Source organism: Roseofilum sp. Guam (genome assembly GCF_017746735.1).
GTDB classification, from domain to species: domain Bacteria; phylum Cyanobacteriota; class Cyanobacteriia; order Cyanobacteriales; family Desertifilaceae; genus Roseofilum; species Roseofilum reptotaenium.
Map to the genome: position 1 here is coordinate 1 of NZ_JAGHZN010000064.1, position 43675 is coordinate 43675.

Below are 43675 nucleotides of genomic sequence, written 5' to 3' on the forward strand. Positions count from 1 at the left end.
GGAATGATTGTCCAAATTACCAAAGGAGAAATATATGCCATCAGCATTGCCTGGAGATATTCGTGAATCAATTGCTATTTCCAATGCTAAAAGCGTAGCCGAACAGCCAGCTCTGCTTGCTAATCTGGCATTTGCCAATGTAGTTGCCAATACTAATCTATCTCAGCAAAATGCCCTGTCCAACCAACAGGCAATGAACCAACTAGCGATGACAGTCACCGCTAAAGCTGTCAATAAAGTATCAGACTTGACTCCACTAGAAGCTTTGGCTGTTAACAAGTTATATACAGGTAACGATGTGGCTCAACAACTAGCCGATCTCAGGGCTGTGAGCAAACTATAGTTTTTTTCAGCTAGGAATTACCTCAATAGTAAAGAATAAACAAATCTTCACCAATTCAGAAAGGGTAAATCATGTCGGATTCTTCCATACCAGATGATATCCAGGAATCAATTGCTATTTCCAATGCTAAAAGTGTAGCTGAGCAGCCAGCTATGCTTGCTAACTTAGCTTTTGCAAATTTAGTTGCTAATACTAATCTATCTCAGCAAAATGCTGTATCTAACCAACAGGCGATGAATCAACTAGCGATGAGTATCACTGCTAAGGTCATCAATAAAATATCAGATTTGAATTCTGTAGAAGCCGTTGGGGTTAAGCAGTTGGATACAGGTAATGACGAGTCTCAAAAATAACATAATTTATACTTAGTATGTAACAATATAATAAGCCAGAAGAAGAACAGTAGATTCTCCCTGAGATTAGCAAAATATGGCTTGTAGGCTCGCGGTCATCTAAAAAAGGCGATCGCTTGATTGAAGACGTTATAGTTATATTATTTTGCTAAAACAAGGATAGACAATACTGAATCATTCCTTCTGTATGTGCCGATCGCTGAGCTTAATTGTGACATCAACAGAGCTAGATCGTAGTGGACTGTTTCATCTAATTTAAGGAACATCGTCAGGTGTGGATGGGAACAGTTACAAATAACGATCGCTTAGTTGAGGCTGCGGCAAAGTGAGAAACGATGGCACAACAGCGCAAACAACTGATGAATAGACATCTTTGGGATAGCGATCGCCAATTTTTCTTTGATTATATAGTTGTTTTAATTAAGGATGGGACATGGTTGTAGGGGCGAACGGCCGTTCGCCCCTACAGATACCGTTGTTGTAGATAAATCTTGGTGTGTCAATCTTAATTAAAATGACTATAATTACAAGACCAACAAACGCAATTCCCATCGCATCGGGATATTTGCCCCCTTCTTGCCAGACGACCCAACTTTTTCGGGGTTTGCCCTCGGTGTTCATGGCGACAAAAAAACCGGGGCCGCGATCGCGGGGAGCATTCTGTGCGGGAGGAGTATAATAGATACTGAGGTTACCCGCAGCAAAGAAGTCTTGGCGAGATTGCCAATGCCACTCTAAAGAGTTTAGCAGTAACATCAGTTGGGCTAAGTGGCGATAACTTTCCAATTCCGGTTCGTCACTTTGTATTTCACCTGAAGGAAAGATAGCATCTTCTGTGACTTTGGGTACCTGGGTTGTTGGGTACTGAGTTTTGATGAGAGACATCGGCGATCACGTACCAGGTTTCTCTTAAAATAAAAGATGTATTATAACTTGGAAACTGCTATGGCTTTATCTCTTCCATCCCTGAGCGGTGCTGAAATTCGGCAAACCTTTCTCGATTTTTATCAGAAGCGTGGTCACAAGATTTTACCGAGCGCATCCCTGATTCCAGAAGATCCGACGGTATTATTGACGATCGCCGGAATGTTGCCGTTTAAGCCCATATTTTTGGGTCAGCGTGCCGCTGAGGTTCCCCGTGCTACCACGTCTCAGAAATGTATCCGCACCAATGATATCGAGAATGTGGGACGCACTGCCAGACATCATACCTTTTTTGAGATGTTGGGCAATTTTAGCTTTGGGGATTATTTTAAAGAACAAGCGATCGCCTATGCTTGGGAACTCTCCACAAAAGTGTTTCAACTCCCCCCAGAGCGTTTAGTCGTCAGTGTATTCCGAGATGATGATGAAGCCTTTGCTATTTGGCGCGATAAAATTGGCATTCCAGCCTATCGTATCCAACGCATGGGAGAAGAGGATAACTTCTGGAAATCCGGCCCCACCGGCCCCTGCGGCCCTTGTTCGGAAATTTACTACGATTTTCACCCAGAATTGGGAGATGCAACCCTAGACCTCGAAGATGATACCCGGTTTATTGAATTCTATAATCTGGTTTTTATGCAATATAACCGGGATTCTGAAGGCAACTTAACGCCCCTGCAAAACCAAAACATTGATACGGGAATGGGGTTGGAGCGGATGGCGCAAATTCTCCAAGGTGTGCCCAATAATTATGAGACCGATTTGATTTTTCCAATTATTGAAGCCGCAGCTCAATGTGCCGGAACTGAGTACCACAAAAGTGATGAAAAAACGAAGGTTTCCCTTAAAGTGATTGGGGATCATGTGCGCGCTGTGGTGCATTTGATTTCTGATGGTGTGAGTGCGTCGAATATTGGCCGGGGATACATTTTGCGTCGGTTAATTCGTCGGGTAGTGCGTCACGGCCGGTTGTTGGGGATTACGGAATTATTTACCGAAAAAGTGGCTGAAGTGGCGATCGCCCTTTCCGAAGGAGCTTACCCCAATGTGCGGGAGCGGGAAACTCTGATTAAATCGCAATTACAGCAGGAAGAATCGCGCTTTCTAAGCACCTTAGAACGAGGTGAAAAGCTACTGCAAGAGATTATTGAAAAGGTCTTAAAGGCAGGACAAACAGAAATTTCAGGTAAAGATGCATTCAAGCTTTATGATACCTACGGTTTCCCCTTGGAATTAACCATGGAAATAGCCGAAGAACAAGGGTTGACTGTAAATCAGGAAGGGTTCAACTCATCCATGCAACTCCAAATAGAGACTTCTCAAGGGGCCCATGAAACCATTGATTTGATGGTGCAGGGGTCTTTGGATCGGTTGGCTGAACATATCCATCCGACCCAGTTCACGGGATATACGGAACGGTCGGGGATGGCGCAAATTCAGGCGCTGTTAGTAGACGGAAAGTCCGTGGAAATTGCTGAAGCGGGAATGCCGGTGCAGATTGTCTTAGATCAAACTCCATTTTACGCAGAATCCGGGGGACAAGTGGGCGATCGCGGTTATTTGTCGGGATCGGATGTGTTAATTCGGATTGATGATGTGCAAAAAGAATCGGATTTCTTTGTCCATTTTGGCCGTATTGAACGGGGAACCGTAAACCTGGGAGACTCGGTAACCGCCCAGATTGACCGCGCTTGTCGGATGCGGGCCCAAGCCAATCATACGGCGACCCATTTATTACAAGCCGCCCTGAAGAAACTTGTCGATCCCGATATTGGTCAAGCTGGGTCTGCGGTCGGATTTGACCGTCTGCGCTTTGATTTCAATTGTCCCCGCGCTCTCACGGCTCAGGAGTTAGAGCAAATTGAGGATTTGGTCAATACTTGGATTAGTGAAGCACACGGCGCAGATGTACAAATTATGCCCTTCGATCGGGCGAAGGATAAGGGTGCAACGGCCATGTTTGGCGAGAAATATGGCGATACTGTGCGCGTAGTAGACTATCCAGGGGTGTCCATGGAACTGTGCGGGGGAACCCATGTGCAGAACACGGCAGAAATTGGCTTGTTTAAGATTATCTCCGAAACCGGGATTTCTTCAGGAGTGCGCCGGATTGAGGCGGTTTCTGGGGCTGCGGTGCGCGAGTATCTGCAAGTGCGGGATGCGGTGGTTCGGGAATTGGGCGATCGCTTTAAAGCCAAACCCGAGGAGTTGGTGGAGCGGGTCAGTAGTCTGCAAACTGAGTTAAAAGCAACACAAAAAGAGTTAGAACAGGTACGGGGTGATTTGGCGATCGCCAAATCAGATCAATTGCTTTCCCAAGCAGAATCTGTCGGTGAAGTGCAGGTATTAGTGGCACAGCTTGATGTGGATGCCAATTCTCTCAAAACGGCTGCCGAACGGTTATTACAAAAGCTCGGTGAAGGTGCTGTCGTTTTAGGTTCCGTTCCCGAAGCCGATAAAGTCAGTTTAGTCGCTGCCTTCAGTAAATCCGTCAATCAAAAGGGCTTACAAGCCGGTAAATTTATCGGTCAAATTGCCAAAATTTGCGGCGGTAGAGGCGGTGGGCGACCCAATTTAGCCCAAGCCGGAGGACGCGATCCGAATCAGTTACCTACAGCTTTAGAAACAGCGAAAACCGAGTTAAGAGAAGCCCTCTAATCTCTAGTTTATGTAGGGTGCGTTATCCTGTCACTAACGCACCCAATTCATCCGAGTTACTGGGAAGAAGTTAATCTGTTTTTATGGATGTGATTGCATTTTAACGGAGTGAGCTGAATATCCCAAAAATCAACTATTTATCCGTTGCCCGCATGTATTCTTATAAACTTGATATTAATTGGACTTGAGTCAACTGAGAAAATGTCACTTTAAAATTATCCTGTTTGCAACCAACTCACTCCTTCCCAATTCCTCAATTGACCTAAAAATTTACCTCACAGCAAATTATTGTAGAGTGGGCAAGAGAATAAGTGATAAGATTCAAGGTACCACTTCTTGACCTATCTACTCCATCTGCCAGAATTTAGCACTATAGTAACGTGAGGCACTGTAGCCTCAATCCGGTTCGATTTACAATATGTTGTATCATTGAGGGGTCTATCCTCACTGAAAAACGTTTAATTCAGTGGATAAAATAATCTATCTTGGCAAAAAATGTATCGAAATGTAGATCGGCAAACAACAGCTAATCTCTAAGGTTGGTTATTGAAACGCAAATTTTATAATTCTATTGATGAAGAAACTGGTTAAAGACATTGTTAAGGAGCGACGGGATTATAATACTTGGGTAGCGAATGAAACCCTGGAAGATTATTCTCTGCGCTATGCACCAAAATCATTTCGTAAATGGTCGGAGTTTTTGGTAGCAAATACAGCTTTGGGAGGGATCTCTTTTCTAGCATTGGAGGCCATCGGTGCTTCTTTATTAATCAGTTATGGATTTGCCAATACATTTTGGGCAATTTTATTTTCAGGTTTGATTATTTTCCTGGCGGGTGTACCTATTACCTATTATGCCGCCAAATATAATATTGATATGGATTTATTGACCAGAGGGGCAGGATTTGGTTATCTCGGCTCAACCATTACCTCTTTGGTATATGCCTCATTTACGTTTATTTTCTTTGCCTTAGAAGCCGCGATCATGGCTCAGGCCTTAGAGTTATACTTTCATTTGCCTTTGGCTTGGGGATATTTGGTCTGTTCTGTGATAATTGTTCCCTTGGTTTTTTATGGAGTTACATTAATCAATCAATTACAGTTGTGGACACAGCCGATTTGGTTATTTTTGATGGTTTCACCCTATATTTTTGTAGCGTATAAGGAACCAGAATCGTTTCAATATTGGCTGGATTTTGCCGGTCATTCCGCCAGTGCAACTCAGTTAAATACCCTATGGTTCGGATCGGCAGTAACTGTATCTTTTTCTGTCATTGCTCAGTTAGGAGAACAGGTAGATTATTTACGATTTTTACCAGATCAGACGGAAAACAATAGGTGGAAATGGTGGTTGGCGGTTTTAGCGGCAGGTCCCGGTTGGATTGTTTTGGGGGTACTAAAACAGTTAGGAGGGTCTTTTTTAGCATCTTTGGCGATCGCCCATGAATTGGCTGAAAGTCAGGCTAAACAACCCGTTCAAATGTATCTGGGTGGGTTTTCAGATATGTTTAACGATCCTAGGGTTGTTTTAGCCGTAGTAACCCTGTTTGTGATTATTTCTCAAGTCAAAATTAATGTCACGAATGCCTATGCGGGATCGTTAGCCTGGTCTAATTTTTTCTCTCGTCTTACCCATTCCCATCCAGGGCGGGTGGTGTGGTTGGTGTTTAATGTAACCATCGCCCTATTGTTGATGGAGTTAGGCGTATTTGAAACCCTGGAGGCAGTTTTGGGGCTATACTCCAATGTGGCGATCGCTTGGATTGGGGCGATCGTAGCTGATTTAGTGATTAATAAACCCCTGAAACTGAGTCCTTCTTATATCGAATTCAAACGAGCATATCTGTATAATATAAATCCCGTGGGCTTGGGTTCCATGGCGATCGCTTCAGTCGTTTCTATTATCGCTTTTTTAGGCTTATTTGGCCCCTATTTGCAAGCCTATTCCTCCTTTTTGGCTTTGGGTATTGCCTTTATACTCTCTCCCCTTCTTGCGTGGTTAACCCAGGGAAAATATTACATTGCCCGTAAAAATGAACTCCGCGATCGGGTGAACCTCAGTCCATCCCTGATTCAATGCTCCATTTGTGAACAGCACTATGAACCGGCTGATAGTGCCTATTGTCCCGTTTATCAGGGTAATATTTGTTCTCTTTGTTGTACCCTAGAAGCCCATTGTCATGATTCCTGCAAGCATACCCCAGAGAATCAATTGGCCTTAGATTCTCCAGGGTTGTTATCGACGATTAAGGATCGATTTCCTCCCCAATTTCTGAAACGAGTTTTACGGTTTTTGGGTGGATTTTTCCTCTTAGCGGGAACCAGTGGGACCGTTTTAGGATTGGTGTTCTTTTTTGGAGTTTGGAAATCTTCCGAGTTTTCCGTAGAGGATATTAGCTTAATTTCGACGCTGTGTTTAGAACTCTATTCCCTACTGTTGGTATTATGTGGAATTGGGGCTTGGTGGTTTGTCTTAAGTGAAGAAAGCAAAGAATTAGCAGAGGAAGAATTAGACAAGCAAAATTCACAGCTACAAGCAGAAATTAAAGAGCGAGAAAAGACGCAATTAGCCTTACAAGATTTAACTCATCAGTTGGAAAGACGGGTCGCAGAAAGAACGGCTCAGTTGTCAGAGACTTTACAGGAGTTAAAACGTACCCAAGCCCAATTAGTACAGACAGAAAAAATGTCTAGCTTGGGCCAGTTAGTCGCAGGAATTGCTCATGAAATCAATAATCCGGTCAGTTTTATTCACGGGAATCTTCTTCATGCTGTCAATTATGTAAATAACTTACTAAAATTGCTGGACGCTTATCAACAAGCATTGGATCAACCAAATCGAAAGATCACTCAATTAGAGGATGAGATTGAGGTTTTGTTTATTCAAGAGGATTTGCCTAAACTATTAAATTCTATGGAGACGGGAACCAATCGTATTCAGCAAATTGTATTATCTTTACGCATTTTCTCCCGGTTAGATGAAGCTGATTTTAAAGTTGTGGATATCCATGATGGCATTGACAGTGCTTTAATGATTTTGGGGAATCGATTGAATCCAACCTCCCAAAATCCCGGAATTGCAGTGATTCGGAACTATGGGCAATTGCCGTTAATTGAATGCTATCCGGGACAGCTTAATCAGGTGTTTATGAATATTTTTGTCAATGCTATTGATATTTTTGAGGAACAGAACAAGCGCCGTTCTTGGGAAGAGATTGTTCAACATCCAAATCAAATTACCGTCAGTACGGAGATCAAACAGCCCGCTTCAATTTTGGTCTCAATTACAGATAATGGCCCGGGAATTCCTGAGTCAATTCAATCTAAGATTTTCGATGCTTTCTTTACAACAAAACAGGTCGGAAATGGAACAGGCTTAGGGTTGTCCATTAGTTATGAAATTATTGTGGAAAAGCATCAGGGATACTTAAATTGTGAGTCAATTGTGGGTGAGGGAACAACGTTTAGGATTGAGATTCCTGTTAGACAGGTTGGTTTCCCCTCTTCCTAAATCCCTCTCCCCAAGCAGAAGCGCCCCCTTCGACTACGCTCAGGGGGCTGAGGGAAGAGGCGAACTACCAAAAATAACCGTCTTCAATGGTGGTTTGGCCGTCGGTGGGGTTGTATTTCAGTAGATATTCGCGAGTAATAGCTTCTTGGTAGCGCAGATTTTTGACTTCAGTGTGGGCAATTTCAGTATCGGTAGATAGGAGAATAACTTGATGAGAGGCGCTGGGAAAGTAGCGCTCGATCAGGTTTTGGCGGTGGGAGGAGTCAAGGCGACCAAGAGGAGTATCAATGGCTACGGGAAGTTGGCGACCGGAGACTCTCGCCAGTCCCCAGAGAAAAGCGATCGCTAATAATTGCTTTTCCCCAGCAGATAGGCGGTGTTTGGGCAAGGGTTGACCCTCACAATTATACAAGGATAAGCTGTAATTTTCAGTACTAATTACGACGCGCTGAACGAGATCGGATTTATGAAGCAGGTAGCGGAAGCATTCGCTAACCTGGTTTTCAAGCTTGTTGAGCTTTTTCAGAGTCAATTTCTCTCGATATTTTTCCAGTATCGTTTTCACTCTAGCAATAGAATTAATGATATGGGTCGCATTTTCCCGCTTCAGAAATTTATCGCTGTACTCTTTGAGTTGCTTTTTCGCTTCATCAATGCTGCGATCAAGGTCTCGCAGTTGCCGATTTTTGTATTCTAAATCAATTTCTAATTTGGTCTTTTTGTCGTTAGCTTGTTCTTTTTTAGTCATTAATTCTTGGTAGTATTCAGGAGAAGCAGCCACGGTAAGTTTTCGCTCAATATCCATCAGTTGCTGTTCTACTTTTTCTAGATATTTGGATTCCGCTTTGGCTTTTTCTCGTTGCGTGGGGATATCATAGATTATCAGTTTTTCTAGGGTTTCCAGCTCTTCGGAAGTGGCTTGTAACCAGGTCTTTTCAGGGGCTAAGATTTCTTGGGCTAAACTGTGGTAATCTTGTTGTAAAAAGGCTTCAATATCTGTCGTTTGGGAATCTGGAAGTTCCAGGGTGTGCAGATAGTCAAGCAAACGGCGATCGCGCTCCTGAATGCGATCGCGGGAAATTTGTGCTTTCAGGGACTCCTGTTCCGCTTTTCCTTGAGCGATCGCTGGCTCGATCAGGTCTTCAATCAAGCTCAGGGGTAGGGAGGTAGCGGCTAAATTCACCAGTACATCCCGAGTCTGTTGGATTTTAGCTTCCTCGCTCTTTTTCTGTAAGTCAAGCTGATGGCGTTCGGCCGCAATTTTCCCCCCTTCAGAAATAAAGCGATTTTCCGCTTCTTTAGCGTTCTTAACCGCCCGTTTGAGCATTGTTGCCGTATTCGCGATCTCTTGGGTAATACGCTCCTTTTCCCCATCATAACCCTTCAGTTTACGGTCAATTTCTTCTAAATTCCCCAATTCCTGCTTATCGGCGATCTGCTTTTGGTGACGACGGGATAAGATCTCTAAATCTGTATCCAGGCGATCGGCTAATTCTAATCCCAATAAAGATTGAATCGCTTGCACAACTAACGGAGGCGGAGCATCAAGATCGGCCAATTCTTTCACCTGTTCACCATCAAATAAAAACAGATTAGAAATGCCCAAAGGTAACAGGTTTTCGATATAATCATCCCAGGTATCTCTGAGGGTATTTTCAGGAAAGTCACCCTTACCATTCAGAATTCCCAGAGTATCCTTACTATCTTGCCTTGTCCAATAGCGGATGATTCGCAGTTCAGTATAAAATTGAGAGTCAGGATTATCCGGGTTGAGAGTATCCGTTTTAGCAATTTTACTGCTATCGCCAGAAATGATCTTCACTAACAGTTCTAACCGGGTTTTTTCCTGGTCTGCGATATGGCGGTTAACGCATTGTTTCAGAAAATTACTGTAACTGAGATTTCCTCGTGTAGAACATTCGGCGCGATGTCCATAGAGAACTAAGCGAAGGGCATCCATAAGGGTGGTTTTCCCTCCCCCATTCATTCCTCCTAACAGCAGTATAGGTTTACCATCGTTCGGACGCAGGTTGAGGACTTGTCTCCCCTTATAGGGGCCGAAGTTTTCTAAAACAAGTTCCAAGAAAATCATATCAATTAAAAATGACGGGGTTTTTAGCGTGATTAGAAACCGGGTTTCTGAATTATTGGGATTCAGACGAGGAACTAAATTTGATGTCTCCCCAACCTAAACTGAGTTGTTGAGTTGGGAGTTCAGGTTCCGGTTTGGATTGGTTGTCGGGATGGTTGGGATCGGCTTTTTCAGGATTTTTAATGATGTTTTCAACTTTTTGTACGTCCCCTTCTAAAACAGCAGCTTTTATGGCCTGTTTAAAATGGGCATGTTGAATGGCTTGCTCCTGTTCGCGAGAACTGGATTTAAAACACTTGCTCAAAGCATCATAAATACCGGAGCGACTGCCTTTGTTTTGATATTGGCGTTCCGTATTGAGCAGTCTCGCGAGTAGCTCAAATTCCATGGAGTCCTTATCGGTGACTTCTTCTAGAGTGCTCCATTCGTCTATACCGAGGAGGGTGCGATCGCCCTCTGGACGGCGATCGATAAATTCCTCTCCCGTAACTTCTTTATAAATTCGGGGTAAGCTGTCCTCAAATTCATGTTTTTCTTCTAACCAAATGCGGCGAATTTCACTTAGTTCTTCCGGGGCGATCAAGGTTATTTCTCCCATTTCTGGCGGTGCAGTTTTGCGAACTTTTACCTGTGCTTCCAGCAGTCGTCTCAGTAGATATTCGCGCCATTCTTTTTTATAAGGTCCGGGAATAGGTTCGAGCTTGGTTCGTGGATCTTTTTGATGAACAGGTTGTTTATCATCTGTTTGAACTTTGCGTTCAAACAGCTCTACTATTCCATAAATGCGCCGAAAATCTCGTCTGTCTCGATCATCTTTCAAGTCTAGTTCATTGCGAATATCTAAAAGGGGTTGCAGCCATTCCTTTTCTTCATCATTTTGGATCATTGCTTCCATTGATTTATCCTGATTTACCATAGTACAAACCCAGCAGCCAAACCGAGAACTTCCACAACTGGGAGTTGAGGTATCAACGACTAGGGGGCATTCGTTATCAGCAGTTGCTCCCCGATACATGGAAAATAGATCTTTATTGTTAATTCCCCAAGGATTTTCCCATTGCATGAGGTACATCCAGACTTCATCAGTTCGCCAATCTTCAATTGGGCTATATATTAAGGAATTAGGTAAGCAGGGATTAGGACTTAAGCGCTCACGCACTCTTTTAGCTTCATACTTTTCTATCCGTGTTGCACGTACAAAACTTTCAGCTTTACGAATTCCTAAAACAACAATAGTTTCACCGTAAGTTCTAATCACGTCTCGGATAAAGAAGTTAACTGGCTGAATTTTCATTCTATCTGTACACCATCGAAAACCTGGGCGAGGCGCAGGATACCCTTTCCCCAGCAAACAAACCCAAAAACTATCTTTGAAATTCGGATAAAGTAAGTGAGCCTCAATGGGCATTTGCTGCTCTTTTGCCGACTTTCTAATATTTCTGATCGATTCTTTTACCCAAGCAGCAACAATAGGATTTTCCACTAAAGTATCTGTGGTGATGACATGAACCGTTTTAGTTCTGCGCTCTATCGGTAGTCTGGATAAGGCATTCCAGACCAGTTGTAAAATTACGGTTGAATCCTTACCACCACTGTATCCTATCACCCAAGGAATTTCATCTAGACAGTAAAGATTCTGAATTTCCTCCATGAGTTTCTCAATCGTAATGATAAACTCATCAACGGTACGCTGTGGCAAGAGTGAAGGCTGAGTGGCTGTCATGACAAAAAATCAGTATTTGGGGGATTTGTAATGTTATGTTTTTTGTTACTATATTAAAATACCAGTTAATTACAACTTTGTACTAGATTCTTAAATATGTCTACACATAGTGACTCAAACACTCAACAGCCATTACCACTTGATGAAGTTTTAGGCCCGTACTTTTCTCAACACTACGAACATAGGTGCTATCCTGCCTTGATTTTTCATCAAGGCAGCCGGAAGATGTTACAGATCAATGTTCCTGCTTACGATCTATCGAATCTCTTACAAGCTAAACCATCTACTAAGAATGATCCAGATTCCGGGAAAAATAGACCGGTTGTACAACAACATGTTGAAGAAATTAAAAATTATATTCGAGACAGAGTTAACAAAAATAGACCTTGGGTCTTAGGTACAATAACAGCTAATGTTAATCCCTCAGACATTGAAATTATTGAATTAGGCCGAGGAATGGGTCTAGTTGTAATTCCTGGAAATATCAAATTAGATATTACTGATGGGCAACACCGAATTCGTGCAATTGATGAGTTAACTAGAACTTCAGAAATTAAATTTATTGGTAATGATCGCTTTCCGATTAGCCTGGTTTTGGAAGAAAATTTTAAACAGTGTCAAATAGATTTTCGGGATATGGCACAAACGAAGCAGCTAGACCCAAATTTACTTTTATCATTTGGGGATTTTGAAGGGCGAATTGGTATAGCCAAAAATTTGATCGAAGTTGTTCCAATATTTTTCAAGAAAACTGAGCAATCCGAAGTCACACAAGCCATACGAAAAGAATACAAGCTAATTTATAAGATCAATTATATTGTTCAATTTGTTAGTTGTGCTTTCAGCAATAATAATAAAGCAGAACTGAAAGATTATGATGTTGAAGCTTAATCTAATGTTTTGGTTAACTGTTGCAACGAATTTTTCCAAAATTGCAGGAACACCAAATATATTTTTGAAACTGAAGTTGATTCCTTAACTTGGGAAGATGTAGTCAGATTCCAAAATCAGTGTCTTTTGAGTACAAGTGCTGGCTTACAAGTTTTAGGACATTTATTTTATCTGACGTATGATTCCCACCAAAATATTTTTGATTCTCACAAAGTATGGAAACTTTCTCAACTAGATTGGTCAATAGGTAGTAACTTATGGGTAGATAATTTAGTTAGACCCAACCCAAATTCTAGAGATCCTAATAAATGATATAAAATTCTATCTGGTAGAAATAGTATGACACCAGCCGTGAACCGAGTTAAACAAGAATTAGAGTGGCTTGATACTCCTGAACCTTTCTAAACTCCTTCAATTCAATTCTTGTTCTGATTCCATGTCATGAGTTAGGTCAACCTCCTAACCTGACTCATGTTTCCAAAAACCCCACTACGTCTCCAGTATTACACACTTTTTAAAAAACAATTTAAGTTTTAGAAAACATTTAAAATTTGCCGATCTTCTCGCTTGCGTCCCCATCTCCTCCCCATCTCCCGATTCCCCCACCTAAACTGAGAGAGAACATGACCATTGGGGGTTTATCATGGATACACAACCCACTCAGGTGGCTTTAGCGGTTCTGTATCGCGAAAATCGTTATCTGATGCAATTGCGCGATCGCATCCCAGGCATCCTATATCCAGGCTTTTGGGGCTTGTTTGGCGGTCATTTAGAGCGGGATGAGTCCCCAGATGAAGGTATTCGACGGGAATTACTCGAAGAAATTGGCTATTGCCCTCCACACTTGGATAAGTTCGGCTGTGATAGCGATCCGGAGATTGTGCGCCATATTTATCATGGTGCGTTAACCGTGCCACTGGAAGCATTAATTTTGGGTGAAGGATGGGATATGGGGTTAATAACTCCCGAACAAGTGCGAGCAGGAGAGGCATTTTCAGTCAACGCCAATGAAGTTCGCCCCTTGGGAACGCCCCATCAACGCATTGTCCTGAGTGTAATTAACGCCGGTTTGGGGTAAGTTGTTGCACTTGGCGAGCATCTACCAAGATAGCTAAAAAACCGCGATCGCTTAACGACATTAAGGTAGCCGTAGCTTCTTCTTGATTGCTACTCTGGAGTGCCAGTAAATAAGAATTACCCTGGAAATTCACCCAAGGAATCGCCTTGTTCAGAAGGATTTGCAGTTGCTGAGGAGCATCCTGTCGATTGTTGGCATTGACTAATACTGCAAACCCCGAACCGAGGGGCGAGCCGGGGTTGCTTGGCAAGACGGAGGGATTGGGTGGACGAGTCCCGATTTGACCTAGGGGGGGCGCAACCATAAAAGCCGGCAAGCCCGTATTCTCGTAAATATATTGGCTCCAACGCTCACTCACCTGGGCATTAGCTAAGTTGCGGATTTGGGTGACAACTTCGTTATTGTATTGGCAGATTTGGGCCGTTTGATTGGAGGGTAAGAGATAGTTCAGCAGTAGTTGTTGGCTAGAGGGGTTGGGAGTGCGCACAAAAACCATATATTCCCCTGGGTTCGGTGGAGGACAGGAAAAGCGGTTAGTTTGACTCCAGGCAGGAATAGAAGAGAGGAAAAACGTCGATAATCCAGCGATCGCGCTCAAAAATTGAGTCAGACTAGAGGAGTTAGGGTAAAAAGGCATAAGAGTAGAATAGAGTCTTTGAATGTGCAATCTTACCCTTGAGCTATCTTTGCCTACTGCCTAACCCGTTTAGTCTGAACAGGTTATCCGTCTTAGGAAACTTAAGACGAGGCAACAAGGGAAGCTTGGGGGTCAGGAATAGCATCTGATGGGGCTTCAAATTCACCCGTCAGCACATATTCTAAGCGAAGTTTGAGCCAAGTGATAAGTTGAGGATCTGTTGAGATAATAGCGGCTGCCGGTTGAGGGCATTTGGCTTTAGCCTCTGCCAGTTCAGCCGCTTCTAGAAATGCCGGTTGGGGAATTAACCAAAAGTCGATTTCTTTTTCTTTCTCTTTGTAGTTACGGGTTCTTTCCCGAAAGACCTCTTCGAGAGGTTCGTCTTCCATGAGGAATTTCTTGCTGGCGAGGACGTAGTGATAAGTGGTCATAGGGTTTGGTTTGGATGAACACAGAGAGTTATTTTACCGGTAAATGGTTATTGGGAAAAGGCAATAGGCAATAGACAGTAATTTCCGGGTCTCTTCCACCTAATTTCTCCATTCCCCCATTCCTAGGGTGTTGTGCCGAGGATAGCGTGTTTCATCTCTCGAACCGCTCGTTCTAGGCCGACTAGGACAGCGCGGCTGATAATAGTATGGCCAATGTTGAGTTCTTCCATGCCAGGAATACAGGCAACGGGGTAAACGTTCCAATAGGTAAGACCATGGCCAGCGTTTACTCGTAATCCTAGGGTACAAGCTCTATCACAGCTTTGGGTGAGCAAATCCAGTTGTTCTTGTTGTTCTTGTTCTTGGTGCGCTTCGGCGTAGGTTCCGGTATGGAGTTCAATAAATTTGGCTTCGATGTCCGCCGAGGCTTTGATCTGGTCAAGGTTCGGGTCAATGAAGAGGCTCACCGGTATGCTCGCATTTTGCAAGGTTTGTACCACATTAGCAAGACGCTTTCCTCCAGCGATAACGTCTAAACCGCCTTCCGTGGTCACTTCTTCTCGACGTTCCGGAACCAGCGTGATATAGTCAGGTTGGATTTCTAAGGCGATCGCCACCATTTCCTCCGTAGCCGCCATTTCTAAGTTCAGATGAGTCCGCACCGTCTGGCGTAATAATCGTACATCTCGGTCTTGAATGTGGCGACGGTCTTCCCGAAGATGCACCGTAATCCCATCTGCTCCACCAAGTTCTGCGAGTACGGCTGCTGCAACCGGATCGGGTTCTACCGTTTTGCGAGCCTGGCGGATAGTAGCAATATGATCAATATTTACACCTAGGGTGGGCAAAGATCTATCTCCTCTGAGTTAATTTCATGGGTTTTCTATCGATTATTTTACTCTAATTTGGTGAAATGAAACTTGAATCAAATTAGAGTAATCTCCCAGCCATCCTTTAATAGCTCCTAGTTTTTAAATCTCCACCCACTCTATTGTTTGCTTCCTGTATCTCCCCATCACAGCACAAAGCGCTGTAATTGCTCATGACTCCTCTCGGTTCTGTTGTTCAAGGTTCCCTGTCTAAAGGATTAGAAGTGCGCTTGCATCCCGATGTATCCGTTGAAGAAATGCGAGTGGGCAAGTTTTTGGTGATTCAGGGGAGGCGATCGCGGTTTTTCTGTCTCTTGACTGATGTAACATTGGGAACTGCAAGTCCGCGCATCTTAGCCAATCCCCCCGATCCGAATAACTTCTTTTTGCAAGAAGTATTAGCGGGCAGTAGTACCTACGGAACCCTAGAAGTTACTCCCATGCTGATGATTACCCCAGAAGAACAGACCATTGCTCCATCGCGTTCTGATTCTCAATCCAATTTAGCCTCATTTTCTGCCCAAACTTCTGTTGATTTTACGCTCAAACCGGTTAAAACCATTCCCAGTCACTTTAGCCAAGTGTATGAAGCGCAAGAACTGGACTTCCGCACAGTGTTTGGTTGGGAAGATGACCCCCAGCGTCATAATTTTTCGATTGGTCAACCGGTAGATATGGAGGTTCCAATTTGCATTGACTTAGACCGATTTGTAGAGAGAAGTAACGGTATTTTTGGTAAATCGGGAACCGGGAAATCCTTTTTGGCTCGTTTATTACTGTCTGGCATTATTAAACAGCGAGTTGGAGTTAACTTAATCTTTGATATGCATTCTGAATATGGTTGGGAAGCCGTTTGTGAAGGCAAAACGGTTAATACGGCGAAAGGCTTAAGACAACTGTTTCCGTCCCAAGTTCAGGTGTATACCCTCGATCCAGAATCAGCCAAACGCAGAGGCATTCGAGATGCCCAAGAATTATATTTAAGTTTTGAGCAAATTGAAGTTGAAGATCTGGCTTTAGTGCAACAGGAATTAAACCTATCTGAAGCGAGTTTAGATAGTGCCCTCTTGCTCAAAACTCAATTGGGACGCAATTGGATCTTACAGCTTTTGAACATGAGTAATGAACAGATCCAAGACTTTTGTCTCGATAATAATGGGAGCAAATCCTCCGTTACGGCGCTACAACGAAAACTCAATCGCCTCACCCAACTCAAATATTTAAGGGGAGCCACTCGCCACAATCCGTTTGGGCAAATTCTAGATACATTAGCTGCGGGTAAACATGTGGTGATTGAATTTGGTTCCCAAGCTAATTTACTCTCCTATATGTTAGCAACGAATATGATCACCCGCCGAATTCATCAATCCTATGTGAAGAAAGCTGAACATTTTTTACAGACCAAGAAATCGAGCGATCGCCCCCTGCCCCTCGTGATCACCATCGAAGAAGCTCACCGGTTCCTCGATCCGAGCATCAGTAGCCAAACCATTTTTGGCACGATCGCCAGAGAAATGCGCAAATACTTCGTTACCCTCCTCGTTGTCGATCAACGTCCCTCTGGGATCGATAAAGAAGTGATGTCGCAAATGGGAACCCGTGTAACCGCCTTATTGAATGATGATAAAGATATTGAAGCCATTTTTACCGGTGTTTCTGGAGCCGGAAACCTGCGATCGGTTCTCTCGAAACTCGATTCTAAGCAGCAGGCTCTAATTCTAGGTCATGCTGTTCCCATGCCGGTAGTCGTCCAAACTCGTCCCTATGATCAAAAATTTTATACTGAAGTTGGTGAAACCGCTTGGGAAGATATCCCCGATGAAGATATTTTTGGGGCAGAAGAAGCAGCAATGAGCGATTTAGGGTTTTAGTCCCTACACCAAAATTTGCACTTTTATAGCACAATAACAATGGGATCAACGGGAGCATAACCCATCAATGGGGCTTGAGATAGTAAATCAAGAATGTCGAGGTCACAACACAATTGGATAGAGGGTTATACCATCTTCCTTCAGGAGTATCTACAAGAGGGGCGATTATCTCCTGAAATTGGAGACTGGATACAGGAGGCGATCGCCGCCCAAATTCCCCTATCCACCCTATTTCAGTGGCATCATCACAGTTTATCCCGGTTTCTGCAACAGGATCTCAACCCCGAACATTGGCCGCCGTTACTCGAAAAAGCCGCAACATTTCAAAGCCACAATTTAAGTCTTTACAACCTCAAGAAAAGTATAAACCATCGAGTTGTTGGGCAAGAAAGTGCCAATATTTCCAGTAAAGAACAAGAACTTAAGGTCAGAGAGCGTATAGAGTTTGAGCATTTAATCAGTAGCATGTGTACCCAGTTTATGTGGTTAGACTTCCGGGAACTCGATCAGGAGATAGAAACCGCTATTGGTCGTTTAGCTCAACATTATCAGTGCGATCGTGCCTATCTGTTTCAATTGGGGTGCGATCGCCAGATGGCCCAACTGCGCTATCAGTGGTATGCTCCTGACATTAGTCCCTTACCCCCGCTCTGGCATCAAATTCCCGTAGAATTTACCCCTTGGTGGATGAAACACCTGAACGAACACCAAGTCATCCCCATCCATTCTTTACAGGATTTTCCGCCAGAAGCCAAAACCGAACACGCGATCGCCTCCGCGATCCAAGCTCAATCTTTACTCCTACTTCCCCTCATCGATAGCGATCGGTTAATCGGATATCTAGGATTTTCCACTATTCGACAGCAGAAAATCTGGGAAGAAGATTCCATTAAACACCTCAAATGGGCCAGTGAGTTACTAACTTGTACCTTAAAGCGAAAACAGGTAGAACTCACCTTAGAACATCTCCATGAAAAGATGGAATTATCGATTGAACAGCGCACCCAAGAACTGCAAGACATTAACTCTCAACTTCAAGCGGAAATTCGAGAACGCCATCAGATTGAAAATGCCCTACGCCAAAGTGAAATGCGATTTCGTCATATCTTTGAAGACTCTCCCCTAGGAATTGCCATTCTCAATACTGAGTATGGCTTAGAACGAGTCAATCTATCCTTGTGCCGGATGTTAGGCTACTCTGCCTTAGAGTTCCAATCTGTAAACTTAGTCGATTTACTCCATCCTGACGATCGAGACTTAACTCAGACTCTCCTCAACCGGTTGATGAAGGGGGAAATTCCTTCTTTTCAGGTCAAGCAACGTTGTATTCATCAGAGTCAAGAATTTTTGTGGGTCAAAGTCATTGCTTCAGTCATTTCCACCTCTGATTCCTTGGTAAAATCTTCGCAAGTCAGTCCTACCTATGGAATTCTCATCGTTGAAAATATCACTGAGCGAAAACAGGCCGATGAAACCCTAAAGTTAATTCAATTTACCCTTAATCGGGTGATGGATTCTGTCTTACTTATTGATGCTCAAGGTCAACTCATTTATGTCAACGATCGCGCCTGTCAAACCTTGGACTATTCCCGCGATCAATTATTACGAATGAACATTGGGGAAATCGATCTCTCTTGCCGCACATCCCCTTGGATAGGGTTCTGGAATCAGGTAAAATACTCTGGATTTATGCGTGTTGATTCCGTCTATCAGAGCCAATTTGGTGTCGAGATTCCTGTGGAAATTAATTTCAATTTCTTTCAGTATCAAGGATTAGAGTATAGCTGTGCGATCGCCCGAGATTTGCGCGATCGCCAAAAAGCAGAAGCGGCTCTAGAGAAAAGTCAACACCTGCTGGCTGCATCCCAGAAGGCGGCTGGGTTAGGGAGTTGGGAGTTTGATCTGCTCACCCAAGAAATTTTTTGGTCGGATGAAGTGTTCCGCATTTTTGGCCAAGATCCCACTATGGAGAGACCTCCAACCTATTCTCAACATATTCGACAATATCACCCTCACGATCGGGGCCAATTTCAACAGGTCATTCAACAGGCAATTTCGGAGGGAATAGAATACGATTTCGAGTTACGCATTCTTCGGTCTTCGGGTGACGTTCGTACGGTTTGGACTCAAGGACAACCCATTTTTAACGATCGCGGAGAGGTGATTAAACTCTTTGGACTCATTCAAGATATTACGGCTCGGAAACAGGTGGAATTAGCCCTGAAAGATAACGAAATGCGCTACCGTACCCTAGTCTCTCACATTCCAGGAATTATTTATCGCTGTTTACCCAATCAAGATTGGACAGTAGAATTTATCAATGATGCCATTGAAGATATCATCAGTTATAGCGCGGATGACATGATGTCTCGGATCGTGCCAGGGTTAGCCATCTTGCTTCATCCTGAAGATTTACCTTGGGTAAGAGAGCAGGTTAAGTTAGCTCTAACTCAACATGCTCCCTTTGAGCTAGAGTATCGGATGATAGCCCGTGATGGTACGATTCATTGGGTTTATGAGAAGGGTAAAGGAGTATGGAATGAGCAAGAGGAGCTAGTTTATCTCGATGGTGCCATCTTTGATGTGAGCGATCGCAAACAAGCCGAAGCACAACTCAAAGCGTCCTTAGCGGAAAAAGAAGTTTTGCTCCGGGAAATCCACCACCGAGTCAAAAATAATCTTAACATCATCTATAGTTTACTCGACATGCAATCTCGGCAAGTCAGCGATCCAGGCTTGAATGATTTGTTACTCGATAGCCAGAAACGCCTCAAAACCATGGCTTTAATTCATGAGAAGCTCTATTGCTCCAAGAGTATCTCTCGCATTGATTTTGCTGAATACATCCATAGTTTGGTTCTCAGTATTTCCGCCTCCTATCGGATGCAATCTCATCAGATTAACTTAGAAATTGAAGCCGATCCCGTACAACTAACTATAGAAACCGCCATTCCGACCGGTTTAATCATCAATGAATTAGTCACCAATGCCTTAAAACACGCCTTTCCAGGCGATCGAGAGGGAACTGTGTGGATTAAATTCCGTGAAATTGACCATGGACAACTGGATTTAAAGATCATTGATAATGGGATAGGACTATCGTCTGAGGTGAGTGGGCAACAATCCCCTTCCCTTGGAATGCGTTTAGTGTCTATTCTAGCCGATCAGTTAGATGCCGATCTTGAAGTGCAGAATAATAATGGAACAGGTTTTCACTTAAGATTTGAACAATGTTCTTAATCAGGGTATTGAAAGATGAATAATTTTGCCAAGATTTTGATTGTTGAAGATGAGTTGATAGCTGCTCACAACTTAGCAGATAATCTTCAAGAATTAGGGTATGAAGTATCTGGAGTAGTTAAGACTGGAGAAGCGGCGATCGATCAGGTGATTAAAAATCCTCCAAGCTTAATTTTGATGGATATTAAGCTCCAAGGAAATATGAGTGGCATTGATGCGGCCCGTGCCCTACAAGATTATGATATACCAATTATTTATTTAACCGCTTTTAGTGATGCTAAAACATTGGAAGATGCTACGGAAACTTTAAGCTATGGATACCTGAATAAACCGGCTAAGTTAGAGGATATAAAATCGGCGATCGCTCTCTCTATCGCTAAACACCAAAAAGATCGAAATCTTAAAACCCTTTGGCATGAAGAGAAAAAACTCAATGAGTTAAAATCTCATTTTGTATCCATGGTTTCCCATGATTTACGTGCTCCTTTAACTCATATCTTGGTTTCCCTTGAAATTCTTAGGCAATATGGGGATGATTTGAACTTATCTCAAAAAAATAAGCAGTTCGATCGGATGCAAATTGCCATTAAAAATATGACGTTGCAACTTGAAGAAATGCTCACGATTGATCAAGTTGAGTCTGGTAAGTTATCCTTAAATCCTGCATCTATTGATCTCGTTCAGTTGTGCAAAGAAAGATTGGATTATTTTGAGATTATGGCCGATCAAAAATGCTCCTTAATATTTGAGTGCGATCGAGAATCTTTGTCTCTTTATCTTGATGAAGATATTCTTGGGCATATTCTTAATAATTTACTGTCCAATGCGATTAAATATTCACCAGAAGGGGGGACAGTATGCATAACCTTAACGCCTCAACCCCATGCAATGCTGTTAGAAGTGAGCGATCAGGGTATTGGTATTCCGACGGAAGATCTGGAGAATCTTTACAGTCCTTTTGAACGGGCCAGTAATGTAGGCAAAATTAAGGGGACTGGTATTGGCTTGTATATTGTTAAACAAGCTGTAGAATGTCACCAGGGCACGATTGAGGTTTCTAGTCAAGTGGGAGTGGGGACAACCTTTCGGATTTGGTTACCTTCTCTAATGAATCATTTTCATTTCAGCGACAGCCAACACGGTTAATAATGAATCATTATCATGCCCCTGGAGTTTGTTACGCTAAAGGAGTTGATTTAATCAACAAGTTACGATATACTACAAATGAAGTTGACTAAAGCTTGAGAGCTTTTCTAGTGGGGTTTCAGGAACTTAATGGGCAAACATTCGTCGTCTCAACCCATGGCCAAAGGTTCGGCAATCTCCATGATGAACCGAACTGACATATCGGGAGAAAATATTCAATCCTAGATCTTAGAGAAAGAAAAGGAGAGGAGATGACTTTCTTAAAACAAAGTTAAGTAAAAAAACTCAGTCTAATTGGGTGAAGAAAATTCACCTGAAAGGAGGAGGTCTAACACCAGAGGTTTAACTTACTCTTAGAAATGAAGCAAGTTAGACAACAACCGGGAATTCACCCCATCCTTAAAAGATAAGTTACACGTTAGGGAATCTCCCAACAGAACCAGGGGCCAGAAGGTCGCTGAACTGATTGCTCCAGTCCAAGTTGTCAAGTTTTGGCGACGGATCGGGAACCCTAGGAATAGATATCCCCAATACAGATGTCCGGGAAACGTCTACGAAATTGAGTAGACGGTTTTTAAGCTCTCAAGTTTTCAGTATTAACCCCGAGCATCACAACGACCTAATCCTAATGCCTAATACCATGACCAAGACGCAAACCAAAACCCAAACTAAGCTCCCCACCTATAAGGCAGATATGGTAAGGACATACCTGCATGAAATCGGTCGTATTCCTCTGTTAAGCCATGAGCAAGAGATTGTATTGGGTAAACAGGTTCAACAGATGATGCGGTTGATGAATGTTAAAGAGCAGCAAGAAGACCAACTCGATCGCCCCATCAGTGATCAGGAATGGGCCGATTTGGTACAGCTCGATCCTCAAGAGTTGGATCGGATGGTCAAGCAAGGTCAACGAGCCAAACAAAAAATGATTGAAGCGAACTTGCGTCTGGTGGTGGCGATCGCCAAAAAATACCAGAAACGGAATATGGAGTTTCTGGATTTAATCCAAGAAGGAACCCTGGGACTCGAACGGGGAGTGGAAAAATTTGACCCCATGAGGGGCTATAAATTCTCTACTTACGCCTATTGGTGGATTCGTCAAGCCATTACGCGGGCGATCGCCCAACAAGGGCGAACGATTCGCCTACCGATCCACATCACAGAGAAACTCAACAAAATCAAAAAAATTCAACGAGAACTCTCCCAACAGTTCGGTCGCAGTGCGACTCCGACGGAAATCGGCCAAGCCTTAGACCTGAAACCGGCTCAAATCCGTGAATACCTCACCCTCTCGCGTCAACCGGTCTCCCTAGATTTACGGGTGGGAGATAACCAAGATACGGAACTCCAAGAACTCTTGGAAGACGATGGTATTTCTCCGGAACACTATGCTACTCAAGAACTCCTGCGCCAAGACTTGCATCATCTGATCGCTGACCTCACACCTCAACAACAAGAGGTGTTGAACTTACGGTTTGGACTCACGGATGGTCATGAGTTATCTCTCTCTCAAGTCGGTCAGCGCATGAGTTTAAGTCGCGAGCGAGTCCGCCAACTGGAACGACAAGCCTTAACCTACTTACGTCGCCATCGGGGTCTGGTTCGTGAGTATTTAGCCAGCTAAGGGTTGGTTGTGTTGTCTCCAATATCGAAGAAGCACCTGGCTTGAACGCCAAGAGATCCCACAGGTGCTTCTAACAGAATAAAAAACGCTGATTTATAAAATCATTTTTTCTGAGGAGGAAACTAGGGTGCTTGAATTTTTATCATCTCAGATGCAACGCTTAACCTCAACATTGGTACACTCTTCATCGGTGCTAACGCCTCTGATGGTTACCCTCATGGTCTCCTTGGGAAATGGCGCTCCTGCCTTGGCTCAAAATAGGTCTAGCTCTCCTGAAAGCTCCCAGGCTGAAGCGATCGCTCAGTTTCCAGATGGGGTCTATTTTTATGGAGAATCTCCTCAACTGGATCAATTGGGTCAAGCCTATATGGTATTTGAAACTCATCAGCAGAAGCTTTTGGGCGCTTTTTATCTTCCCCATTCTTCCTTTGATTGTTTCTATGGACAGGTTGTCCAAAATCAACTCTCTTTGACGGTGATTGATAGTTACGAGCGCACTGCTCATGCTTATGCAATGGCTTTGGAACCGGTAGCGATCGCTTCTAGTCCAGGCTCTACAAACCTCCAGTTTGAGCCTGAAGGCTTTCATCGAATTCCACAATTGAGGGATGCCGAGCGGGGGTATCTAGAAACTTGTCGCCAAGATTTAGGAAATAATTAACCATAGACTTCTTGCAGAAGGTGAGGGAATAGGGAATAGGGATATAGGATTACTCTATTGCTATTTATAGCGTTTCTCTCTTCTATGAAGTACAGCTTGAAGCCTTGAGGTACAGCTTGAAGCCTTAGAACCTAAGCTATACAAGCTATTGCAAAGCAAGCCTATTGCCTAGCGCGAAGCGCTATTTCTACTCACTTATGCAAGAGATCTAATTAACCCTTATTCCTGGGTGTCTGAAGTCTCAGGTGCTTCAGGTGCTTCAGGTGCTTCAGGTACGGTCGTTGTCGGCTCTGGTGCAGGAACTGGAGTCGGTAAAGGTGTTAAACCGGGAATCCCTAAATCCAGATTCGGAGGTTCTGCTGGGGTAACTTCCGAGGGGTTCACCCCTGTGGGAAGTGTTGCCAATGCCACGCGATCGCCACCCACAGATCGCATTAAATCTAAAATTTGGACAACATCTTCATAAAGAGCTGTTTTTGAGGCATACAGCACCATTAATCCCTGTGCATTTTGAATCTGATAGGCGAGTAAGCGCTGTCGTAATTGATCCCTGGGAACTAATTCCTGTTCAATATAGGTTTGGCCCACCGTATCCACACTAACAATTAACATATCCTGCATTTGGGTGGTTCCGGTCTTGGCACTCGGTAAATCCACGGTAATCGCTTGCTGGCGGGTCAACCCCACAGCCGCTAAGATAAAAAAGGTCAAAATGCAGAAAATAACGTCAATGAGGGGAATAACTTCGATCCGCGCCTCTTCTGTTGGATTATCCCAGTTGATTTTCATGGTTGAGTATTATAAAGTCTTGAATCCTCTGGCTGCCATATACCACAACCCTATTCCCTATTCCCTACTTTCGTCCAGGTGTTCGGCAACGGTGTTATAGAGATCAAGAATATGGCGATCGTCTAGATAATAATAGACTTTTCGTCCCCGTTTTTGGTAACGGACAAGCCGGTGAGCGCGGAGGGTTCGCAGTTGATGGGAAACAGCAGATTCCGTTAACTCTAGAGTCGTGGCTAAATCGCACACGCACAATTCTTCCGTAGCTAATAAGGATAGGATTCTTAAGCGATTGGGATCTCCGAGAATACTAAAGAATTCTGCCATTCTTTGAGCTTTCCGAGGATGCAGAAGATGAGACTCTAGATCTTGGCGGTGTTCTGTGTCTAATTCCTGGTGGGGCGAGCAGTGAGGGGAGTCCCCGGTTTCTAGGGTGGAGATGGATTGGGGGAGGTAAGGTTGTGACATAGAAGGAGTAACGAGTAATGAGTGAGTATATTGTTCTTTTGCTACTTATTCAAATTTAACAATATCTGAACAATCTTTCAATTATGTTGTGCTAACATATGAATGTCTGTTCAGATAAGAAGCAAAGGAGATAATCTGATGGTAACTGTGACCCAAATGAAATGTGCTTGTGAGTCTTGCCTGTGTGTTGTTGATGTAGAAACTGGGGTACAGAACAATGGCCAGGTTTATTGCAGTGAGGCTTGCGCCAATGGCCATCCTGATGGTTCAGGCTGCGGACATCACGGATGTGGATGTGATAAATAAGTTATATTGAACCGAAAAAAATATCTGGGGCGATCGCACTTTCTTCATGAAGGAGGCGATCGCCCTTTTCATTAAGGAGCATCGGAACCATCCGCTTTCACGGAATCTTTGCGTAGCGTTCGGGGAGTTTTTTCTAGATAATCGCTTTCCTCATCGGACCAATGTTGACGATACAATAGCTCTAGCTCACTTCCAGCGCGACGAAAGAGTTTGACTTGCATAAAAATCAAGCCTTGAAATAAGCGATAAAAGGCAACAGCAGTAATCGCAATGACCAGACCCACGGCAGTACTAATTAAAGCTTCCCCAATCCCCAAGGTTACCCCACGGGTAGAAGACGTAGCCAAATCGCCAATACTAATAGAGCCTAACGAATTAATTAATCCCAACACCGTTCCCAAAAGTCCCAACATAGGAGAGAGGGAAATAACTGCCTCTAGGATTTTATCTCCTCGGCGCATGGCAGCCAATTCATCATCGGCTGCTGCTTCCAAGGCTAACCGAAAGACCTCCGGATCGGGATTTCTCAGCCGTAAAGGAGCATAAAGAAATCGACCCACAGGTTGATCGCTGGCGCGTCGGGCAATTTCCGGTGCAGTTCTCCAGTCTTCCCGTGCAGCTTCGAGAATTTGCACAATCAATTCTTTTTCCTTGGTTAAAACCGTCCACCAAAACCATAACCGTTCAATAATCGTACTGAGGGCAAGCACGGATAAGAACAGTAATGGGCCAATGGTTAACCCCCCCTTCTCTAAAATTTCTGCGATCGTCATAGTTATCTGGTTCTCTGTGCCTAAACGCTGGGTAATGGATCGGTGTTCTTCGATTGTCTTACATTTTAGGATGTTCGGAGTTTATTATCAGGTTTTCCTTTGCCGTCGAGCTAGGTGGGGAAATCCTTACCCGCATTTTAGATAAGAGTTTGCCACAATAGAAGTAATGAGAGAAAGAGATTCTATGAGCAACCCAATTCAATCCCTGTACACTTGGTATCGGAATATGATTCGTAATCCCCAGTATCGCTGGTGGATTATTCTGGGAACGTTAGTTTATATTTTTAGCCCCCTAGATATTTCCCCGGATGTGTTTCCGATCGCCGGTCAAATTGATGATGTGGCAGTCATGGTCATTTTGCTTTCGGAGGTCTCCCAACTGATTTTAGACCGGGTGAAAGCGCAACAGCCATCAACCCCCACCTCCCCCAGTGGTGAAACGACTTCCAAAAACACAGTTGATGTGGATGCCGTTTCCCTAGATTAGGCAGGGAGTCGGGAGATGGGGGGACGCGGAGACGCTCCAGACACGGGGACACGGAGAAATTGCCTATTCCCTATTCCCTACTCCCCATTCCCTATTAATTGGGATTAGAAATCGGTAACACCTCCAAACCCGGTACTGGAGTAACAGACTCTGGTACATCAACTACAGGGGGGGCGGGTTCTGGGGTGTAGACAGGAGGAGCCAGACGCGCTTCCCAAGATCTAATTTGGGATTGAGCGCTGGAATAGAGACTATGGCTAGGGGGAATTTTGACGGCAATAGCGATCGCTCCTGGCAGATCGTAACTGGATCGCGCTTGCGCTAAACTCAGCAGTTCTTGCCCCCAACGATTGATTTCCTGTTCAGCGCTCGAACGTAAAGGATGTTCCCAAGGGATTTGTTCAGCTCGATTGATCGCTGCAACTAAATCTTCTGGCGAACCTTTAGCCGCTATTTGTTGAGCCGTTTGTAGATTATCCTGTCCCCTCATTTCCCATCGCCAATCCTCAATTAAACCATTGGCTTCATCAGAAAGAGCGCGACCGGGAGAAATTTTGCTGGCTGTGGCGATCGCCCCGCTTAGATCGCCCAAATTGGCATAATTTCGCGCTTGATCCAGATACGGTCTATCTTCCAGACGCTCTAACTGATTCGCCCACAGACGAATTTTCTCCTGAGCTTGGGGATACAACGCCCGTCCAGAGCCAATCCGTCGGGCCTCATTAATGGCAGATTGTAAAGAGAGGGCATCCCCCGCAAAGGCCAAACTTTGGGCATTATTTAAATAGGGCCGATCTTCAATCCGCTCCACTTGGTCTTGCCAACGGTCAACTTTCTCTTGGGCTTGAGTATAGAGAGTGCGACCCGGACTAATCATACTCGCTTCCTGAATAGCCGATCGCAAATCCTCCAGAGTTCCGCCTATGGCCAAAGATTCAGCCCGATTCAAATAGGGCCGATCTTCAATCGTTTGGATTTCAGTATTCCAGGTATTGAGCAAAGTTGAAGCTTCCTGATAGCGGGGATTATTGCTAGAGATTAAGGACACTTCTGCCACAGCTTTGGCCAAATCATCCACCCCACCACCACGAGCCATATTACGAGCTTTTTCCAATCTAGCCACATCTTCAATTTCCCGTTCCCATCGAGAAATTAGATATTGAGCTTTGCCATAGAGAGGTCGTTTAATATCAATCTGTTTCGCTTGAGTAATCCCTTTTTCTAATCCTGAAACGGTATTACTCCAGGTCGATTGATGAGCCTTAGCCAAAACCGTAAAATCTTCGACCTGTTTCTCCATTTGGGCAGCAGCCGGAATTCTTTGTACAATAGCGATCGCGCCTTGGGCATCTTGCTCCTCTAACTGCTCTTCAGCCACCTCCATCATCTGGCGACCCGTTTTACGGATCAGATTTTGAGCCTCTCCATACAAATAACTCGACTTCTCAACCTTTTCCATTAACTCAATCGCCTTGAGCAAATCCTCCACCGTTCCGAACTCTGCCAAATCTTCTGCCTCGGCCAACGTTTTACCATCTTGACGAGACATTTGAATCAATTGCGTCAATTCTTGATAGCGGTTTTCTGACCAATAAACATTATCGATCTTGAGCAATTGTGTCGCTTGGCGGAAGGCCTGAGTCCATTGCCGTTTGCGGATTAAATTTTCTGTTTCTGCATAAATCTCTTCCGCCTTATCCCACATGCCTCGCCAGCGTTGCAGCCGATTATTCACCAAATCGGCTGCTGTAGTATCACTGGGAATATTTTGCGCTGTAGCGATCGCCTCTTGCAACTTACCTTGTTCAAACAGCATATCCCCCAAAACCAGCATATTTTCTGCCCAATCCTCAATCGATTGATTAATCCGAGGTCGTAAGGGATGATTCATAGGCAACGCATTGACAATTTCAATCGCCTCTAAATACCCTTCTCCTGTCTGCTCTTGAGCCGCTAATTCTGCACAATGCAACCGTAGAGAAGCGGAAGCCGTTGCCCATTGAACCTGGTCACAATTGGGTAACTTCGGCAGTTTTACCAAAGTCAACATACTTAAAAAACCTAAACCTCCTGGCACAAGAACAATCAGGGCAATCCAAAATAACCAGGATTGAGGGCCGATATTCTGAACCTTGAAATTGGGGTCGGGGGTATGGGATGGAGAATTCATAGGGCCAGTTTGGGAAACTTGCTATATTATGGGGGCAATGCAGGCGATCGCCAATCGACAAAGCAAAAATAGCGCTTTGAGCTAGGCAAAAGGCAAAAGGTAAAAGATTATCGGTGCTAGGTTTGAGACTTGAAGAAAAGTCCTAAGAACCTTGGCGGTTCCGATAATTGGTCTTCTTATCCTACCGTTGTCGTTCAGAAACGCCAACCGATCGAGCCTGAATAAAACTTCGGGTTGGCTTCTCTAAGAACCGGTATTACTTTGTAACTCTTCAATCAATTCTGCCAACTGATCGGAATTAATGTGATAGACGTCCTGACAAAATTCACAAGTGGCTTCTGCACCCTCATCTTTTTCGATCATATCTTGTAGTTCTTCCTGTCCTAGTAATTTCAACGCTCCTAAGACCCGATTCACCGAACAGGGACAATAAAACTGCACCATCTGAGTTTCTGGAAAAATGTGCAGATCGAAATCCCCCAACAAATCCTGAAAAATTTCTGGCAGCGTTTTATGGGCCCGGAGCAGAGGAGTAAACCCAGATAACTGAGATACACGGGATTCTAAAGCACTGATCAGCTCTGCATCTTCGGCTGCTTTCGGCAACACTTGCAGCAAAAGTCCCCCAGCCGCTTGTACGCCATCGGCATCTACAAAGACCCCCAGGATCAGAGCCGAAGGGGTTTGTTCAGAAGTGGCCAGATAATGGGTTAAATCCTCACCAATTTCTCCAGAGACCAATTCTACGGTGGTGGAATAGGGATAACCATAGCCCACATCTCGCACCACATATAAATAGCCTTCCCTACCGACTGCTCCTCCAACATCCAGTTTTCCTTTCTCATTGGGGGGTAGCTCGACGCTGGGATGGTGGACATAACCGCGCACCGTACCATCTAAACCCGCATCGACTAAAATCGAACCTAAAGGGCCATTGCCATTCACCTTAATCGTTACTCTCGATCCCGGTCGTTTCATGCTCGAAGCAAATAACAATCCTCCCGCCATGGTGCGTCCGAGTGCTGCTGTAGCCACATAGGACAGGTTATGTCGTTGACGAGCCTCATCCGTGAGGCGGGTAGTAATTACGCCCACTGCTCGAATACCACCCTCGGCTGCCGTTGCCCGAATTAACTGGTCTACCATAAAACCCCTTACATTTCTTTACACTTTCCTTATTCTAAACAGGGAAGTGAACTTTACATCAGCGACAAATCTCTCTGGCATACTGGAGAAGGGAACTCTTGCAATTTAGATTGATAGGTATGTTTGGGACATTTCAATCGAGTCAGTTACGGATAGAAGTTGAGGCTTCTGAAGCGAAGATTCGCCAGAGTCTGTTGTATCCCGATCGCCTGCGTCAGTGGTTATGGCCACAAACGTTATCGGAGGGGTTACCAGAACAATTGAGTGCTGGAGTTACATTTACCAGTCGGATGGGGCCGGTGGCGATTTCCCATCAAGTTGACTTGGCTGGCGATCGCCACTTACGCTTACTCCTAAGTCATGGCATTGACGGCTTCCATGAATGGATGTGGGGCGACGGATGGATACAGTCCCGACTTGAAGGAGTGACTTTACTACCGCTCAATTTAGGTCAAACCCTCAGTTTACTCAGACTCAAACAATTTTTAACCCAACCTGATGAATCCTGATGTCTGCCAAGGATGTTTATCACAATACTGGATTGTTTCATCTAATTTGATGCATTAGATTTCGTTTGTAGTGATCGCTCAAGCCCTCTGCAGCTAGGTTTTTAAGCACTCTTCGTGCTTACTACAAACAAAGCCCTATTTTAGGTGAAACAATCCAGTAGATTGGTTTAAACGAAGCGAAACCCCTGTTTTCCCTATTCCCTATTCCCTATTCCCTATTCCCTATTCCCTAACTATGCTACCTGTTGCCGAAGCCGAACGTTTAATTCTAAATCAGATTCATCCCCTCAACCCCGAAACTGAGTCTCAAATGGTCACCCTGGATAAAGCTAGGGGGCGCGTACTATCTCGTCCAGTCACCAGTAGTCTCGATTTTCCCCATTGGGACAACTCAGCCATGGATGGCTACGCTGTTCGCTATCTGGATGTGCGCGACTGTTCCCCAGAAAATCCGGCAGTTCTGGAAGTTGTAGGAGAAGTTCCTGCCGGAATTGTTCCCAATTTTACTCTACAGCGAGGACAAGCCGCCCGCATTTTTACGGGAGCTATGATTCCCAATGGTGCAGATACCATCGTCATGCAGGAAAATACTCAGCTACAGAACCAAAAAGTGTCGGTTTTGAGGGCTACTAAATCCGGAGAATTTATCCGCAAACAAGGGAGCTTTTATCAAGCAGGTAATATCTTGCTGCAATCGGGAATGCTCGTCAATATGCCCGAAGTTGCCATTTTAGCGGCTGCCCAATGTAACCAAGTTAGCGTTTATCGTCGTCTAAGAGTTGCAATTTTTGCGACAGGAAATGAATTGGTTCCTTGCGATCGCCCCTTAGCACCCGGTCAAATTGTAGACTCCAATCAGTATGCTCTTGCTGCCGGGATTGCCCAAATGGGAGGCATTCCCCATTGTTTTGGTATTATTCCTGATGACCCAGAAGCCACTCAAAAAGCTATTTCTGGAGCCTTATCTATGGTGGATGCGATCATTTCTTCTGGGGGTGTTTCTGTCGGAGAATATGATTATATTGACCGGATTTTAAAGGATTTAGGGGCAACACTCCATGTGACAAAAGTAAAGATAAAACCCGGTAAACCCTTAACCTTTGCCACATTTACTGAAAGCTCAATTCCCAGTTGTTTATATTATTTTGGTTTACCGGGAAATCCAGTTTCGGCATTAGTTTGCTTTTGGAGATTTGTACAACCGGCTCTGAAAAAGCTATCCGGTTATAGCAGTGGATGGCAACCGAAGTTTGTCCTAGCCCAAAATCGCTGTTTATTGCGTGGAGGCCCCAGAGAAACCTATGTTTGGGGTAATTTAGCCTATACTCCCCAAGGCTGTGAGTTCGATCTAGTGCCCGGTTTACAAATTTCCGCTAATTTAATTAATTTAGCTGGAACCACCGGGTTTGCCGTAATTCCCGCAGGAAAAGATCGGATTCATCCAGGAGAATGGGTGCAAGTTCTAACGATTTAGGACTCAAAATTGGAGTGGTCTTCGGCTTCGTTTTCTGGCCAATAGTCGCTATCTAGAGTTTCGGTTATAGAAAAGGGACACAGTCGATCTCCCGCTTCTCACTTTTGCCCATGTCTTCAAGTTCTTCTGCGAGATGCTCTAGATCGATGCGATCGAGTTGGCGATCGCGCAATAACTGTGACGTAGTTTCCAGCCACAGACAATAGTCGCGATCGTAGAGATTGGAGAAGAGAGAGCGATCGCTGACTGTTTTCATAACGCTTATGCTGTTGAATTTTCCGCCACTTTGACTTCGATGCGATCGATCAATACGTCAAAGTCTGTGATTCTTCCGAGGATTTAACTTAAATTATACAGAAATTGCCCAGATAGTGGTCAGTTGGATGCAGATACCCCAACCTTGGGTTTTGAGTGTAGACCGTACCAGTTGGGAATTAGGAAACCATTGCTACAACATCCTCATACCCTTTCCGCCTAAAATGACATCGTTTCCTTGGTTTCCATAGAGTTCATCATTACCTGCATTACTAGCAATAATATCTGCACCTTCTAGTCCCCAAACAATATCATTTTCCTGGGCTTCAACGATTATGTCATTGTGTTGTGTTCCGAAGCGAATCATCAGTCTAGTCTCCTGAACGGTAGATGTTTAGCCCTTGCAGTGTGGGGGTTAGAGGAGAAAAAGAGGTGAAATCAGAATCCATCTGATTTCAGTCCCTCTTGCATTTATGTCTTCGTGTCTCCATACTAACTTATCTATTTTAGCTAACAAAAACTGTTTTGAAAATTAAAAGAAATTGATATTTTTTTTGTGTTTTTTTGAGTGAATTACTAATAATATCAGATTGAAGCGCGAAAACTGACTCAGTTTGACTCATTTTTTGAAAGTGGATCGATCGCCACTTGCCTCTTACCTCTAAAATGTAAATTTATGTAACAATTTCGCTCAAAGCGCATAAAAATCGACCTTAAAAACTGAGAACCCTATAGAGGGGTCATGCACTTCTCTAGTTGTTGCAATCGCAAGATAGGGTTATGGCAGATACACTCACAGCCTCCAAAGCCGGACTAGACACTGTTTATAGAGCTATTCGCCAAAAAGGATGGACAAAAACTCAAACCTCTCTATGGTGGCATGATGCTCAAACATCGCAAGCAACCCTACGCAGGTTTTGGCGTAGGATTCCCATTGATCGACATGCATTTCAAAAGATTTGTCAGGTTGCGGGAGTAGGCTGGGAGAGCGTCACGGAAATTGAATCGTCTTCAAGCTCACCAGAAAAAAACAAGAATAAAGACCTCTTAAGGGATTTGAGCCTCATTGATTGCATGGTGATCCTATTGCTCCTGAGAACCTAACCCTGACGATCTGGTAATACAATAGAATATCTCGATCTGGTTTCTAGGAGGTTTTTCTCGTTTTGACAGATGCTTGTTCTCAAGATTCCGGCTCTGAAAACCACGTTTCCCCTCCCGAACAACCTCAGCGATCGCCAAAATTCGGCGATCGCTTCAAAGCCTTGTCCTCTAAAGTATCTCAGGCAATGGGCTTTGAATGGATGTACTTTAATCTCAACTATGCCGACTGTGTAGAACTCTATGCACCAGAGACTCTAGTTGCGGCTTATGTCAACGATCACTCGAGTTGGTTTACTCGGTGTGCCCTACCAATGAAAGCGATCTCTATCGGCGACAATGCCTATGATTTACTCATTGGTCGCTATGGAGCGCTTCAATTTGAAGTTGAAGTTAGAATAGGACTCGAACTGATTCCCTGTGATGAAACAGGAGTTTATCGCATCTGTAGCATTGAACTCCCCAATTATACGCCCCCAGGTTATCAAGTAAACTTTCACGGACAATTTTATCTGGCCGAAATTCCCTGTTGTCCCACCCCAGAATATTTCAAGGAACTGCAAAGCTATCTCATCCTTCCCTCACCTCTACCGGAAGTGATGACACGCTGGGAATGGAGTCTAGATCTAACAGTAGGCGTAAGATTTCCCCAATTTATCCATCGCTTACCCCAATCTTTGATCCAAACGACTAGCGATCGCCTCCTGCAACAAATTGTCCGCGAAGTTTCTCGCCGTTTGGCTAAAAAAGTACAACAAGACTTTCATAAAACCCTAGCCAATTAGGGAATAGGCCATAGGAAGTAGGGAGTAAAGAATAAGTGATTTACCGGTTTCTGAAGTGTCTGAAGTCTCTCCCAATCCCCTTATTCCCTTACTCCACCATTCTCCCACCCCTACCCCAACCCTACCATCCTCTGTCAGAATAGATTAGAACGCGACTATTGTTTGCTCTTCCGGCTATGGCCTACTGCTTAAACCCCAATTGCAACCACCCCGAAAATCCACAGAATGCAGAGGTTTGTCAAAACTGTGGAAAACCCTTAACAGAGCTGCTTAGGGGTCGATATCGAGTTCTCAAACCCCTGGGACGGGGGGGAATGGGTCGTACCTATCTCGCGGTTGATGAAGACAAACTTCGCAGCTTCTGCGTGATCAAACAATTTTCTCCCCAAATTCAAACGACAGGAGAACGACGGGACAAATCGGTGCAAAAGTCCACAGATTTGTTTTACCAAGAAGCCATGCGGTTGCATGAATTGGGAGAACATCCACAAATTCCCACCCTATTAGCCTATTTTGAACATCAGGAACAGTTGTATTTAGTTCAACAGCTTATTCGTGGCCCCACCTTATGGCAAGAGTTAAGGCATCAAGGGGCATTTAGTGAAAAGCAAATCTGGGATATTCTCGAACAATTATTACCGATATTGGAGTATATTCACGGTTATAAAGTGGTGCATCGGGATATTAAACCCACGAATATTATTCGCCGTAAACAAGACAAAACACTGGTGTTAATTGATTTTGGCATTGCCAAACAGTTAACGGCCACTGGAATGGCCAGAGTCGGGACAAAAATTGGCACAGAAGGGTATGCTCCTATGGAACAAATCCGCAGTGGTCGTGCCTATCCAGCCAGTGATTTGTATAGTTTAGGGGTGACTTGTATTCATTTGCTGACTGGGTTATCGCCTGATGAATTATTCGATCCCTTAACGGGGAATTGGCTATGGCGAGAAACACTCAAAGAACAAGAGATTGTCATTAGCGATCGCCTGGGACAAATTTTAGATAAACTACTCAAAGATATTGTCAGCGATCGCTATCAGTCAGCCCAAGCTGTGATTGCTGATATGAACCCTGTGCCGAGTCCCCCCAATGTGATTGTACCGGAAGGGTATTTAATCTCTCCTCCTGCGGTTCAAGATTGGCATTGTGTCCATACCCTCCATCACCATAGTGGTAAAATTCAGGATTTAGCTATCCATCCCCAAGGCAATCTTCTAGCCAGTTCCAGTGAAGATAAAACCCTCTGTTTGTGGCGGATGAGCGGGCAAAAATTAGAGAAGGTTTCTCTGCTGTCTACCTTAACGGGTCATGAGGCTTCTGTGGGAGCTGTTGCTATCCATCCTGAAGGGGAATTATTGGTCAGTGGGAGTCATGATAAGCAGATTTTGTTTTGGCGTTTACCAGAGTCTATTGATAAACAAATTGTTCACACCCAACCGATTTTGGTTTTAAACGATCATCGGGATTGGGTAAATACTCTGGTGTTTAGTCCCAGTGGCAGTTTATTAGCCAGTGGCTCAAACGATAAAACTGTACGAGTGCGACAGTTAGCCGTGACTCCAGATGGCGAATGGGAACAATTACCTCTGTTAACCTTAACCAGTCATACGGATGCCGTAAATGCCTTAGCATTTAGTGCGGATGGTCGCTGGTTAGCCAGTGGAGGAGAAGACCGAGTGGTGAAGGTTTGGAATGTGGAAACGGGAACGCTCCATTTAAATTTACCGCGCCATGCGCAACGGATTAATGCGTTGGCGTTTAGTCCCCGTAATCGGATTTTGGCCAGTGGTAGTGATGATGGTACGATTCGGATCTGGGATTCACTCAAGGGTCATCAAATTCGCACGTTAACTGAACATGGCGATTCTATTTTTGGCTTAGTGTTTAGTCCTAATGGTCAGGTATTGTTTAGTAGTAGTCGCGATCGCACCATCAAAATCTGGGACTTAGAGAACTGGAAATCCATCTCTACTTTAGATGATCACTCCTGGTGGGTGAGGGCGATCGCCTTAAGCCAAGATGGTTTAACCTTGGTTACCGGTAGTGGTGATGCCACCATTAAAATTTGGCGTTGGATGTGAGGATAATCCTTCATCCATTACTGCTAGAAAAGTTGGTATTGATCAGGATAGCCGCTTGAGTGCGATCGCGGACATTAAGCCGACTCAAAATATTGGCTACATGGTTTTTCACCGTGCGCTCAGAAATATACAAGGTTTTGGCAATTTCCCGATTACTATAACCCGCACCAATGAGCTTCAAAACCTCCTGCTCCCTTGGGGTTAACAGTTGTAACTCTGGTGGTGCAGAATTCACCTCTGGTTCCGGTTGACTGGTAAGCATTTTTTCTAATAATCCTGGCCCCAAATGGGTATAGCCTTTATGAACCGATCGAATGGCTTCGGCTAAATCTTCTGAAGGCGTATCCTTTAATAAATAGCCCTTCGCACCGTAACGCACGGCTTGGGTGATATATTCATCATCATCAAAGGTAGTTAAGACCAAAACTTTAATTTGGGGACACTGCTCTTGCAGCACTTTAGTAGCAGCAACCCCGTCCATAACCGGCATCCGCACATCCATTAAGACGACATCCGGTTGTAAAGATATGGCTCGTTCAATAGCAACTTTGCCATTTTCAGCAGCTCCAATTACATCTAGATCGGGTTTAGTTTGTAGGAGACTCGATAACCCTTCTCGGACTAAGCTTTGATCGTCTACTAATAATATTTTGATCATAAAAAAAGGAATTAAAACTCGACAATTACGGGAGTATGATCGCTCGGTTTAGGTAAGTGTCGAGGGGCGATATCAATGATACATCTTGAAGCGCGATCGCCTAACGGAGCCGATAAATAGTGATGATCGATACGCCAACCTCGCTGACGCTTAAAGGAATTTTGGCGATAATCCCACCAAGTATATTGACCTTCTTCTTGGTTGAATTTCCGGAAAGCGTCGGCTAATCCTAACTTGAGAATACGTTGCAAGGCTTCCCTTTCTTTGGCAGTCGTTCCGGTTTTTTGGCTATTGGGGGAAACTTCAAAATGCACATCCCGATCTTCCGGAACAATGTTAAAATCGCCACTAATACATACCCCTTGAGCATGGCGATTGAGGAGAATATCGAGATAATCTTGCAGAAGCGAGAGCCAATCTAATTTATAGAAATATTTATCACTCTCGAAGTCGCCGCCATTGGGAACATACACCGTGATAATACGGATATCGTCTAAAACTCCGGTAATTAAACGCTTTTGCTCGTCAAATTTCCCCACCCGATCTGCGCCTAAAATGGGGCTAAAGCCAGTGGTAACCTCTGATAGGGGCGATCGCGTAATCAAGGCTACGCCATTATAAGCCTTTTGCCCAGAGACATAAACGTGATATCCGGCCTCTTCAAAGGGCGATCGCGGAAATAGATCGTCAATTACCTTGGTTTCCTGCAACCCCAACACATCCACCGGGTTATCTCGCAGCCAATTGACAACAATATCCAGTCGGGTACGAATCGAGTTAACATTCCAAGTGGCAATTTTCATCAACGGTAACGCTTGGCGCTGGTAATGAGTAATAGAGAGGAGAAGACGATCCCCTCAAATTGTAACTGAATGGGGGATAGAAGAATGCTCTACTAGGAATTAAAATAAATAGAAAACAGATGCTTAAACCTCATGCCTGAAACCCAATCTGAAGCCAAAAATGTATTCGGTGAACCGTTACAACCCTGTTGCACTGACCCCATGACGGGATATTATCGCACCGGATATTGCGAAACCGGGCCCGGAGATTTCGGTCTGCATGTGGTTTGTGCCCAAGTAACCGAAGAATTTTTAGCCTATACTCGCGAACAAGGGAATGACTTAAGTACCCCCGTACCAATGTATCAATTTCCCGGACTTAAAAGTGGCGATCGCTGGTGTCTATGTGCCTCTCGTTGGAAAGAAGCCCTCGAAGCTGGGGTTGCGCCTCCCGTTGTCCTCTCCGCTACCCATCTCAATACCTTAGCTGTGATTCCCTTAGAATTACTGAAAGACCATGCTGTCGATCGAGAGGGTTAATATCAAGTTGGCTACATGAGCGATCGCTATTCTGTATCCAAGCTCTGTTCTGGGTTATCTGGCTCTCCTGCTGACGTAGCCACTTCATTAACTACTGTTTGGAAAGAGGTCAAAGATTCGGTTGTTACAGCTTGAGTCAATAATTCTGCCAGCACTTCCAAGTTGGCGATCGCCCTCACTTGCTCTTTTAACTCGGCTGGAACCTCCACAAAACGGACTTCCAAAATGCGAAGGATAGATTCTTGTCGTTCCTCAGCGCGTCCTTGTTCGCGCCCTTGTTTGCGTCCTTTCTCAATGCCAAAGCGTTCAACACTGGTAATGTAAGGCATGACTTTCTCCTTCTCTAAGGTTTCCAGTTCTGTCCATAACCGCCGCTCTTCTGGTTCGGGAAGTTCCATCAGCCAGTCTATGAGCCGAAATAGTTCTACTATATCCTTGCGGGATAGTCCTCGTTCATTGAAACTAATCCATCTTCTCGCATTTCCCGGATCTTATCTTTCAGGAAAATAATGATTTCATGTATAGTCTCTAGAATGTGAGATCTATCATTTTCCAACCCCTTTTTAACAATATCAGACCATTCACCTTCTAGGCAGTCCTGAACTTTCTGACAACCTCTGCTTGAGCTGGATCGAGCTTTCCTGCTTGCTCTCTTTTTTTCAGTTCTTCAAATGCATTACCATAGTTCTCTAATAAATCTTGGAGAGAGGATTGTTCAAGAGCTTGATGTAACTGATCTCTAGTGAGCCTCCTGGTTTTTTGTTCCGGTAAACTCAGCCCCAAAAGGGATAGTAGAAATATCAGCAATAATATCACCACATAAAATGCTGAAATCCAAGGGTATAAATACCAATACCATCCCGGATAATAAGGTCGATTTCCTCGCAGATAATCTATAGCTATTCCCAGTAACCCATAAAAACACAGCGCGATTCCAAATAGGCTTCCAAAGTAAGCTATATGACCCCAATCCGGATCTTTTAGTTCACCTGAAACTATAGCGAAAAAAGCAATGACAAATGTCAAAATAAAGTGAGAAACAAACCAGCTACTGACAACGCGAAGACCAAAGCCTGAAGGCAGAGCAAAAGGATCTGGGATAATCAATTTGATCAAGATATCCAAGGTAGCAGCCTCCTGAGTCAAGAAGGACATTAGAATGTTAAAATTAGAAGGATTTTTTGTATGGTTATATACTCTTCTAAAAGGGTAATTATTTATACTCAGTCTGTCAGTAGCAAAAAGTCATCAAAAAGTAAGGTGAATGTCAGGTGCTACCCCAATGTGAGGTAGAATTATAGAGAAACTTCACGTTTGGGTCTCTCGTAGATTGTGGCTTTTGACAACACCTGTAAATTCCTGGCAACCCAAAACCCAATCAGTTTTGTCCGTTTGCTGCTTCCCCAAATCAATGCCAGCAATGTGCAAGTGATTAAAACTGAACTCTCTACTGAACCGGTTCGTGCTGACTCCTTAATCTTACTCAAAGCAGCCGATACGATCCTCCATCTGGAATTTGAGCGCATTCCTAAAGCTGACCCACCCTTAGCAGAGCGGATGATCGACTATTGGTTAAGGCTTTATCGCAAATATCACTGTACCATTGAACAAGTCGTCATTTTCCTCAAACAGACCACCTCACCTGAAGTTTATGTCGATCGCTTCCAAGTCCAAAATACCCTTCACAAATATCGTGTCCTCCGTTTGTGGGAACAAGACTCTGCTCCCTTCCTCAGTGATGCTGCTCTTCTTCCTTTAGCCCCTTTAACCCGTAGCAATGCGCCGCGAGATCTGCTACAACAGGTAGCAGAGGCCACGCGCAAAATTCCTGACTCTAATCAACGCCGAGAAATCATTGCCTGCACTGCTATTATGTCTGGACTCATTCACAACCCCGAAACTATCCAAGACCTCTTCCGCGAAGACTTGCTAGAAGACTCTTCTTTTTATCAGTTCATCCTGCAAAAAGGAATGAAAGAAGGTGTTAAACAAGGTCGTCAGGAAGGTCGCCAGGAAGGTCGCCAGGAAGGTCGTCAGGAAGCCGTCTTGATGATGTTACGTCAGAAAATTGGTACGATCGCAGCAGAGACAGAAGAGAAAATTTATAATCTTTCATTCACCCAACTCCAAGCGTTGATGGAAGCGATGCCTAACTTCCAAGAACAGCAGGACTTAACGGAATGGCTCGCTAGTATCCCTCAATGACCGTTGATGAAGCATTAAGCTTGCCACCTCACTGGCAACATCAATTTTCTGGTCAGTCCCCAATTCCATCTGATGAGCTGAGTTTGTTCTAATAGCCATATGATAGCTTAGATAACAGGCCGTTTTAATTCATCTAAAGCCTATGGTGACTGATACAGGCGATCGCACAACTCTCACACTCAGTGTGGCAGACCGACTCAAATTTTTAACGGAGCTGGTCATCTTCCAAGATCTCGCTCAAACGGAGTTCATAGAACAGTTAGCGACTCATTTAGAAGAGGTGCCCTTTCCCGCAGACCATACCATTTTTGCTCAGGGCGATCGCGGTGACTTACTCTATATTCTCTTTTCTGGTCGGGTCAAAGTCCATTTTGACGACGTGCAACTGGCAGAACTGACCCCCGGATCTTATTTTGGTGAAATGGCGATCTTTGAATCCCGGCCGCGATCGGCCTCTGTAACAACCCTAGAACCCTGTCAATGTCTGGTCTTAACCCAAGAACAAGTTTATCGAGCCATTAAAGAACGACCCAAAGTAGCCATCCAAATGATTAATGTTCTCTGCCAACGGGTGCGTAAACTCAATCGCCTCTTTGGGGCATCGGAAGACTTATTCTATAGCCAGGTACAACAGCAAGTTTTATCATGATCTCTACACAATCTCTGGAACGGCTTAAAGATATCCCCATCTTTGGCAATATTAAAGCTGAAGATGATGTTTTTTTAGCAGAAATTGCTAATCAATTGGGAGAAATCGAATTTCCCGCCGGTCACACCATTTTCCGTCAAGATGAAAGGGGTTCCTATCTCTATATTCTCGTATCTGGAGCAGTGGAAGTCCATATCGGTGGACTGAGATTGGCCCATTTCCAACCGGGCGACTATTTTGGGGAAATGTCAGTTTTAGATTCCCAGGTTCACTCGGCTTCTGTGACCGCTCTAGAAGAATGTAAATGTTTGGTTTTATCCCAAAAGCATCTCTATGAAGCGATCGAAAAATATCCAGAGTTGGGATTAAATATTATTCGCCTATTGTGCCAGAGAGTCCGAACTCTCAATCATCATATTACGGCTTGGTTAAGAGGGTTGTTAACCATTGCTTGGGCTGATGGCGAATATAATCCAGAGGAACAAGAGCTGATTGCTGAGTTAATTAAAGATGAGTTAGGCAGTAATCTGAATTTAGGCTCCCTTAAACCGATTACGGGGGAAGAATTAGCAGCGGTTTTAGGACGCGAAACGTCAGTAGCCGAGAATTTTCTGCGTACTGGGGTGATTATGGCTTTGGCGAATGGAACCTATTCAGAAGAGGAAGACCGGGTATTACAAGAGTATTGTGCGGCCCTAGAACCTTCGAGTGAAGTATTAGATGCTCTCAAATTTTTATTGATTACATCCGAAAATTTGCCCGAACAAAAACGCCAAGCGCTGATTGAAAAATTGCAAAAAACTTTTCCAGACGGAGATGTTTTACATCCGGTGCGGGATTGGTTAGATGGTTTGGATATTAATACACCTTATATGGCACGATTCCTCTGTAAAATGATCCCACCTCAATGTCCGTTTGAACGGGATATTAAGCTGTTCGGGCATAAAATTGTTCATATCCCTCCCATGTGTAAGTTGAATCCGCTTTATGAGCAGTTGGTGGGGTTGCGTTTCCGCGCTCTGTCTTATCTGGCGGATGATTGTAAGGAGGATATTTCTCGGTATATTTAACTTGAGTTGAGGGGATTTTTAAAAAAATAACTTTTTATATAGGTAGGTTAAACTAGAGAAAAAGCAAACAGAGGACATTAGTGAATGGCTGACGAAATCGAACAGAAACAAAATAATGATGAGCGGCTTGTTCCAGTTTTTAATAGCCTAAATATCCGAAAACTGGCGAAAACAAATCTTAAGCATCTACAGGACTTACCCCAATTCCCAGGTATTTACTTCGCGGTTGATAGCGGGTATCGTGTTCATTACATTGGAGTAAGCACAACCAACCTATCCGAAAGGTTGGAAAATCATGATAGATTAGCAGACTTCAAGCGATCAAACGTTCAATATATTGCTTATATGACAGGCTTTGATAATGAAGATTTAGGAAATATGGAAACTCAAGCAATTTCCTACTTTAACCCTCCCCTAAATAGCAACAAAATTGACTTAACACCCATTGTCGATCTGGGAATTAACGGACTCGATTTATTAGAGTGTTATGCAGAATTAAAACGGCAACAAAAAGCAATTGAGCTTGAGCTTGAGGGCTATAAACCCAATGTTCTGTCTATTATCCAAGCGGCCGGAGGCAAGATTCAAGGAACTGGATATACTGCCTCCACACCAGTTAAACCTAAATGGCTGTATTCTCAGGAATTAGAAGATTTAGCTAACGAAGTTAAAGTTAGGCAGAAAGAAGAGCGGGATAACAATATTGCAACTTATGAAGAAGTTACAATGTTTCCGGTCATTCGTATTTCACAATAGGACGTTTAAGAACAATTAATTTGAATGTTTCAGGGGCATAAGGCAATCTAAGATGAATGTGGTGATTGAGCAAGTCTCTTATAGGGAACAAGAGGAGGCGATCGCCTCCATTCGCATAGAAGTGTTCCAAAACGAACAAGGAGTTGATCCCACTTTGGAGTTTGATGGTTTGGACGAAGATGCAGATCATCTTCTCGCGTACAAAGAATCAGTCCCAGTGGGAACAGCCAGGGTGCGCCAGTTAAATCCTGAAACTGGGAAAATTGAGCGTTTGGCTGTGTTAGCTCGTTTTCGAGGTCAAGGAATAGGGCGAAAGTTAATACTCAAAGCTTTAGAACTAGCCCAATCTTATGGGGTACAAGAAGTAATTATCAATGCTCAAGTTTATGTTCAACCTCTTTACGAACAATTTGGATTTATACCGGAAGGGGAAGAATTTCTAGATGCGCAAATGCCTCATATTAAAATGCGGAAAAAATTCCATGATTAAGGAATAGTTAAGAAACAATTGCCGTGAGCGATCATCTCTCTTCTCGTGGAAGTGATATCAAATCCGGTTAATTGGCCACAGTTTACAGGGGATCGCTGGGCCACCAATGATATTGAGTATAGCCCC

40 protein-coding genes and 3 pseudogenes are annotated in these 43675 nt (G+C 44.0%); 26 read left to right on the plus strand and 17 right to left on the minus strand.

Annotation, left to right across the window (positions count from 1 at the left end; genetic code table 11):
- Window positions 1–34 precede the first annotated feature (34 nt).
- On the plus strand, window positions 35–343 hold the full coding sequence (locus J7529_RS21355; RefSeq protein WP_318730643.1) for a hypothetical protein: 309 nt from the start codon (window positions 35–37) through the stop codon (window positions 341–343).
- 71 nt (window positions 344–414) lie between these two features.
- The gene (locus J7529_RS21360; RefSeq protein ID WP_318730644.1) at window positions 415–696 is read left to right on the plus strand and encodes a RebB family R body protein; all 282 of its coding nucleotides are present in this window, start codon (window positions 415–417) and stop codon (window positions 694–696) included.
- 420 nt (window positions 697–1116) lie between these two features.
- Here J7529_RS21360 and J7529_RS21365 read toward each other — a convergent pair whose 3' ends face one another.
- The gene (locus tag J7529_RS21365) at window positions 1117–1581 is read right to left on the minus strand and encodes a hypothetical protein (protein WP_318730645.1); all 465 of its coding nucleotides are present in this window, start codon (window positions 1579–1581) and stop codon (window positions 1117–1119) included.
- 60 nt (window positions 1582–1641) lie between these two features.
- Here J7529_RS21365 and alaS point away from each other — a divergent pair, with 60 nt between their 5' ends.
- Both alaS and J7529_RS21375 read left to right on the plus strand, forming a co-directional pair.
- Window positions 1642–4278, plus strand: a complete 2637-nt coding sequence (gene alaS, locus J7529_RS21370) for an alanine--tRNA ligase (protein WP_318730646.1) — start codon at window positions 1642–1644, stop codon at window positions 4276–4278.
- A 574-nt stretch (window positions 4279–4852) separates the two neighbouring features.
- On the plus strand, window positions 4853–7789 hold the full coding sequence (locus J7529_RS21375) for an ATP-binding protein (protein WP_318730647.1): 2937 nt from the start codon (window positions 4853–4855) through the stop codon (window positions 7787–7789).
- A 64-nt stretch (window positions 7790–7853) separates the two neighbouring features.
- On the opposite strand, the gene dndD is transcribed toward J7529_RS21375, so the two are convergent.
- Window positions 7854–9881, minus strand: coding sequence for a DNA sulfur modification protein DndD (dndD, locus tag J7529_RS21380; RefSeq protein WP_318730648.1), 2028 nt, complete (start codon window positions 9879–9881; stop codon window positions 7854–7856).
- Between the two features lie 52 nt (window positions 9882–9933).
- Window positions 9934–11604 (minus strand): DNA phosphorothioation system sulfurtransferase DndC, encoded by a 1671-nt coding sequence (gene dndC / locus J7529_RS21385; protein ID WP_318730649.1) that lies wholly within the window; start codon window positions 11602–11604, stop codon window positions 9934–9936.
- Window positions 11605–11700: 96 nt separating this feature from the next.
- Here dndC and J7529_RS21390 point away from each other — a divergent pair.
- Together J7529_RS21390 and J7529_RS21395 are read left to right on the plus strand one after the other, a co-directional pair.
- Window positions 11701–12807: pseudogene (locus tag J7529_RS21390) on the plus strand (DNA sulfur modification protein DndB).
- A gap of 331 nt (window positions 12808–13138) precedes the next feature.
- Window positions 13139–13573 (plus strand): NUDIX hydrolase, encoded by a 435-nt coding sequence (locus J7529_RS21395; protein ID WP_318730650.1) that lies wholly within the window; start codon window positions 13139–13141, stop codon window positions 13571–13573.
- Here J7529_RS21395 and J7529_RS21400 read toward each other — a convergent pair.
- From J7529_RS21400 to J7529_RS21410, 3 genes are all read right to left on the minus strand, one after another.
- Window positions 13554–14210 carry a hypothetical protein gene (locus J7529_RS21400; RefSeq protein WP_318730651.1) on the minus strand — a complete coding sequence of 219 codons (657 nt, stop codon included), beginning with the start codon at window positions 14208–14210 and terminating at the stop codon, window positions 13554–13556. The genes J7529_RS21395 and J7529_RS21400 overlap by 20 nt on opposite strands.
- Window positions 14211–14311: 101 nt before the next feature.
- Window positions 14312–14641 carry an MgPME-cyclase complex family protein gene (locus J7529_RS21405; RefSeq protein WP_271937057.1) on the minus strand — a complete coding sequence of 110 codons (330 nt, stop codon included), beginning with the start codon at window positions 14639–14641 and terminating at the stop codon, window positions 14312–14314.
- Window positions 14642–14763: 122 nt separating this feature from the next.
- Complete coding sequence (locus tag J7529_RS21410; RefSeq protein ID WP_318730652.1) at window positions 14764–15489, minus strand: pyridoxine 5'-phosphate synthase; 726 nt, start codon at window positions 15487–15489, stop codon at window positions 14764–14766.
- A 194-nt stretch (window positions 15490–15683) separates the two neighbouring features.
- Between J7529_RS21410 and J7529_RS21415 the strand changes: the two genes are divergently transcribed.
- The 5 genes from J7529_RS21415 to J7529_RS21435 all read left to right on the plus strand — a co-directional run bounded on the left by J7529_RS21415 (window position 15684) and on the right by J7529_RS21435 (window position 24052).
- Entirely contained in the window at window positions 15684–17381 is a 1698-nt protein-coding gene (locus tag J7529_RS21415) for a helicase HerA domain-containing protein (RefSeq protein ID WP_271937060.1), read from the plus strand.
- A 93-nt stretch (window positions 17382–17474) separates the two neighbouring features.
- Window positions 17475–20621, plus strand: coding sequence for a PAS domain-containing protein (locus J7529_RS21420; protein WP_318730653.1), 3147 nt, complete (start codon window positions 17475–17477; stop codon window positions 20619–20621).
- 15 nt (window positions 20622–20636) lie between these two features.
- Window positions 20637–21767, plus strand: a complete 1131-nt coding sequence (locus J7529_RS21425; RefSeq protein ID WP_318730654.1) for an ATP-binding protein — start codon at window positions 20637–20639, stop codon at window positions 21765–21767.
- 628 nt (window positions 21768–22395) lie between these two features.
- The gene (locus J7529_RS21430; protein WP_318730655.1) at window positions 22396–23391 is read left to right on the plus strand and encodes an RNA polymerase sigma factor, RpoD/SigA family; all 996 of its coding nucleotides are present in this window, start codon (window positions 22396–22398) and stop codon (window positions 23389–23391) included.
- 127 nt (window positions 23392–23518) lie between these two features.
- The gene (locus J7529_RS21435) at window positions 23519–24052 is read left to right on the plus strand and encodes a hypothetical protein (RefSeq protein ID WP_271937064.1); all 534 of its coding nucleotides are present in this window, start codon (window positions 23519–23521) and stop codon (window positions 24050–24052) included.
- Window positions 24053–24271: 219 nt separating this feature from the next.
- Here J7529_RS21435 and J7529_RS21440 read toward each other — a convergent pair whose 3' ends face one another.
- Window positions 24272–24841 (minus strand): biopolymer transporter ExbD, encoded by a 570-nt coding sequence (locus tag J7529_RS21440; RefSeq protein ID WP_318730656.1) that lies wholly within the window; start codon window positions 24839–24841, stop codon window positions 24272–24274.
- A 57-nt stretch (window positions 24842–24898) separates the two neighbouring features.
- Window positions 24899–25306 (minus strand): metalloregulator ArsR/SmtB family transcription factor, encoded by a 408-nt coding sequence (locus J7529_RS21445; protein WP_318730657.1) that lies wholly within the window; start codon window positions 25304–25306, stop codon window positions 24899–24901.
- A 138-nt stretch (window positions 25307–25444) separates the two neighbouring features.
- Between J7529_RS21445 and J7529_RS21450 the strand changes: the two genes are divergently transcribed.
- The gene (locus J7529_RS21450) at window positions 25445–25612 is read left to right on the plus strand and encodes a metallothionein (protein WP_271937071.1); all 168 of its coding nucleotides are present in this window, start codon (window positions 25445–25447) and stop codon (window positions 25610–25612) included.
- A 71-nt stretch (window positions 25613–25683) separates the two neighbouring features.
- Here the strand turns inward: J7529_RS21450 and J7529_RS21455 are convergent, their stop codons facing one another.
- On the minus strand, window positions 25684–26385 hold the full coding sequence (locus J7529_RS21455) for a MotA/TolQ/ExbB proton channel family protein (protein ID WP_271937072.1): 702 nt from the start codon (window positions 26383–26385) through the stop codon (window positions 25684–25686).
- A 184-nt stretch (window positions 26386–26569) separates the two neighbouring features.
- Here J7529_RS21455 and J7529_RS21460 point away from each other — a divergent pair, with 184 nt between their 5' ends.
- The gene (locus J7529_RS21460; protein WP_271937074.1) at window positions 26570–26872 is read left to right on the plus strand and encodes a YkvA family protein; all 303 of its coding nucleotides are present in this window, start codon (window positions 26570–26572) and stop codon (window positions 26870–26872) included.
- Between the two features lie 94 nt (window positions 26873–26966).
- Here the strand turns inward: J7529_RS21460 and J7529_RS21465 are convergent, their stop codons facing one another.
- Together J7529_RS21465 and hslO are read right to left on the minus strand one after the other, a co-directional pair.
- A complete protein-coding gene (locus J7529_RS21465; protein WP_318730658.1) occupies window positions 26967–29042 on the minus strand; it encodes a hypothetical protein in 2076 nt (691 codons plus the stop codon).
- Between the two features lie 243 nt (window positions 29043–29285).
- Window positions 29286–30188, minus strand: a complete 903-nt coding sequence (gene hslO / locus J7529_RS21470; protein ID WP_318730659.1) for an Hsp33 family molecular chaperone HslO — start codon at window positions 30186–30188, stop codon at window positions 29286–29288.
- A gap of 119 nt (window positions 30189–30307) precedes the next feature.
- Between hslO and J7529_RS21475 the strand changes: the two genes are divergently transcribed.
- Complete coding sequence (locus J7529_RS21475) at window positions 30308–30697, plus strand: hypothetical protein (protein ID WP_271937078.1); 390 nt, start codon at window positions 30308–30310, stop codon at window positions 30695–30697.
- A gap of 235 nt (window positions 30698–30932) precedes the next feature.
- The gene (gene glp, locus J7529_RS21480; RefSeq protein WP_318730660.1) at window positions 30933–32171 is read left to right on the plus strand and encodes a gephyrin-like molybdotransferase Glp; all 1239 of its coding nucleotides are present in this window, start codon (window positions 30933–30935) and stop codon (window positions 32169–32171) included.
- A 64-nt stretch (window positions 32172–32235) separates the two neighbouring features.
- Here glp and J7529_RS21485 read toward each other — a convergent pair whose 3' ends face one another.
- On the minus strand, window positions 32236–32427 hold the full coding sequence (locus J7529_RS21485; RefSeq protein WP_318730661.1) for a DUF29 family protein: 192 nt from the start codon (window positions 32425–32427) through the stop codon (window positions 32236–32238).
- A 70-nt stretch (window positions 32428–32497) separates the two neighbouring features.
- On the opposite strand from J7529_RS21485, the pseudogene J7529_RS21490 reads away from it, so the two are divergent.
- Window positions 32498–32632 (plus strand): annotated as a pseudogene (locus J7529_RS21490) (IS4 family transposase); the annotation flags it as partial.
- On the opposite strand, the gene J7529_RS21495 reads toward J7529_RS21490, so the two are convergent.
- Window positions 32620–32793 carry a hypothetical protein gene (locus J7529_RS21495; protein ID WP_318730662.1) on the minus strand — a complete coding sequence of 58 codons (174 nt, stop codon included), beginning with the start codon at window positions 32791–32793 and terminating at the stop codon, window positions 32620–32622. The pseudogene J7529_RS21490 and the gene J7529_RS21495 overlap by 13 nt on opposite strands.
- A 413-nt stretch (window positions 32794–33206) precedes the next feature.
- On the opposite strand from J7529_RS21495, the gene J7529_RS21500 reads away from it, so the two are divergent.
- The 3 genes from J7529_RS21500 (at window position 33207) to J7529_RS21510 (ending at window position 36399) form a co-directional block, all read left to right on the plus strand.
- A complete protein-coding gene (locus J7529_RS21500) occupies window positions 33207–33530 on the plus strand; it encodes a hypothetical protein (protein ID WP_318730663.1) in 324 nt (107 codons plus the stop codon).
- A gap of 62 nt (window positions 33531–33592) precedes the next feature.
- Window positions 33593–34312, plus strand: coding sequence for a DUF1997 domain-containing protein (locus J7529_RS21505; RefSeq protein WP_318730664.1), 720 nt, complete (start codon window positions 33593–33595; stop codon window positions 34310–34312).
- Window positions 34313–34488: 176 nt separating this feature from the next.
- On the plus strand, window positions 34489–36399 hold the full coding sequence (locus tag J7529_RS21510; protein ID WP_318730665.1) for a serine/threonine-protein kinase: 1911 nt from the start codon (window positions 34489–34491) through the stop codon (window positions 36397–36399).
- Window positions 36400–36409: 10 nt separating this feature from the next.
- Here J7529_RS21510 and J7529_RS21515 read toward each other — a convergent pair whose 3' ends face one another.
- Entirely contained in the window at window positions 36410–37057 is a 648-nt protein-coding gene (locus J7529_RS21515) for a response regulator transcription factor (protein WP_318730666.1), read from the minus strand.
- 11 nt (window positions 37058–37068) lie between these two features.
- Window positions 37069–37860, minus strand: coding sequence for an exodeoxyribonuclease III (xth, locus tag J7529_RS21520; protein ID WP_318730667.1), 792 nt, complete (start codon window positions 37858–37860; stop codon window positions 37069–37071).
- A 132-nt stretch (window positions 37861–37992) separates the two neighbouring features.
- Between xth and J7529_RS21525 the strand changes: the two genes are divergently transcribed.
- Entirely contained in the window at window positions 37993–38379 is a 387-nt protein-coding gene (locus tag J7529_RS21525; RefSeq protein WP_318730668.1) for a DUF2237 domain-containing protein, read from the plus strand.
- 26 nt (window positions 38380–38405) lie between these two features.
- On the opposite strand, the gene J7529_RS21530 is transcribed toward J7529_RS21525, so the two are convergent.
- Window positions 38406–38777 (minus strand): hypothetical protein, encoded by a 372-nt coding sequence (locus J7529_RS21530; protein WP_318730669.1) that lies wholly within the window; start codon window positions 38775–38777, stop codon window positions 38406–38408.
- Between the two features lie 190 nt (window positions 38778–38967).
- Window positions 38968–39534: a hypothetical protein gene (locus J7529_RS21535; RefSeq protein ID WP_318730670.1), complete on the minus strand. Its 567-nt coding sequence runs from the start codon at window positions 39532–39534 to the stop codon at window positions 38968–38970.
- A 177-nt stretch (window positions 39535–39711) separates the two neighbouring features.
- On the opposite strand from J7529_RS21535, the gene J7529_RS21540 reads away from it, so the two are divergent.
- The 6 genes and pseudogenes from J7529_RS21540 (at window position 39712) to J7529_RS21560 (ending at window position 43549) form a co-directional block, all read left to right on the plus strand.
- Window positions 39712–40584: an Rpn family recombination-promoting nuclease/putative transposase gene (locus J7529_RS21540; protein ID WP_318730671.1), complete on the plus strand. Its 873-nt coding sequence runs from the start codon at window positions 39712–39714 to the stop codon at window positions 40582–40584.
- 142 nt (window positions 40585–40726) lie between these two features.
- Complete coding sequence (locus J7529_RS21545) at window positions 40727–41233, plus strand: cyclic nucleotide-binding domain-containing protein (RefSeq protein WP_271937093.1); 507 nt, start codon at window positions 40727–40729, stop codon at window positions 41231–41233.
- Window positions 41230–41574 (plus strand): annotated as a pseudogene (locus J7529_RS24845) (cyclic nucleotide-binding domain-containing protein); the annotation flags it as partial. The gene J7529_RS21545 and the pseudogene J7529_RS24845, both read left to right, overlap by 4 nt.
- Before the next feature lie 42 nt (window positions 41575–41616).
- Window positions 41617–42303 carry a Mo-dependent nitrogenase C-terminal domain-containing protein gene (locus J7529_RS24850; protein ID WP_413038954.1) on the plus strand — a complete coding sequence of 229 codons (687 nt, stop codon included), beginning with the start codon at window positions 41617–41619 and terminating at the stop codon, window positions 42301–42303.
- An 84-nt stretch (window positions 42304–42387) separates the two neighbouring features.
- Complete coding sequence (locus J7529_RS21555) at window positions 42388–43059, plus strand: hypothetical protein (protein ID WP_318730673.1); 672 nt, start codon at window positions 42388–42390, stop codon at window positions 43057–43059.
- A gap of 52 nt (window positions 43060–43111) precedes the next feature.
- Window positions 43112–43549 (plus strand): GNAT family N-acetyltransferase, encoded by a 438-nt coding sequence (locus tag J7529_RS21560; protein WP_318730674.1) that lies wholly within the window; start codon window positions 43112–43114, stop codon window positions 43547–43549.
- Window positions 43550–43675: the final 126 nt, after the last annotated feature.

What these genes read in the sequence shown, in the direction of transcription:
- J7529_RS21360 (WP_318730644.1), top strand. Translation starts at nt 415, where the DNA reads ATGTCGGATTCTTCCATACCAGATGATATCCAGGAATCAATTGCTATT.
- J7529_RS21440 (WP_318730656.1), bottom strand. Translation starts at nt 24,841, where the DNA reads ATGAAAATCAACTGGGATAATCCAACAGAAGAGGCGCGGATCGAAGTT.
- hslO (WP_318730659.1), bottom strand. Translation starts at nt 30,188, where the DNA reads ATGGTAGACCAGTTAATTCGGGCAACGGCAGCCGAGGGTGGTATTCGA.
- alaS (WP_318730646.1), top strand. Translation starts at nt 1,642, where the DNA reads ATGGCTTTATCTCTTCCATCCCTGAGCGGTGCTGAAATTCGGCAAACC.
- dndD (WP_318730648.1), bottom strand. Translation starts at nt 9,881, where the DNA reads ATGATTTTCTTGGAACTTGTTTTAGAAAACTTCGGCCCCTATAAGGGG.
- J7529_RS21530 (WP_318730669.1), bottom strand. Translation starts at nt 38,777, where the DNA reads ATGGAACTTCCCGAACCAGAAGAGCGGCGGTTATGGACAGAACTGGAA.
- J7529_RS21525 (WP_318730668.1), top strand. Translation starts at nt 37,993, where the DNA reads ATGCCTGAAACCCAATCTGAAGCCAAAAATGTATTCGGTGAACCGTTA.
- J7529_RS21365 (WP_318730645.1), bottom strand. Translation starts at nt 1,581, where the DNA reads ATGTCTCTCATCAAAACTCAGTACCCAACAACCCAGGTACCCAAAGTC.
- J7529_RS21400 (WP_318730651.1), bottom strand. Translation starts at nt 14,210, where the DNA reads ATGCCTTTTTACCCTAACTCCTCTAGTCTGACTCAATTTTTGAGCGCG.
- J7529_RS21465 (WP_318730658.1), bottom strand. Translation starts at nt 29,042, where the DNA reads ATGAATTCTCCATCCCATACCCCCGACCCCAATTTCAAGGTTCAGAAT.
- J7529_RS21515 (WP_318730666.1), bottom strand. Translation starts at nt 37,057, where the DNA reads ATGATCAAAATATTATTAGTAGACGATCAAAGCTTAGTCCGAGAAGGG.
- J7529_RS21405 (WP_271937057.1), bottom strand. Translation starts at nt 14,641, where the DNA reads ATGACCACTTATCACTACGTCCTCGCCAGCAAGAAATTCCTCATGGAA.
- J7529_RS21450 (WP_271937071.1), top strand. Translation starts at nt 25,445, where the DNA reads ATGGTAACTGTGACCCAAATGAAATGTGCTTGTGAGTCTTGCCTGTGT.
- glp (WP_318730660.1), top strand. Translation starts at nt 30,933, where the DNA reads ATGCTACCTGTTGCCGAAGCCGAACGTTTAATTCTAAATCAGATTCAT.
- J7529_RS21475 (WP_271937078.1), top strand. Translation starts at nt 30,308, where the DNA reads ATGTTTGGGACATTTCAATCGAGTCAGTTACGGATAGAAGTTGAGGCT.
- J7529_RS21425 (WP_318730654.1), top strand. Translation starts at nt 20,637, where the DNA reads ATGAATAATTTTGCCAAGATTTTGATTGTTGAAGATGAGTTGATAGCT.
- J7529_RS21485 (WP_318730661.1), bottom strand. Translation starts at nt 32,427, where the DNA reads ATGAAAACAGTCAGCGATCGCTCTCTCTTCTCCAATCTCTACGATCGC.
- J7529_RS21430 (WP_318730655.1), top strand. Translation starts at nt 22,396, where the DNA reads ATGCCTAATACCATGACCAAGACGCAAACCAAAACCCAAACTAAGCTC.
- J7529_RS21355 (WP_318730643.1), top strand. Translation starts at nt 35, where the DNA reads ATGCCATCAGCATTGCCTGGAGATATTCGTGAATCAATTGCTATTTCC.
- J7529_RS21395 (WP_318730650.1), top strand. Translation starts at nt 13,139, where the DNA reads ATGGATACACAACCCACTCAGGTGGCTTTAGCGGTTCTGTATCGCGAA.
- J7529_RS21460 (WP_271937074.1), top strand. Translation starts at nt 26,570, where the DNA reads ATGAGCAACCCAATTCAATCCCTGTACACTTGGTATCGGAATATGATT.
- J7529_RS21510 (WP_318730665.1), top strand. Translation starts at nt 34,489, where the DNA reads ATGGCCTACTGCTTAAACCCCAATTGCAACCACCCCGAAAATCCACAG.
- J7529_RS21445 (WP_318730657.1), bottom strand. Translation starts at nt 25,306, where the DNA reads ATGTCACAACCTTACCTCCCCCAATCCATCTCCACCCTAGAAACCGGG.
- J7529_RS21535 (WP_318730670.1), bottom strand. Translation starts at nt 39,534, where the DNA reads ATGTCCTTCTTGACTCAGGAGGCTGCTACCTTGGATATCTTGATCAAA.
- xth (WP_318730667.1), bottom strand. Translation starts at nt 37,860, where the DNA reads ATGAAAATTGCCACTTGGAATGTTAACTCGATTCGTACCCGACTGGAT.
- J7529_RS21455 (WP_271937072.1), bottom strand. Translation starts at nt 26,385, where the DNA reads ATGACGATCGCAGAAATTTTAGAGAAGGGGGGGTTAACCATTGGCCCA.
- J7529_RS21415 (WP_271937060.1), top strand. Translation starts at nt 15,684, where the DNA reads ATGACTCCTCTCGGTTCTGTTGTTCAAGGTTCCCTGTCTAAAGGATTA.
- J7529_RS21555 (WP_318730673.1), top strand. Translation starts at nt 42,388, where the DNA reads ATGGCTGACGAAATCGAACAGAAACAAAATAATGATGAGCGGCTTGTT.
- J7529_RS21560 (WP_318730674.1), top strand. Translation starts at nt 43,112, where the DNA reads ATGAATGTGGTGATTGAGCAAGTCTCTTATAGGGAACAAGAGGAGGCG.
- J7529_RS21420 (WP_318730653.1), top strand. Translation starts at nt 17,475, where the DNA reads ATGTCGAGGTCACAACACAATTGGATAGAGGGTTATACCATCTTCCTT.
- J7529_RS21495 (WP_318730662.1), bottom strand. Translation starts at nt 32,793, where the DNA reads ATGATTCGCTTCGGAACACAACACAATGACATAATCGTTGAAGCCCAG.
- J7529_RS21500 (WP_318730663.1), top strand. Translation starts at nt 33,207, where the DNA reads ATGGCAGATACACTCACAGCCTCCAAAGCCGGACTAGACACTGTTTAT.
- dndC (WP_318730649.1), bottom strand. Translation starts at nt 11,604, where the DNA reads ATGACAGCCACTCAGCCTTCACTCTTGCCACAGCGTACCGTTGATGAG.
- J7529_RS21375 (WP_318730647.1), top strand. Translation starts at nt 4,853, where the DNA reads ATGAAGAAACTGGTTAAAGACATTGTTAAGGAGCGACGGGATTATAAT.
- J7529_RS21545 (WP_271937093.1), top strand. Translation starts at nt 40,727, where the DNA reads ATGGTGACTGATACAGGCGATCGCACAACTCTCACACTCAGTGTGGCA.